General features: G+C 43.1%; 53 protein-coding genes, 1 pseudogene and 1 riboswitch (1 of these 55 running past the window's edge). Of the genes and pseudogenes, 28 read left to right on the top strand and 26 right to left on the bottom strand.

All coding sequences use genetic code 11. The features are described 5' to 3' along the window. Together DFP79_RS00275 and DFP79_RS00270 are read right to left on the bottom strand one after the other, a co-directional pair. Positions 1-1,040, bottom strand: partial view of a S41 family peptidase gene (locus DFP79_RS00275; protein WP_133501830.1) — the 5' portion only. The gene continues 307 nt to the left of window position 1, outside the view; only the first 1,040 of its 1,347 coding nucleotides appear in the window; the start codon lies at positions 1,038-1,040; its stop codon lies beyond the left edge, outside the window. Positions 1,041-1,148: 108 nt separating this feature from the next. Then, the gene (locus DFP79_RS00270) at positions 1,149-1,802 is read right to left on the bottom strand and encodes a glutathione S-transferase family protein (RefSeq protein ID WP_133501828.1); all 654 of its coding nucleotides are present in this window, start codon (positions 1,800-1,802) and stop codon (positions 1,149-1,151) included. 117 nt (positions 1,803-1,919) lie between these two features. On the opposite strand from DFP79_RS00270, the gene DFP79_RS00265 reads away from it, so the two are divergent. Continuing rightward, on the top strand, positions 1,920-2,786 hold the full coding sequence (locus tag DFP79_RS00265) for a LysR family transcriptional regulator (protein WP_133501907.1): 867 nt from the start codon (positions 1,920-1,922) through the stop codon (positions 2,784-2,786). 281 nt (positions 2,787-3,067) lie between these two features. Here DFP79_RS00265 and DFP79_RS00260 read toward each other — a convergent pair whose 3' ends face one another. After that, positions 3,068-5,035, bottom strand: a complete 1,968-nt coding sequence (locus DFP79_RS00260) for a methyl-accepting chemotaxis protein (RefSeq protein WP_133501827.1) — start codon at positions 5,033-5,035, stop codon at positions 3,068-3,070. Positions 5,036-5,417: 382 nt separating this feature from the next. On the opposite strand from DFP79_RS00260, the gene DFP79_RS00255 reads away from it, so the two are divergent. Then, the gene (locus DFP79_RS00255) at positions 5,418-6,143 is read left to right on the top strand and encodes a sulfite exporter TauE/SafE family protein (RefSeq protein ID WP_133501825.1); all 726 of its coding nucleotides are present in this window, start codon (positions 5,418-5,420) and stop codon (positions 6,141-6,143) included. 27 nt (positions 6,144-6,170) lie between these two features. On the opposite strand, the gene rarD is transcribed toward DFP79_RS00255, so the two are convergent. Continuing rightward, positions 6,171-7,055 (bottom strand): EamA family transporter RarD, encoded by an 885-nt coding sequence (gene rarD, locus DFP79_RS00250; RefSeq protein WP_133501823.1) that lies wholly within the window; start codon positions 7,053-7,055, stop codon positions 6,171-6,173. Positions 7,056-7,437: 382 nt separating this feature from the next. Further along, a riboswitch (FMN riboswitch) is annotated at positions 7,438-7,619 on the top strand. 120 nt (positions 7,620-7,739) lie between these two features. Between rarD and DFP79_RS00245 the strand changes: the two genes are divergently transcribed. After that, a complete protein-coding gene (locus DFP79_RS00245; protein WP_133501821.1) occupies positions 7,740-8,675 on the top strand; it encodes a DMT family transporter in 936 nt (311 codons plus the stop codon). Positions 8,676-8,892: 217 nt separating this feature from the next. Here DFP79_RS00245 and DFP79_RS00240 read toward each other — a convergent pair whose 3' ends face one another. The 5 genes from DFP79_RS00240 to DFP79_RS00220 all read right to left on the bottom strand — a co-directional run bounded on the left by DFP79_RS00240 (position 8,893) and on the right by DFP79_RS00220 (position 15,559). Next, entirely contained in the window at positions 8,893-9,996 is a 1,104-nt protein-coding gene (locus DFP79_RS00240) for an MBOAT family O-acyltransferase (protein ID WP_133501819.1), read from the bottom strand. Beyond that, entirely contained in the window at positions 9,989-10,879 is an 891-nt protein-coding gene (locus tag DFP79_RS00235) for a hypothetical protein (protein WP_133501817.1), read from the bottom strand. Before DFP79_RS00235 ends, DFP79_RS00240 begins: the two co-directional genes overlap by 8 nt. Positions 10,880-10,886: 7 nt before the next feature. Then, positions 10,887-12,692 carry an AMP-binding protein gene (locus tag DFP79_RS00230; protein WP_133501815.1) on the bottom strand — a complete coding sequence of 602 codons (1,806 nt, stop codon included), beginning with the start codon at positions 12,690-12,692 and terminating at the stop codon, positions 10,887-10,889. A gap of 12 nt (positions 12,693-12,704) precedes the next feature. Further along, positions 12,705-14,192 carry a class I adenylate-forming enzyme family protein gene (locus DFP79_RS00225; protein WP_133501813.1) on the bottom strand — a complete coding sequence of 496 codons (1,488 nt, stop codon included), beginning with the start codon at positions 14,190-14,192 and terminating at the stop codon, positions 12,705-12,707. Positions 14,193-14,593: 401 nt separating this feature from the next. Continuing rightward, on the bottom strand, positions 14,594-15,559 hold the full coding sequence (locus DFP79_RS00220; protein WP_133501811.1) for a DMT family transporter: 966 nt from the start codon (positions 15,557-15,559) through the stop codon (positions 14,594-14,596). Positions 15,560-15,646: 87 nt separating this feature from the next. Between DFP79_RS00220 and DFP79_RS00215 the strand changes: the two genes are divergently transcribed. Beyond that, positions 15,647-16,555: a LysR family transcriptional regulator gene (locus DFP79_RS00215; protein WP_133501809.1), complete on the top strand. Its 909-nt coding sequence runs from the start codon at positions 15,647-15,649 to the stop codon at positions 16,553-16,555. A 51-nt stretch (positions 16,556-16,606) separates the two neighbouring features. Here the strand turns inward: DFP79_RS00215 and DFP79_RS00210 are convergent, their stop codons facing one another. Further along, positions 16,607-17,137, bottom strand: coding sequence for a tetratricopeptide repeat protein (locus tag DFP79_RS00210; protein ID WP_133501808.1), 531 nt, complete (start codon positions 17,135-17,137; stop codon positions 16,607-16,609). Positions 17,138-17,326: 189 nt separating this feature from the next. Here DFP79_RS00210 and DFP79_RS00205 point away from each other — a divergent pair, with 189 nt between their 5' ends. Together DFP79_RS00205 and DFP79_RS00200 are read left to right on the top strand one after the other, a co-directional pair. Continuing rightward, complete coding sequence (locus DFP79_RS00205; RefSeq protein WP_133501806.1) at positions 17,327-19,477, top strand: FAD-dependent oxidoreductase; 2,151 nt, start codon at positions 17,327-17,329, stop codon at positions 19,475-19,477. Between the two features lie 128 nt (positions 19,478-19,605). Further along, a complete protein-coding gene (locus DFP79_RS00200; protein WP_133501804.1) occupies positions 19,606-19,878 on the top strand; it encodes a hypothetical protein in 273 nt (90 codons plus the stop codon). Between the two features lie 11 nt (positions 19,879-19,889). Here DFP79_RS00200 and DFP79_RS00195 read toward each other — a convergent pair whose 3' ends face one another. Next, entirely contained in the window at positions 19,890-20,372 is a 483-nt protein-coding gene (locus DFP79_RS00195; RefSeq protein WP_133501802.1) for a GNAT family N-acetyltransferase, read from the bottom strand. A 117-nt stretch (positions 20,373-20,489) separates the two neighbouring features. Here DFP79_RS00195 and nrtS point away from each other — a divergent pair, with 117 nt between their 5' ends. Next, entirely contained in the window at positions 20,490-20,708 is a 219-nt protein-coding gene (nrtS, locus tag DFP79_RS00190; protein ID WP_133501800.1) for a nitrate/nitrite transporter NrtS, read from the top strand. Positions 20,709-20,741: 33 nt separating this feature from the next. Here nrtS and DFP79_RS00185 read toward each other — a convergent pair whose 3' ends face one another. Further along, positions 20,742-21,266 carry a cysteine hydrolase family protein gene (locus DFP79_RS00185; RefSeq protein ID WP_133501798.1) on the bottom strand — a complete coding sequence of 175 codons (525 nt, stop codon included), beginning with the start codon at positions 21,264-21,266 and terminating at the stop codon, positions 20,742-20,744. A 69-nt stretch (positions 21,267-21,335) separates the two neighbouring features. On the opposite strand from DFP79_RS00185, the gene DFP79_RS00180 reads away from it, so the two are divergent. From DFP79_RS00180 to nirD, 9 genes are all read left to right on the top strand, one after another. Then, complete coding sequence (locus DFP79_RS00180; protein WP_208111370.1) at positions 21,336-22,322, top strand: GlxA family transcriptional regulator; 987 nt, start codon at positions 21,336-21,338, stop codon at positions 22,320-22,322. Between the two features lie 223 nt (positions 22,323-22,545). After that, on the top strand, positions 22,546-23,352 hold the full coding sequence (locus DFP79_RS00175; protein ID WP_133501796.1) for a hypothetical protein: 807 nt from the start codon (positions 22,546-22,548) through the stop codon (positions 23,350-23,352). A 35-nt stretch (positions 23,353-23,387) separates the two neighbouring features. Next, positions 23,388-24,002 carry a hypothetical protein gene (locus DFP79_RS00170; protein ID WP_133501794.1) on the top strand — a complete coding sequence of 205 codons (615 nt, stop codon included), beginning with the start codon at positions 23,388-23,390 and terminating at the stop codon, positions 24,000-24,002. 443 nt (positions 24,003-24,445) lie between these two features. Next, the gene (locus tag DFP79_RS00165; protein WP_133501792.1) at positions 24,446-25,867 is read left to right on the top strand and encodes a CmpA/NrtA family ABC transporter substrate-binding protein; all 1,422 of its coding nucleotides are present in this window, start codon (positions 24,446-24,448) and stop codon (positions 25,865-25,867) included. An 80-nt stretch (positions 25,868-25,947) separates the two neighbouring features. Beyond that, entirely contained in the window at positions 25,948-26,919 is a 972-nt protein-coding gene (locus tag DFP79_RS00160; RefSeq protein WP_013662967.1) for an ABC transporter permease, read from the top strand. 45 nt (positions 26,920-26,964) lie between these two features. After that, positions 26,965-27,822, top strand: a complete 858-nt coding sequence (locus DFP79_RS00155) for an ABC transporter ATP-binding protein (protein ID WP_013662968.1) — start codon at positions 26,965-26,967, stop codon at positions 27,820-27,822. A 26-nt stretch (positions 27,823-27,848) separates the two neighbouring features. Then, positions 27,849-29,132 carry an NAD(P)/FAD-dependent oxidoreductase gene (locus tag DFP79_RS00150; RefSeq protein ID WP_133501790.1) on the top strand — a complete coding sequence of 428 codons (1,284 nt, stop codon included), beginning with the start codon at positions 27,849-27,851 and terminating at the stop codon, positions 29,130-29,132. A gap of 15 nt (positions 29,133-29,147) precedes the next feature. Continuing rightward, entirely contained in the window at positions 29,148-31,694 is a 2,547-nt protein-coding gene (nirB, locus tag DFP79_RS00145) for a nitrite reductase large subunit NirB (RefSeq protein ID WP_133501788.1), read from the top strand. A 70-nt stretch (positions 31,695-31,764) separates the two neighbouring features. After that, entirely contained in the window at positions 31,765-32,097 is a 333-nt protein-coding gene (nirD, locus tag DFP79_RS00140; protein WP_013662971.1) for a nitrite reductase small subunit NirD, read from the top strand. Between the two features lie 65 nt (positions 32,098-32,162). On the opposite strand, the gene DFP79_RS00135 is transcribed toward nirD, so the two are convergent. After that, positions 32,163-32,801, bottom strand: coding sequence for a glutathione S-transferase N-terminal domain-containing protein (locus DFP79_RS00135; protein ID WP_133501786.1), 639 nt, complete (start codon positions 32,799-32,801; stop codon positions 32,163-32,165). Between the two features lie 385 nt (positions 32,802-33,186). On the opposite strand from DFP79_RS00135, the gene DFP79_RS00130 reads away from it, so the two are divergent. The 4 genes from DFP79_RS00130 to DFP79_RS00115 all read left to right on the top strand — a co-directional run bounded on the left by DFP79_RS00130 (position 33,187) and on the right by DFP79_RS00115 (position 38,367). Then, positions 33,187-35,955: a nitrate reductase gene (locus DFP79_RS00130; RefSeq protein WP_133501784.1), complete on the top strand. Its 2,769-nt coding sequence runs from the start codon at positions 33,187-33,189 to the stop codon at positions 35,953-35,955. Continuing rightward, the gene (locus DFP79_RS00125) at positions 35,952-36,965 is read left to right on the top strand and encodes a glycosyl transferase family protein (protein WP_133501782.1); all 1,014 of its coding nucleotides are present in this window, start codon (positions 35,952-35,954) and stop codon (positions 36,963-36,965) included. The genes DFP79_RS00130 and DFP79_RS00125 overlap by 4 nt, the downstream gene beginning before the upstream one ends. Beyond that, positions 36,938-37,627, top strand: a complete 690-nt coding sequence (gene mobA, locus DFP79_RS00120; protein WP_133501780.1) for a molybdenum cofactor guanylyltransferase — start codon at positions 36,938-36,940, stop codon at positions 37,625-37,627. Before DFP79_RS00125 ends, mobA begins: the two co-directional genes overlap by 28 nt. Before the next feature lie 131 nt (positions 37,628-37,758). After that, positions 37,759-38,367 carry a LysE family translocator gene (locus DFP79_RS00115; RefSeq protein ID WP_133501778.1) on the top strand — a complete coding sequence of 203 codons (609 nt, stop codon included), beginning with the start codon at positions 37,759-37,761 and terminating at the stop codon, positions 38,365-38,367. 17 nt (positions 38,368-38,384) lie between these two features. Here DFP79_RS00115 and DFP79_RS00110 read toward each other — a convergent pair whose 3' ends face one another. Then, a complete protein-coding gene (locus tag DFP79_RS00110; protein WP_133501776.1) occupies positions 38,385-39,218 on the bottom strand; it encodes an AraC family transcriptional regulator in 834 nt (277 codons plus the stop codon). Between the two features lie 126 nt (positions 39,219-39,344). Here DFP79_RS00110 and DFP79_RS00105 point away from each other — a divergent pair, with 126 nt between their 5' ends. Further along, positions 39,345-40,340 carry a hypothetical protein gene (locus DFP79_RS00105; RefSeq protein WP_133501774.1) on the top strand — a complete coding sequence of 332 codons (996 nt, stop codon included), beginning with the start codon at positions 39,345-39,347 and terminating at the stop codon, positions 40,338-40,340. 352 nt (positions 40,341-40,692) lie between these two features. Continuing rightward, complete coding sequence (locus DFP79_RS00100; RefSeq protein ID WP_133501772.1) at positions 40,693-41,913, top strand: MFS transporter; 1,221 nt, start codon at positions 40,693-40,695, stop codon at positions 41,911-41,913. 214 nt (positions 41,914-42,127) lie between these two features. On the opposite strand, the gene DFP79_RS00095 is transcribed toward DFP79_RS00100, so the two are convergent. From DFP79_RS00095 to DFP79_RS00080, 4 genes are all read right to left on the bottom strand, one after another. Further along, positions 42,128-42,982, bottom strand: coding sequence for a PA4780 family RIO1-like protein kinase (locus DFP79_RS00095; protein WP_133501770.1), 855 nt, complete (start codon positions 42,980-42,982; stop codon positions 42,128-42,130). Between the two features lie 228 nt (positions 42,983-43,210). Further along, complete coding sequence (locus DFP79_RS00090; RefSeq protein ID WP_133501768.1) at positions 43,211-43,714, bottom strand: DUF6174 domain-containing protein; 504 nt, start codon at positions 43,712-43,714, stop codon at positions 43,211-43,213. A 60-nt stretch (positions 43,715-43,774) separates the two neighbouring features. After that, the gene (locus tag DFP79_RS00085; protein ID WP_133501767.1) at positions 43,775-44,029 is read right to left on the bottom strand and encodes a hypothetical protein; all 255 of its coding nucleotides are present in this window, start codon (positions 44,027-44,029) and stop codon (positions 43,775-43,777) included. A gap of 83 nt (positions 44,030-44,112) precedes the next feature. Beyond that, positions 44,113-44,457, bottom strand: a complete 345-nt coding sequence (locus DFP79_RS00080; RefSeq protein ID WP_133501765.1) for a YciI family protein — start codon at positions 44,455-44,457, stop codon at positions 44,113-44,115. 163 nt (positions 44,458-44,620) lie between these two features. Here DFP79_RS00080 and DFP79_RS00075 point away from each other — a divergent pair, with 163 nt between their 5' ends. From DFP79_RS00075 to DFP79_RS00060, 4 genes are all read left to right on the top strand, one after another. Continuing rightward, the gene (locus DFP79_RS00075) at positions 44,621-45,688 is read left to right on the top strand and encodes a GlxA family transcriptional regulator (RefSeq protein ID WP_133501763.1); all 1,068 of its coding nucleotides are present in this window, start codon (positions 44,621-44,623) and stop codon (positions 45,686-45,688) included. 179 nt (positions 45,689-45,867) lie between these two features. Then, entirely contained in the window at positions 45,868-46,848 is a 981-nt protein-coding gene (locus DFP79_RS00070) for a TRAP transporter substrate-binding protein (RefSeq protein ID WP_133501761.1), read from the top strand. Next, positions 46,845-47,357 carry a TRAP transporter small permease gene (locus DFP79_RS00065; RefSeq protein ID WP_133501759.1) on the top strand — a complete coding sequence of 171 codons (513 nt, stop codon included), beginning with the start codon at positions 46,845-46,847 and terminating at the stop codon, positions 47,355-47,357. The genes DFP79_RS00070 and DFP79_RS00065 overlap by 4 nt, the downstream gene beginning before the upstream one ends. A 1-nt stretch (position 47,358) precedes the next feature. After that, on the top strand, positions 47,359-48,663 hold the full coding sequence (locus DFP79_RS00060) for a TRAP transporter large permease (RefSeq protein ID WP_133501757.1): 1,305 nt from the start codon (positions 47,359-47,361) through the stop codon (positions 48,661-48,663). Between the two features lie 78 nt (positions 48,664-48,741). Here DFP79_RS00060 and DFP79_RS00055 read toward each other — a convergent pair. Both DFP79_RS00055 and DFP79_RS00050 read right to left on the bottom strand, forming a co-directional pair. Then, positions 48,742-49,044: pseudogene (locus DFP79_RS00055) on the bottom strand (DHCW motif cupin fold protein); the annotation flags it as partial. Positions 49,045-49,129: 85 nt separating this feature from the next. Next, entirely contained in the window at positions 49,130-49,780 is a 651-nt protein-coding gene (locus tag DFP79_RS00050) for a nucleotidyltransferase domain-containing protein (RefSeq protein WP_133501755.1), read from the bottom strand. A 127-nt stretch (positions 49,781-49,907) separates the two neighbouring features. Here DFP79_RS00050 and DFP79_RS00045 point away from each other — a divergent pair, with 127 nt between their 5' ends. Beyond that, positions 49,908-51,470 (top strand): hypothetical protein, encoded by a 1,563-nt coding sequence (locus DFP79_RS00045; protein ID WP_133501753.1) that lies wholly within the window; start codon positions 49,908-49,910, stop codon positions 51,468-51,470. 9 nt (positions 51,471-51,479) lie between these two features. Here the strand turns inward: DFP79_RS00045 and DFP79_RS00040 are convergent, their stop codons facing one another. Genes DFP79_RS00040 through DFP79_RS17845 form a run of 3 tightly spaced genes read right to left on the bottom strand, consistent with a single transcriptional unit; the run spans position 51,480 to position 52,672 of the window. Then, the gene (locus DFP79_RS00040) at positions 51,480-51,950 is read right to left on the bottom strand and encodes a hypothetical protein (RefSeq protein ID WP_133501751.1); all 471 of its coding nucleotides are present in this window, start codon (positions 51,948-51,950) and stop codon (positions 51,480-51,482) included. Positions 51,951-51,994: 44 nt separating this feature from the next. Beyond that, entirely contained in the window at positions 51,995-52,432 is a 438-nt protein-coding gene (locus DFP79_RS00035) for a GNAT family N-acetyltransferase (RefSeq protein WP_133501749.1), read from the bottom strand. 9 nt (positions 52,433-52,441) lie between these two features. Then, positions 52,442-52,672 carry a hypothetical protein gene (locus tag DFP79_RS17845; RefSeq protein ID WP_166637604.1) on the bottom strand — a complete coding sequence of 77 codons (231 nt, stop codon included), beginning with the start codon at positions 52,670-52,672 and terminating at the stop codon, positions 52,442-52,444. A 254-nt stretch (positions 52,673-52,926) separates the two neighbouring features. On the opposite strand from DFP79_RS17845, the gene zapE reads away from it, so the two are divergent. Further along, positions 52,927-54,093 (top strand): cell division protein ZapE, encoded by a 1,167-nt coding sequence (zapE, locus tag DFP79_RS00025; RefSeq protein WP_133501747.1) that lies wholly within the window; start codon positions 52,927-52,929, stop codon positions 54,091-54,093. 127 nt (positions 54,094-54,220) lie between these two features. Here the strand turns inward: zapE and DFP79_RS00015 are convergent, their stop codons facing one another. The 3 genes from DFP79_RS00015 to DFP79_RS00005 form a co-directional block, all read right to left on the bottom strand. After that, positions 54,221-54,547, bottom strand: coding sequence for a site-specific integrase (locus tag DFP79_RS00015; RefSeq protein ID WP_243730158.1), 327 nt, complete (start codon positions 54,545-54,547; stop codon positions 54,221-54,223). A 224-nt stretch (positions 54,548-54,771) separates the two neighbouring features. Further along, positions 54,772-56,418 (bottom strand): P-loop ATPase, Sll1717 family, encoded by a 1,647-nt coding sequence (locus DFP79_RS00010; RefSeq protein WP_133501746.1) that lies wholly within the window; start codon positions 56,416-56,418, stop codon positions 54,772-54,774. A gap of 552 nt (positions 56,419-56,970) precedes the next feature. Beyond that, positions 56,971-57,549, bottom strand: coding sequence for a GNAT family N-acetyltransferase (locus DFP79_RS00005; RefSeq protein ID WP_243730157.1), 579 nt, complete (start codon positions 57,547-57,549; stop codon positions 56,971-56,973). Positions 57,550-57,671 lie beyond the last annotated feature (122 nt).

Genomic DNA, 57,671 nt, shown 5'->3' with positions numbered 1-57,671 from the left:
TTACCACACGTTTTACCACCAACCACCTTCACATCAATAAAAGGCTTTAGACTGTTAATAACCAGTTCGCTTGCCGAACAGGTATTTGAGCTCGTTAACACATATAAAGTATTCAGATTGGCGACAGCATCACTAACTTCATTGTACTTAAAAGGACGACTAAAGTTCTCATTTGAGCGCTGAGCACTGAACATAAAGTTAGCAAAGGTCCGGCTTGATACTTGTTGGCCCGCAATTCGAGTTGCGAGGTGATTCGCTGTCAGAACTGAACCGCCGGGGTTCATTCGCAAATCTAAAATCAATGCATCGGCTTGATTCCTTTTGATTTGAGAAAATGCGGTTTTAAACTCTTCTTTGGAAGCCGACGAGAAGTTTTTATAAGCAAAATAAGCAACTTTGTTCGCACTGGTATCAAAAAACTTGAGATCATGAACGGTATTGGTCGAATAGGTTACCGGTATCAAAGAGACGGTATATTCACTGCTATCAGTCCTTCTAATTTTAAAAACATAGTCGTTCGGGTTGCCAAAGCCCTGTCTCACTTTTTCCCAAGAATCGTAGTTAAGTTCTTCTATTTTTTTTATGTATTCAGAGATCGTCATACCATCAATTTCGATAATTTCATCCCCTCGTACAACCCCGGCGGATCGAGCTGGAGAGTTTTCATCGGTATAGCGCACTATCAATATATCTTCACCGTTTTCTACCAACCACTTAAAATAGATACCTGTCGCTTTATATTCGTTATTCGACTGGGCATTATATTTCGCTTCCGTCGTTATATAACTGTATTTGTCGAACTCTCGATAACGAAGCGCATTTAGAAGCGTTTCTGGAGAAGAATAAGAAGACGAGTTGAGACCGTCGGGGATCGTCTCAGGCCAAAGGTAGTTTGTTTTCAATTTCTGGTAAACATACTCATTTTGATCAGGAATAGAGCAGCTTCCACCAGCAACAGATTCTGACCCGTCGTCACTTGAACCTCCATTGCACCCTAATAACGACAGCGTTGTGGCTACCAACACAGATCTAATCAGCATAATCCCTCATTTATTAACAATGACATCTTGTATGTAGTTGTCCATTTAATGACAATCACACACAAAATGTCAAAGTTTCGTCAGCACACGTAACTTAACGTCAGCTGCTCACTGGCTCAACGGCTCCCCCACTTCCTCAGAGTCAATAACACGCGTCTCATTCAGAGCCCCTTCAAGCCACTCTTGCATATGAGGCAGCGCCAACATGGTATCCAAATACGCCTTTGAAGCATCCGATAATGAAACGCCGTAGGTATTAAAACGGTACACTACTGGCGCAAAAAAGACGTCCGCCAAACTGATCTCTCCAAACAGAAACGTTCCAGTGTGTGATGACAATAATTCAGCCCATAAGTCGTCTATGTTCTTTACGTCTTTTTGCGCGGCCTCCGATAAAGTCAGAACCTTACGTGCACGGCAGTTCATCGGCATCTCACTTCTAAGTGCGGCATAACTCGAATGCATTTCAGCAACAACCGATCGGGCTTTCGCACGTTGTCCCTTATCAGACGGCCAGCCCGCTCCTTGGATACATTGCTCGTTTATGTATTCACATATGGACAGAGAGTCCCAAACACTGATGTCTCCGTCGACCAACACGGGGACTTTTTTGACCGGAGAGTATTTGGCTAACTCACTGTAGAATTCCTCACTGAAGAGCTCTAAGTTGATTTCCTCGAAGGGTACATTAAACAGCTTAAGCGCAAGCCAGCCACGTAAAGACCATGATGAGTAATTCTTATTGCCTATTATAAGTTTCATATTTTGTCCTTCACTTTTCTGTTGTTGACTCATGGTAGCTATTGTTTCAGGTTGCATTTTTGGCGACTAGCGAATACTTTTGATGGCTCCCATCAACATTGGTTATGGATTCAGCTTATGGATGTCGACACGCTACGTAGCTTTATTGCTTTCGTTGATACAGGCAGCTTTACACGCGCAGCAAAGCAAACATTTCGTACTCAAAGCGCAATCAGCATGCAGATGAAAAAGCTGGAAGAAGAGGCGGGGCATAACCTATTTGTTAAGGAAGGTCGTAATCTGGCTTTAACAGAGCAAGGCCAGCAGCTTGTCAGCTACGCAAGAAGAATCCTTACATTACACGATGAAGCACTGGCCAATTTTTCTAGCAACCGCATTCAGCCGCCTTTGGTGATAGGATGTCCCGATGATTACGCTGAATCCGTTTTACCTTCCGTTATTGAAAAAATTCGTACTTACTTACCTGAACTCAATATTAGAATTGTGTGTGATTGCTCGACCGAACTGCGTAGAAAACTGGATGCAGGTACGGTTGATATCGCCATACTCACTCGCTCTCCTGAGGCTGAAGAAGGCTATCTTATACGGCACGATTCCGGTGTATGGGTTGCTGGAGAGGCATTCGAATTTAAAGATTCCGAAGCAATACCGCTTATTCTTTATGAACCAGATTGCAAATTTCACAGCTCCGCAATTGACGGCCTAGAAAAGCAAGGTCGCGATTACCGAATACTCTGTAGCACGGCGAGCGCAACGGCAATCAAAGCGTTGTTGCGAAAAAATTTAGCGATCAGTGCAATGGCCGTTTCGAGCACGGATTCTCAATTGGTCATTTTAGAAAAGAATAACTTACCTCAACTGCCTTCGGTCGATATTGTTATGGCTATTGCTCCGATTCCTCATGCACTGTTTGGAACCCATATGGCGGCTAAAATTTGTCAGGAGCTTTTCAACGCAAAAGACAATCAATCATCTGAATATTAAAATCGTTAGCCGCATATTGATCGTCTTGTAAATCATAAAAAAATAAGATGAGGCAGAGATAATCCCCATTCACACCGAATGAATTACTAACAGACATTTATGTCGCCGTTGAGCAAACATAACCTCACTTTGCGATGTGCAATCGCGGCTCGATAACCCGCTTTATACTATAAAAAAAGATCTAACATAAAAAGAGCCACTCTCGGTCTTAATGAGAAATGGCTCTTTTAAAGTCTTCGTTTCCTACTTATTTGAGCAACTGAACGTTACTCTTTTTTAAGTTACTCTGTTTTAAATTTGGAAACCAATGTATGGATTTCTCGACTTAGCCCATCTTGTTGTTGACTTAATTCCGCGACGTCGCCAGACAAGTTTGAGATGGTATTTGCAGAATCACTAATCGATAAAATATTCTCGTTGATTCCTTCTGTCACCAGACGCTGCTCTTCCGCAGAAGCCGCCGTTTGCATCGTCATATCCCGCATCTGTTTCACTACTTCTTCAATTTGATCAAACGCATCCAGTGCTTGAGTTGACAATTCAATTGCGCTTTCAGACTCAGTCAAGCTCGACACCATCGCGGACGATGCTTCTTTCGTACGATCAGACAACAGCCCTAATATGCTGGCAATTTGTTCCGTCGAATCCTGAGTACGTTTCGCTAATCCGCGCACTTCGTCAGCAACAACAGCAAAACCTCGACCTTGCTCGCCAGCCCTTGCCGCTTCGATTGCGGCATTGAGCGCAAGCAAATTTGTCTGTTCCGCAATATCCTGAATAGTAGAAAGAATCTGATTAATGTTACCCGTCTCTTTTTCAAGCTCACTGATAACCACATTCGATTCTTTTAGTTTGTCGCCCAATCGTTGAACACCTAACGAACTGCCTTCAATCAGTTTTTTACCTGAGACGGTTGTTTCTAACCCTTGATCAGAAAAACGTGCGGTGTTTTCACAGTTTTCCGCCGCCTCATTTGCTGCAATGACCATCTCTCTACCGGCTGATGCAATTTGATCAATCGATTCAAGCTGAACAGTGGTTGAGCTCGCAACTTCTTGTGCTTTATTGGCCATTTCCGATGCGACACTATCCATTTGAACCGTCGACTGTTTAATGGATAAAATGAGATTACAGGTACTCTCAATAAACTGATTAAACCAATTCGATAAGATGCCTGTTTCATCTTTGGAATCGGTATTGATTCGTGCGGTAAGATCCCCTTCGCCTTCTGCAATAACTTGCAAATGGCCTGAGACCGATTCAATCGGTTTGATTATGCGTTTAGCCATAACATACGCAAGACTCAGCAGTACAAGTAACAACACAATACTGACGATGACCGTCGTGTTGATCAAATTTATCGTTGTCGCCAGAATCTCTGATTTAGGAACAATACCAACGAATTTCCAACCAAGATCCGGTGAAATCACAACATTTGCGTAATAGTCTGTTCCCTTAATATTCACCTCTACAACACCTTCAGAAGTCTTAGCGATTTTTTGGTACGCCTCCCCTTCCAGTTCAGAAATGGTTTTGAAACCATTGTCTGGTTCCAGTACATCTACGAGAATCTTACCCGTATCCTCAATAACCATGACTGTACCGTGTTCACCTAACTTAGTTTTGGAGGCCATATCAGTAAGTGTTTTAATTGAAACGTCGACCGCAATTACGCCGCCGAACGAGTTCCCTTTGTTATAAGAACGTACTGCAGAAATATAAATGGCATCATCGGGTTCCCAGTAATAGGATTCTCGCAATAACGTTTGATCTCGCTTTTTCTCAGCTAATTGATACCAAGGTCTGCTTTTTGGGTGCCACTCTGAATAACCATAAGTACCAGGCCACTCCATATAGCCATCCGTACTGTCACCCGCATAAATATAAACAAAGTTTGGATTGGTTGTTCCAATGGCTTCAAACAGTTGGAAGAGATCACGCTCTCTCCCCCCTTTGATGACGGACACTTCTTGAGGAGCTTTGCCCTTTTTCTCAAAATAGGTGGTTAATGGCTGTGCGTTTGGGTCATTGACCGTTTTATTGGCAACCAAAAAATCAACGACGTACTTAATATCGTCCATAAATAAGCTGAAAGAACGTTCCACGGCCGTAACCGTTTGTTCGCTGCTTTCTTCAAACGACTTCAATGCGCTTTTGGTTGCGAGGTGGGCAGTAATAACGCAAATTAATACCGCAGGGAGAAGTATTGCGACCGAAAAAGCCGCAATCAATTTAGTCTTTATTTTCATGTGGAACCTACTATTAATTTTTTATTGCGGCTAGTCTTTGAATTACTTAAATTACCCATGTAATTCCTGCTGCCTTATTAAGTATTTTCACGAAAAGACTCTTTAAATATTGAGATGCTCTAAGTACGTCCTGAACTGAACATATCTATAGAAAAAGATCGTGCTGACAATTATATTCATACGGATCGGCTGAAAAATATCAAGATTTTTTTTGTAAACAGTTTGTTTATTAAAGCGAATTTTGAGATTGTTTAGACCTACAACTAGATAGCATTTTCTATGAATGTGAAAATAAACATCACCATTACAGCTTCCCTAACGAATTAGCGTAAGATAAATATAGACTCTGCCGCACAACTCATCTACTAAACAAGAGTGCCCTATGGATGTTACAGTTTTAATATTATTGATCGCTGGCTTAATTACTGGCTTTTCTAAGTTCTCAGTGGGCGGTATGGGAATGCTGGTATTGCCAATAATAATGATTGCGTTTCCCGGGCAAGAAGCCTTAGCGGTAATGTTGCCGCTCTATATAGTCACCGATTTCATGGCGATTTACAGTTACCGAAAGCACATAAAATGGACTGTTCTATTACGACTAATGCCTCTCGCATTTTTGGGAGTCCTAGTGGGTGCCAGTGTATTATCTAGCCTTGACGCAACGCAATTTATGACGATCTTAGGCATAGTCATCCTCAGTATGCTGGCGTTGGGCGTTTACCTTGAAATGCGACCCGCAACCTTTATGCAATCTACTTGGGCGGCTTATGTTATGGGGTTTCTAGGAGGCTCCGTAAGCATGATAGCTAATGCCGCTGGACCCATATACAGTTTGTATTTTTTAGAACAAAAACTCAGCAAAGAAAGCTATGTCAGCACCCGAGCTTGGGCCTTTTTCCTAATCAATTTATCCAAACTCCCTATGTATTTTTTCCTAGGCCTGTTTACTCACGAAAGCCTGCAAGCGAGCATCTACGCGTTACCCGGTTTAGCGATTGGGATCTGGATAGGTTACCACTTCCTCAAGCGAGTAAAGCCGCATCACTTCAAGTGGGTAATACGGATTTTATCGGCTATGGCCGCCTTTAAACTCTTTGTGTTGTCGTAGTGGTTACGAATGTACAGTGGTGACGAATTAACGTGAGGATTTACGTAGTTTTCTGAGTGTATCGAGGATAAGCAAAGCCAACGCTCCCCAAATTAAGGCAAAGGTCGTGAGTTTTTCTGTACCTAGAGGCTCACCATAAACAAAGACCGCCAAAATAAACATGCCTGTGGGCCCTATGTATTGCATGAACCCTAATGTGACTAGGCTCACTCTATTTGCCGCAGTCGCAAATAACATAAGAGGAACCATGGTTATGGGGCCAGAAGCAAATAACAACCAGTTCACATCAAATGAGTTTTCGAATATGTTAGACGTTGGCGTCTGAACCGACATTAAATAGATTAACGCAAACGGTAAAAGCAGCAAGGTCTCAAGCGCCATACCGGTAACACTGTCGACTGCAATTTTCTTCCTTACCAACCCATAGAAACCAAAGGTAGATGCAAGAACTAACGCAACCCAAGGCAGAGAACCAAAATTAATCACCTCCAATAAAACGGCAATAAAACAAAGCGCACAAGCACCTTGTTTAACTCTATCGAGCTTATCCTTGAAAAAGACAACCCCGAGCAGAATACTGATTAAAGGATTAATGTAGTATCCAAGGCTTGCACTGAGCATTTTATTGGCGTTAATGGCCCAAATAAACGTTCCCCAATTCACAGCAATCAAGACCGTTGATGCCATCAAAGCCATAACCGCACTTTTCGACGTAAGCACCCTCTTAAATTCAGTCCACTTTCGCATTCCAGCAATCAGTATAAAAACCAATAGACAGGACCAAATAATACGATTTGCAAGAATTTCCGTCGCAGGAACAAAGGACATCAGCTTAAAATACATTGGAGCAATCGCCCACAATGTAAAAGCACTAAATGCGCAAAATAGTCCGGCTTTAGATGACGACATCATGTTCCCTTTCCTTAGTCTGTATCGGGTAGGTATAGCAGTAACGCGCGAGTTTAAAGACTCAACCTTTTATTAACAACCTAAATTTTCACAGCGATTTTTATTCAACTCTCATATTTCAATGCTGTTGGCCACATAATCAATTATTCGCTACAACCTTACTGCTCTAGGCTTGATGTTCATATAAGAAAAACAACAAAAACGGGAGAATGTTTCATGCAAGTAAGTGACTACTCTGGGATCGATTTATGACAATTAGAGCCCGTCAAATAGACCATTTATTTGACGAGCATCTTGAAAATCCCGTTTTCTTCTTACTTTTTGCCTTATTGCTCTTGTTTTGACCAATTGACCAAGATAAATTTAATACCTAGGTATATTTAAAATCGAACTTCGGGGCGGGGTGAAATTCCCCACCGGCGGTAACTTGAAATAATGCTCTCCTTAAAGAGTGTCATATTAAGAAGCCCGCGAGCGCCTTTTCTTACGATGTCGTGAAAAAAGGGTCAAGCAGATTTGGTGTGAATCCAAAGCCGACGGTTACAGTCCGGATGAAAGAAGATCGACTGAGCAATGGCACGATGAATCCGTTCATCGTGTGGCAAACTGTTTGTTTTTCACTCCTTTGCTTGGCAATGATTCAATCATCGACCCTGTTCATCTTATGACTAATGGAGACATAATTAGATGACAGGCACTTTCTTTATCATCGCGGCGTGTTTCACGTGGGCTTTAGATACGTTAATTCGTTACCCGCTACTGGAGCGTGGGTACAGCACACTCCAAATCGTATTAATCGAACACCTTACGTTGGTGCTCATTACCGCACCTCTGCTTATTCGTTATAGAAAGCATTACTTTAGGCTTTCAACCAAATCTTTTGCGAGTTTGTTTTTTATTGGCGGCGTTGGCTCTGCCATCGGTACTTTGGCGTTTACACAAGCGTTTCAGTATCTCAATCCGACGGTGGTAATACTGCTGCAAAAGCTTCAGCCTATTGTGGCGATCTTATTGGCGTACTGGCTATTAAAAGAAAATATTCAATCGCACTTCATACGATGGGCGGGCGTCATACTGCTTGGCAGTTTTATTATGATGTGGCCGGACATTCGTTTGCTTAATACAGGCAATTTGCATTACAGCCCAGATCAAAATGAGTTTCTAAAAGGATATGGTTATACACTGATCGCCGTCTTTGCTTGGGGATCATCAACCGTATGCGGGAAATACTTATCGATGCAGGCGCTCCCTGCAAATGCAATCCTGTCTGGGCGCTTCTTCTCTGGATTAATCGTACTGATACTTTTTGCCTTTTCTGCCCCAGAAAGCTTACAGAGCATTCAAACCGCAGACCTTAGCTTAACGGTTGTCATGGCATTGCTAAGCGGATTAATTGGTATGTGGCTCTATTATCAGGGACTCAAGACGTTACCAGCACAAATGGCAACCTTAGCCGAACTCACTTTTCCAGTCTTCGCAGCGGCGATTAATTGGGTATTTTTGGATATGTCCTTATCTCTTTACCAAGTGGCGGGCGCAACGCTTTTGATCGCAGGTAATATAGGACTGAGGATGGTTGAGGAAGCAAGAACCCGACAGTCGGTCCAACAACAAACTGCTTAAAAGCACGTTAGAAAAGAGTTTGAAATTTTTATATTTTCACTCAAACTCTTTTCTAGTAATTCCAATATATGAAATCGGCAGATTCTGTATTGAGAGCATAAAGAATCATCAGCACCAACAAATATAACCAAACGCCTTTTATAAATTGCTTTACATTATTGGGTAAAGCTCGATCGATCAATCCAAAAAAGCGGTACATAAGAACCTCACTGAGTAATCAATACAACCCATCATAAAATAGGCCTATAAAAACAGACGCATTTATAAGGTAGAATATTGTTAATGCTCTCGTAAATGAAGACCACCAAAATCGTTGCCTTAGATACTCCACAATTTCATTGTCTTGTTTCATATAGAGTCGACATAATGTTATACCTATTGCATGATAGATACCCCAAAAAATATAATACAAGCTCGACTCGTGCCAAAGCCCCATGGTAACCATTGAAAGGCTAATCGCTATAAATAAATTTCGAGTAATAAGTAAGGCAGGCGTGAACACATAATCCTTACACCAAGACGATAAGGAAATATGCCAACGTTTCCAGAAATCGACTAAGCTTTTTGAACTTAGCGGACGGTTAAAGTTCTCAGAAACTTTTATCCCAATGCACAGCGAGAAACCTATTGCGACATCAGACCAACCACTAAATTGAGCATACAAATAGGCCCAGTCAGCCAAAGACACAAGCCAAGAATGCAAAATACTCTCTTGATTAGGGAGTTGAGTAAGATAAGACTGAATTTTATGTTCAATCAGATAATTACCTAATACCGTTACTTTTGCATACCCATATATGATTCGCTCAATCCCTTTAGAAATTTGATCAAAATCTAAGCTTCTTCGCTGAATCTCTCTTTCAAACTCATGATATCGATTGATCGGCCCCGCAATCATAACGGGAAGAAAACTTTGATAATACCAAAAAGTAACAATATTTTTTCTCACATTACCTTTGTAAGATTCGACTAAATAATGAACATCACGACAGGTAAAATACGCAACACCCAATACCGAAAAGCTCCCTCCTAATCCAAGATCAACACTGTGCTCTTGAAGAAAGCGCAACAACAAAAACTGAGAGATGCAGTACCCAACACCCAATAGAACCCAATGCCCTTTCTGGCTTTTCGCATGACTTATTAGATACACTAGACAAGCACTAATAGACATTGCGACAAACGCATAGGGAGCGAACCATAAAACAAATAAATTACCTAAAAGAGACACCGCAGGAAGCTGAGTTTTCTTAGGAAGAGACCATGCTATTAAGGACATGATGACTAAAGCGATGAAGTGATAGAAGTGAAAACTAGTCATGTGATTGAGTATACTGAGACAGTCGGTCTATAAACCAGTTCGTTGATATTTGGCGACCTTCACTGTTTAAATGTGAAAAATCCAAATAGTATTTTTCATCTAAATTCGCAGGAAAACGCCAATACGATACACCCGTTTCGCTTTTTAGCTCTTCTAACGATTGTGAAAGGACTTCTAGTTTCTGCTCTCCTAAATAACGATTTGCCAGTTTTGAACGCCCCATTTCAATGAAGATAACTTTAGTTCCTTGCGCCTTTAAAGCTTCTATAAAATCATATAAATATGGGATCTCTTCATAGCTCTTTAGCCTCGGGAACCAGTCAGAATAAGTATTTTTCAATTTCCTATCAATATCAAACTTTTTTTGTTCGGTGACACAACTTCCAGGTGATGGATAGTTTTCTTTTTCTTCAACTTCTCCTTGATAAAAAAACTCATCAAGAAACATTTCTTTTATTGATATTATTAACTGTCTGTACTGATTTAGATAATCAGAGACAACACTATCAGTCCCAGAATAGTCAATAAAATAGTCTACATGCAAGTAAATAACGTCCGGTTTAAATGCTAGAATCTCATCAATTATTTTGCTAAAAGGAAGAGGATCAAAACCCGGCTTTGTAAACCTAAAAAAATCGTAATTCAAACCTTTTTCATTTAACTCAAACTCAAGTTCATCATCATAATAAAAACCACACTTAATTAAGGAAGTTCCCACTAAAAAAACACTAGGACTTTCTTTTTTAATACTTAGCCTATTAATATTGTAAAATTCGGATGCATTATCATTTTTAAAAAGAAAAACACTCCCCATTATAAAAACGGTAAGAAATGAACATATAAAAATAACGAGCCATGCTTCAATCGACAACGTATTCTTCATAATAAAGCTATAACCCTTTATAAGCTATTTGCCAAAGATCGTTTAATGATGTAATAGAAACGACATCTTGGTTAGACAGTTTAAAGCCAATAGCACTCTCAACTGAGACAATAATATTTAAATGGGCTAAAGAATCCCAAGATGGCAGATCTTGTGACGACGTAGACAACGAAAGGACATTTTTATCGACATTAAGCTCTTTTGACACTAAAGAAAAAAATGCATCGAGGTCTAGTATTTCCTCTTTCTTATGCTTATTTCTTGAATGACTTATGATATTTTTTAGTTCAGCTAGGATCACTTTCCCAGAATCACCTACCGGAAGTTGATCGACAATAAAAAGATCTTTTGGGACTTTGTAATGCTCTAAAAAATTCGGAAGCTTCCTTAATAGCGAATCCTTTGTTTCGCTTACACCTGCTTTTAATACAGCAAAACTTGTCACTGTTTCTTGCAGGTCAGGGTGCGGCTCACCGACAGTGGCGGCTTCAGCTACTCCCTCTATTTTTAACAGTGCTTCATTTACCTCTGCTGGATGGATATTAAAGCCACCTGAAATGATAAGCTCCTTGGCTCTTCCTGAAATAAAGAGAAAGCCTTCTTCGTCTCTATAGCCCAGATCCCCTGTGAGAAACCATTCATCCTTCACCGCTGCTTCCGTCGCCTGAACGTTGTTGAGGTAACCTTCAAAAACGTTATCTCCTTTAAGAAGAATTTCTCCCTCGATGTTTTTGGGCAGCTCAGCTCCTTCTTTTGAAACAATTTTCACGTCCATATCAACCGGAACACCAACACTTCCAGTCTTATAGGTACTATCATTAGGGCCACAAAATACCCCTCCAGCGACCGTTTCCGTCAAGCCATATACATTACACACTCTTGTTTTAAAGCGTTGCTCTACTCGTTTCCATAAGTCTTTATTTAAGGCTCCAGCGACACTCAAAAGGTGTTGAAAAAAGCGTGTGTCAAAATAATCGTTATAACTTGCAAATCGATCCATAAAACTCAATATCGTCGGCACGGTAATCATATGAGTAATTTGTTCACGATGTATACTATTCAGGAAGTATTCCAGCTTTTGTAAATCAGTACTACAGGGCCGATATAGAGAGCAAGCGTAATAAAGTGCCAGTACCGGACCTTGTATCATTCCATCGGCATGCGAAAGAGTTAAGTTGTTTAATATGCGGCTATCTGCATTGTAACTAAACTGCTTACCCAGTGTTTCAAGGTGAGAAAACAAGTTCTTATAGGTTATTTTGACGCCTTTAGGTGACGATGTAGTACCCGATGTAAAATTAACAAATGCCAAATTATCAGACATCGCGCTCAAGTTCGGCTCTTCCGCTTCGAATGCTTCAAACATAGACAGGTCTGGAGAGTTATCTCGATTAATAAAACGAGATAACAATGAGCCTTTAGTAGTAGTCGCTTTTTTATCTTTGATTTTGAAATATGGAAAACTAGCTTCACTAAAAGCCGTAAGGTTTTCGTCTAAGATGATTAAATCTGGTTGATAGGTCTCTAATATACTTTGAGCACGATGAGAACTTATATCAGTGGGAAGTACTGCTGAAGAAATGCCGTTCAGTAAAGAGGATAAAACGCTAAAAACAACGATATCCTCTCTGTCACTGCATATTAATATGCGATGGCCTTTTTCCAGACAATGAAATCTGAAAAAACCAGATAACTTACGTATAGAAAGGGTCACTTCTTGATAGTTAAAATGGCGCGCTTCAAACTTTATAAATGTCTTCTTTTTGTTACTTTCAGAGGATAAATTTTGATATATATCGTTAAGTGTTTTCATTGTCACCTACATCTATTTAATCGAGTATTCAAATTTCCCCAAATTTGAACGAACAATGTCTTTGACTATTATCAATTCTGTTCTTTTATAGTCATTTCCCAACTCGATAATCAACCTAGAATAGGCTTCCTTTTTCCACTGCTCACCATCAATTAAGCCATCTTGAGACACTTCAACCTGAAAAGAAGGAACGCCGACCTCGTTATAGGTTAAAGTCGTGTTCAAATCACTCACGCATGAATACTGCTGTAAGCACTGATTAACATGCTCGGAAAAAATCCAATCACCGCTATCGCCTTTTATCCGATTGCTTAAACGATACTTCCAAGAAACATACCCATCCTCATTGATTTCAACAATATCCTGAGTATCAATGTAAGTTGGCTTAACGCCCTCCTTCCCTAAATAACCAAGGAAAAGGTAATTAGAATATATTCTAAGTTCACCTTCGCCGGTATCTTGCTCTATCCCATTCTCATCAAGCACTTTTAGAGTCATATCGCCAAACGCTTTACCGCCCAGCCCTAAGTTAAGGGCTCTTTCATGCAGCTTTTCAGCCAATACCGTTCCTATCGCCTCAGTCGAGCCGTAGGTGTTGTAAACGGGGACATTGAAATGTTTTTCAACCTGTAGCTTATGCTGGTGATCCATTCTGGAGCTTCCATTAATAACGAACCTCAAGCTTAGCGCTGAGTCTGTCTCTCTTTCTCCAATTGCAGCCATAAGCTGGATAAACTTAGGCCCACTGAAGATAATACTCGGCGAGTCATTAATCATAAGATCCATAACACTGTTAACAGAAAAAGTGCATTGCGGGGCAATTACCTCAGTACCATACATAAGAGGGATAAATATTGAATTCCGTATACCTGAAATAGTGTGTAATGCCGCTGTACTTAAGAGCCGGTCGTCTTTCGTAATCTCAAAATGACGCGTAAAATTTTCTGCCAAATGAAACAAACTGTGGATGGAGATGAGCACACCTTTTGGCTTGCCCGTCGTGCCAGATGTAAACAATACTAATGCTGGAGAATTTGGCGCCCAACGATAACTTTCGGTAGCTAACTCGAGAATCCGTTTTGTTTGCTCTGAGAACCAGAGAAAGAAGTCTTGTTCATAGTGCTTCGGTTCACTCTCATCCGACTCAACAACAAGATGTAAGAATGAGTGAGAGAAAGTCCCTTTGTAGCCTCTCGCATTTTGACCAGTAATAAGAATATCAGCCTGTAAGTCGCTTACCATCGCTTTTTTTTGGTCAGCCAGTTTGTTTTCAGGAATCACCGCTACTTTCCATCCTGCAAACCATGCGGAGATCATTAAAATGCGAGCATTATCTATATCAACCTTATCGAGCGCCAATGTCCCTTGCTCTGCATAAAGACGAAAAGACTGACTTAACTGTAAAACAAATTCCTTTATTTCAACGCCAAAATTATAAGTTAACTCATCAACATCTATATAGCAGCTCGAATCATTGGTGCAGGTCTTGAACACAGTCATACATTCAATTCTCGTTCTTTATGGAAAGAAGCGCTTTTAGCGGATCTGGAAAGGACTATTTTTTTGAAGCATATATTTGAAACATAGAGAGCTAGAATACCCACCATACTCCATGTTTCCACAAACATTCCTTTCAATAGCAATTTAGCTACCTTGAAGATCATCATAGCAACGCAATTCACGAAATTAAAGTAACAGCTTCCCATTGATACTGAGCAACATTTGTTGCGGACTAAATATTAGGAAATCAAAAGAACCACTCTTTCTTGCTGAAATGGAAAAGACTACCGTACCGATCTCTTCCAAACTGCACTTAGAAAATAAACACTAGATATCAATAATAACGAGGCAATTTAGACATATTCGATCGGTATCTCAAAACACGATATAGGGCGATCTCATCACTCTATCTGTATAAGAAACATAGCAAAAATCACCAGCAATATGCCGGGAGCAAAGCTCAACGAAAACGAGACAGACCCCATCAAAATTGTCAGTACCAATACAAACAATGGGTTTAAAAAGCTATAAGATGCAACCTTTGTTGCTCCTAATTTAACGATGCCGTATTGAGTGAGGAAAAAACTAAGTAAAGTAGTAAACACTGCCAGATACAAAAGCCCTCCATAAACCATTGCGTCTACTTTACCCCATTCGACATACACCAACTCAGGAAGTGAGAGCAACAACAACCAGCCTGCACCAAATAAGATTACCCAAAATGTCATCACCTCCGTTGGTTCGCCATCATGCATGCGTTTTATAAGCGGGTTGTACAAACTAAAAACCAGCGCTCCGACTAAGAAAATGCTGTCGCCTATATTGAAATCTAAAAACAGTAAGGCTGAAAAGTCTCCTTTAAAAACAATCCAAATTGCCCCAACAGCGCCACATAATAATCCAGTGCTTTTGAGTATTCTCGTACGCTCTTTATTAATAATGGTCGAAAATACTGCCGTCATAAGCGGTACGGTTGTAAACAAAGCGCCCGTATTCAGAGCCGTTGTATATTTTAGCGCTTCAAACATACACCAAAAGAACGTCACCAATGGCAAACTTAATAAGGCATAACGGCAAAGCGACCGAACAGTTGGAATATGCAATCCATGCTTAATAAAGATATACGGAGCGAACAGTAAGGCAGCCATACTAAACCGAATCAGCATCATGACATCGGAAGGCAATTTACCTGCAATGAGCTTACCAACCGGAAATGAACTGGCCACAAACAAGACCATCACCAACATCAAGCCATGTATCGGCCAAGTGCGAGGCAGGACTTGATCGAACAAATCTACTGGCGTTTTCGCGTTATTCTTAGCAGCAGTCATCATATGTATTCCCTCCAGATAATATCTAGCAAGCATACACTTTCTCCTTTATGCTAATAATCCAAGCCCCCAGACACTCTATGTTGAGATAATGGAAACAGTTTCCCTAAAGGAGGTGTCCACATGGACAGCCAAGGTGATATTTCAATACTGGTGACAGTCGTTGAATCCGGCAGTTTTTCAAAAGCAGCAGAGCGACTAGGGATATCGAAATCCGCTATCAGCAAACGCGTCAGTCAGCTAGAAGCACAACTGGGTGTAAAGCTACTGCACAGAACGACTCGAAAACTGAGTTTGACGGAAGCAGGTGAGCATTTTTTCAAACACGCTCAAATCGCCCATCAAGCATCTAAAGACGCGATCGACGCCGTTGCTCAATTACAGGGGGAACCGCAAGGCCGCTTGAAAATCAGTTGCCCAATGTCTTTTGGTCGATTACATCTCGCACCACTTATCCCAAAATTTTTAAAAAAATACCCTAAAATTACGATTGATCTCGTGATGGACGACAAAATCAGCGACATCATTGGTCAAGGGTTTGATCTTGCTATTCGTGGCGGAGTATTGCCAGATTCCAATTTGGTAGTTCGAAAACTCGCACCGCTGCGAAGTGTTCTTTGCGCCTCTCAAACATACCTAAATCAGCACGGGGTTCCCGCTGAATTGACAGCGCTGTCTTCGCATAATTGTCTTGCTTTCACGTACTCAAACGATAAACGAGAATGGACTTTTATGAAGGAAGGCGAAGTACAGCGCATTTCAATCTCAGGTAATTATCAGGTCAATAGCAGTGAAGCACTAAAAGAAGCCATTATTCAGGGACTCGGTATCGGTAGATTGCCTACCTTTATTGCTGGGCCTGAGACAAAAAAAGGCAATCTCGTTGCCTTATTTGAGGAATACGAGATGCCACGTCAAAGCATGTATGCGGTATACCCCGAGCGACATTACCTACCCAAAAAAGTGAGAGTTTTTATCGACTTCATGGTTGAACAGATTGGTTCAGATACCCCCTATTGGGACACATATTAAACAGGAGATATCAAAACACGGTTAAATACGTTTATGTTATGGACGTCCTATTTATTCGTGACAATTCACATGATCCCTAAATCGACGAATCCCTGATTCCAATTCTCTCTTATTTTTAGATACTTCCTGAGAAATCACTTCAGCCATGTCATATGATTCACATGCTTGCTCAAGATTATCTGCACTATAGTATGCATCCCCCATTCCCATCAGAGCCCACGAAGCCATGAATGTATTTCCCTCTTCGTAATACACATCTGAGGCTTTTTGGTAGTAATTTGCTGAATCTTGATAGGATTTTAGTTCATGTACATTTTCTAAAGTGTCAATTGCACCTTGATAACTCTTAGATTTATATAGATCGCCAAAGGCGATATAAGCACCAGCAACACCTGAACGACTATCTCTTTTTTTAAAGATAGCAAGAGCCTCTCCAATGAGCGTCTCAGCTTTGATAGGCTGACCACGATCTCTCAGTCGATAAGCATTTTCTATTTTCTTTTTAGGATTGGATGTTTCAGGAATAGGTCTTGTTGCACATCCCACAGAAAATAAAATAAAGAGCAGTAAAAAGTATTTCATATCACCTCCATGATTTACATATTTCACAGTATATACAGGAAGTTATCGAGAGACAGTTTTTAACCTCAGAACCTCACTGGCTCCTAAAATTTCAAATATACCTCACCCTACTTTTTCTTATCTATGCTGTAATAAGAGCATGTAACAAACGACTAACTAACAGTTGATTTACTCTTTAGGAGAGTTTGAATGAAAAAATTGGGCTTGGTCTTGGTATTGGCATGTGTCATTACAGGCTTTTTCTATCTTGATTTGCATCACTTGCTGACGTTTTCAGGTCTAAAATCTGGATTGAGCGAGTTCCAACAATGGTTGGATGCGAGCCCTCTTTTAGTGGCTGGAGGCTACTTTGTTCTTTACGTGTTAGTGACCGCGCTTTCTCTACCCGGTGCTGCGGTCATGACACTCGCAGCGGGCGCGTTATTTGGGCTTTGGTGGGGGCTGTTACTTGTATCGTTCGCAAGCACTATTGGAGCGACACTGGCCTTCCTTGTATCCCGATATCTGCTGAGAGACAGCATTCAGGCTAAATTTGGAGATCGTCTAAAAGCAATCAACGAAGGTGTCGAAAAAGACGGTGCCTTCTACCTATTCACTCTTCGTCTCGTTCCAGTTTTCCCCTTCTTTTTGATCAACTTATTAATGGGGTTGACCACCCTTAAAGCCGCAACGTTTTATTGGGTAAGCCAAATAGGTATGCTGGCAGGCACCATCGTTTACGTCAATGCGGGCACTCAATTGGCTCAGCTTGAAGGCTTAAGTGGCATTCTTTCCCCCGCTCTTTTAGGTTCGTTTGTACTGCTTGGTATTTTCCCATTGATCGCTAAGAAAATACTGGACGTTATCAAAGCACGCCGCGTATACCAAGGCTACACTAAGCCTGCAAAGTTCGACCGTAATCTCATAGTCATCGGAGCAGGCGCTGGCGGATTAGTAAGTGCTTACATTGCCGCTGCCGTGAAAGCCAAAGTCACCTTAATTGAAGCACATAAAATGGGAGGAGATTGCCTGAATTACGGCTGCGTCCCCAGCAAAGCCATCATAAAAAGCGCCAAGATTGCTCACCAAATGAAACACGCGGATAACTACGGTCTTGAGGCAAGCGATGCAAAATTTTCCTTCAAAAAAGTCATGGAACGCGTTCACAACGTCATCGCCAAAGTGGAACCACACGACAGCGTTGAGCGCTACACAAAATTAGGAGTGGAAGTCATTCAAGGCTACGCTCAATTGATTGACCCTTGGACAGTCGAAATCAAATTAAACAATGGTGAAACCCAACGTCTCACCAGTCGCGCCATCATTCTCGCAACCGGTGCGCGCCCTTTCGTTCCCCCGCTGCCTGGTATTGAAGACGTTGGCTACGAAACCAGCGATACTTTGTGGAGCACGTTTGCAGAGCGCGACGAAGCCCCTAAACGCTTAGTGGTTCTAGGTGGCGGGCCAATAGGATGCGAGTTGGCACAATCCTTTGCTCGATTAGGTTCAGACGTTACCTTGGTTGAGCGCTCTGAACGCATCATGATTCGTGAAGATGTAGACGTTTCAGAGTATGCGACTCAAAGTCTCAGCGAGAGTGGCGTAACGCTGCTCACCAACCATTCCGCAATTCGATGTGCGCTTGAAAACGGTGAAAAAAGGCTCACGGTCGAACACAATGGCATCGAATCACACATCGAATTTGACGACATGATTTGTGCAGTTGGCCGTGTTGCTCGACTTGAAGGATACGGCTTAGAAAAACTCGGCATCGAGACCAAACGCACAATCGTCACCAATGACTATTTGGAAACGCTTTTCCCTAATATTTTCGCCGCTGGCGATGTTGCGGGGCCTTATCAATTCACGCACACAGCGGCGCATCAGGCTTGGTATGCCGCCGTGAATGCCTTGTTTGGCAACTTGAAGAAATTCCGTGTCGATTACAGTGTCATACCTTGGACAACCTTTATTGACCCGGAAGTTGCCAGAGTTGGACTCAGCGAGCAGGATGCAAAAGAAAAAGGCATTGCATACGAAGTAACAAAATACGGCATTGATGATCTCGATCGAGCCATTGCTGAAAGTGCAGATAAAGGTTTTGTGAAAGTACTGACCGTTCCCGGTAAAGATAAAATTCTCGGCGCAACGATTGTTGGCGACCATGCAGGCGATTTATTGGCGGAGTTCGTTCTGGCCATGAAGCATGGGCTGGGTCTTAATAAAATACTCGGCACCATACACACGTATCCTACATGGGCAGAAGCCAACAAATATGCAGCTGGTGAGTGGAAAAAAGCACACGCACCTGAAACCGTACTGAAATGGCTCGAAAAATACCACACATGGCGAAGAGGATAACAAGGTATGCGCACATTATGTTCTATCTTATTGCTGTGTCGAGATCCGACTTTGATTAATGGCCGCTTAGTAAATAGCTCGCGTTTCTGATCAATGCCTATAACGCTTGGACGGTTCTTTTCGAACCCATGGAAGCGCAGCTAGAATCTCAAACGCTTCGCTTTCTGGCCGATGGCAGCCGAAATCGAGCGAATAACAACACCCTAGAACTTTCGTCTATTTTTAAATGGTACAAAGAGGATTTCGAAAAAGGATGGATGGGCTACACGTCTCTGTTCGATTCTCTAGCGAGCTATCAAGAAGCATTACACTTGACCGATGAGCAGCAAAGAAAGCTCTCGACACACGACTTAGAGATTGCTTACTTGTCTTATAACTGGGCGTTGAACCACCTTCCATGAGCGAGGCAATGTCAATGCTCACTAAGGTTTTTTGACAGCGTACGAGTGCGCGCTCTATAGCCTTGCGTCGTATAAAAGGATTGTGCGTCTTTATTTTTTTCCAGTACTTCTAACGCCACGGCTTCGGCACCCACAGATATAAGCCATTGCTCCGCATGCTCGGATAGACTTCGCCCCACACCTGAACGTTGCATTGTGCGTGACACTACAATGGTTCCAATACGCCCAAGGTTTTTGGACACCATAAACGGCATATTGAATCGAATAATATGGGCGCTGATATACCCTTTAATATCACCGTCGATTTCTGCAACAAATACGCGGTTATCCTTCCCGTTCAGAATCTGTTTCCAATAACGCTTATACTCTTTGTCACCCACATCATCCGGCACCAAAAAAAGCTCTGGCTCAAATTCATATTGATCTTGTTGAATCTGAGCCGACAAATAAGCCATTTTGTCGAGATCATTAAACGTTGCGGTTCGAATACGCATGATAAGTCGCCTTTTGGTTTGGTAAAAATAGCATCTAATGCACAGATCTGAGAGTATGTGGTACGACTTATCACAAAGTTCCCTATCCACATTTGAATCTACGTAAAGGACAACACTATGCGAAAGTGGATCCCCGTTTTAACGTCAAAAGCCGTCGCGACCAACGCACTCAAAATTGCATTGGTCGTCGGGACGGTTTTAAATGCCATAAACCAAGGCGATGCCATTGTTAACTCATTGGATATAGAATGGGGCAAACTTTTCCTAAACTACTTTGTTCCCTACTGTGTTTCATCCTACAGTGCTGCCAAAATACAGATTCAAAACCGAGCATAGCATAGTGTTTAAAATCGAGAATTGTCCCGCGAATTAGAAGCACTCGTGGAAGGCTTTGACCTCTACATGGTCAGCAATCGCTCTTAAGGCAATACCATGAACCATACGGTCGACACTCGTACAGGCATCTCCTATCACGGTGACAGTATATTGATCGGCCATTTTGGACATTGCGGTAAAGGCAACACAGTTCTGTGTCATCATTCCGCAAATTAGAAGGTTCTCAATTCCATCTGATTTTAAGGTTAATTCCAGCTCCGTGTTTAAGAAAGCATCCGCGTGCTTTTTCGTTATTACTTTTGCCTTTGGTGCAGCATCAAGAGCACGTGGGTGTATCGCGATGCCTTCTGAATCGGGCACGAAGAATGGGCTTTCAGTTGTTCCGATATGTTTAATAAAATAAACAGGCCAACCTTTCTCGCGGGCTGAGATAATGGAATTCTCTATCGTTTCCAGTGTTTTATCAGCCTCCCATTGAGGGTATTTTCCACCCGCAAAATAATCATTTTGTACGTCGATCACAATCAATGCTGTCTTTTTATTAACGGTAGAACTCATAGCCATCTCCAAGAAATTTAGTGGTACAGCTATTTTGGAACGCTTTCAATTGGGATTTAAGCGTCTAATATGACATATTATTGGCCATATCAGACACTATTTATGAATTACGAAGAGCCCATGCCAACCTTTTACATAAGCATTGCAATCATTCAATATCCGGGGAGTCTTTTATCTGCCGTATACGGCTTAGAGGAGATGTTTGAGATTGCGAATAGCCTTTGCTCTGAGCAAGGTCTTGATGTGTCTTTCTCCACGCAATTAATAAAAGAGTCTGACGTCACAACACAACAAAGAACATATGATCTAATTTTGCTTCCGCCAAGCACTCACGACTCTTATTACTTAAATCCTAATAACGACTTCATTACTTGGCTTAAAGAGCAATATAGCAAGGGCGCAATTTGTGCAACGGCGTGTGCCGCGGCTTTTATTCTTGCCGAAGCACAATTGATCAAAAATACTTCGATTACCACGCATTGGCGTTTAGAAAGTACTTTTAGGCAAAAATACCCTCATATCAATTTAAAGGTCGATGCCATTTTAATAAACGAAGGCCAGATCATCACGGCAGGAGGAATGATGTCATGGATGGATTTAGGGTTTGAAATCGTGACTCAATTTACAAACGTACAAACTCTTCGAGAGCTTGGACGCTACTTAGTCATTGATACATCCCCAAGAGAGCAGCGTTATTACGCTAAATTCATTCCTCCGTTAAACCATGGCGATGAAGCGGTACTTGCCTTACAACACCATATTCATGCTCACTTTGATCAGGATCTTAGTATCCAATCACTGATGTCTTTATTTCATTTCACGCAAAGAACGCTTCACCGACGCTTTATTAAAGCAACAGGGTACAACCCATCCCAATATATTCAGCGATATCGTGTTCAAAAAGCGTGTCAGCTATTGGAAACCACCCACCTTCCATTTGAATCCATCGCATTTAATCTTGGCTATCAGGACGCTAATGCATTGCGAAAAAAGTTTGTCGAGATCATGGGCTTGTCCCCTAAAGAATTCAAAAACCGCTTCCATTTAAAGCCATAGCGTAACGAATCTAACCCTTCGTCAATTTGACTCTAAACGATCAAATGTAGTCGACGCTCGTATTCAAAACCTCAACCTTACGAATTTTTTCGTCTTCCTCCCGAAAAATATTTACAAAAACTTACACAAGATCCGCGTCCCGCTTCTTTACGTGTGATTTTTTCACACCTATTATAAAAAACATCCAACGTGTGATTTTTTCACACTTAATGTGAGGGCAATTATGATTCAGATACTTCAAAAACGTTTTTTAGTCTCTTTACTCGTTACAGGAGCAATGGGTATAGCAAGCAACATGTCATTTGCCTCAGATGAAGATGTGACCGGTGATTCCGCTACAGAGGCGGTAAATGAAGAGGCTGCCAGCACTTCTGCAGAAGAAGATAGCGGCGCTACGAACGCCTCCGATGAAGAAACCACTGCAAACTCAATTGATGAGTCGGTCACGACAACAGAAAACAACACGGCGACAGATGAAGAAACAGTCAGTACAGGCTCAGACGAAGATGTTGCATCTTCGAATTCAAATTCTGCGACAGATGAAGAAGGCAATAGTACCTCAAACGATGAAAGCGTCGTCACTTCAAATGCCCCATCCAACGCTTCAGATGAAGAGATAACGAACAACGCTAGCGATCAATCGAACGGGGCTAACACGAACGGAGCTAACACTAACGACACATCAACAGAAAACGGTGGACCATATTCAAACTTGGACCCAGATTTCGTTGCGCCGCCTTATCCTCATGTACCCACACAACACACTCAACCACCGACGAAAGATCACGACAAATACCAGCAGACGAGCGCTAACTCTCAAAACAATGGCTCTCAAAACAACAGTGCTCAGAGCAATAACTCTAAAAACAATAACTCTAAAAGCACTCGCTCCCAAAATAGCTCTAAGTCTGAGTCAAAATCCAGCAACCGTTCACGCAATTCAGATAACGGCAATCGCAGTTCGAAAAGGGGAGAACGCGATTCCAACCGTAGCGACAGGGGAAGTCGCACTGACCAGAAACGACATTAATTACTGCTTGAATACTTCAATGTGAGGAAAGATCTATGAGAAAGTCCATTTTTGCCATTGCGAGCACAACCGCTCTTCTGTCTTTACCGGCCGTTGCGGTTCTTGCTCTGCCTGCTTTAGCCTTTGCAGAGACAGAGAGCAACACGTCTGATACATTCGCCCAAATAGGTGGCGGTTATCACTCCAGTTTTGTGAGCGAAAACAGTAACGACTATGAGGCATCGTTTGATTCTCCGGTCTTTTCCGCACGGTTGATTCCACAAGAAAACGTCGCGTTGGAATCAAACTATTACTATCCAGGTGCTGGTGACTATACGAAGGGAACCGATTCAGGCCGCTCGGTGTTTGATGTTTCGGGCTTAGAGTTAAACATGCTGCTCAGCACCTCACTCGTTGATGAGGGATTCTACGCCTATACAGGAGTCGGGCTCTTTAGCGAAACATGGGAATCGACAAGCAGCGGCAATCAATACGTCGCAACAGGATTACAGCTCCCAGTCGGTGTCGGCTACAACTTTGGTAAGTTTTCAATCGACGCGCAATTTGCATTGCGTGATCCAGACTCATACACCAAAGACGTCTTCTCCGCGGACGACGCGAGTATGAATGAAGCCAATACCGTAAAGTTTAGATTGTTTGCGAACTTATAAATAAACCGACCTGACTTTCACCACATTGGGTAAATAACCACAGCGCTCGATCACGAACTCATCTAGTGATCGATTGCGAATGCCATTACGCACAATTCCAGTCACTGTGTCGCCATTTCCAATTGGGTGCATAATAAGCAAAAAGGTTCTTATTCGGTGCACGAATCAAATTTCAAAATGAACGCTTTGTCAAAAAAAAGAGCACATCCCTTTAAATTCAACAACTTATAAAGTTGGCACAAGTTCTGCTTACATTAAGAATATAACCGGTAATATCACAAAAGAACACTTTGCTTTAACAACGTTTGTTTAAGCAATATAAAAATTAAGAATCGAAGACGATTCAAATATGGCAAAGGCGCCAGACACACATATTTCTAGCAATAGAAGAGTGAGTCTGGCGCCTTTTTTCGTTTCTGGGTCTATCCAATTGGAGTACAAACATGAAAAAGACGTTTGGTCACTACGAACAATCTCAAGGTTTTCTCAAAACTCATGCTGCAAGCGCAATTAAGTTCGCGACGAAAGTTGCAGCTGTTGGCGCACTAGTCGCCTCCATGCAAGCTCAAGCTGAAATTGGTGAGCCAGAGAAAGAAGACTTAAAATTCGGCTTTATTAAACTGACGGATATGGCACCTCTTGCGATTGCCTACGAAAACGGATACTTCGAAGACGAAGGCCTCTATGTCACCTTAGAAGCACAAGCAAACTGGAAAGTGCTGCTTGACCGCGTAATTGATGGCCAGCTGGATGGCGCGCACATGCTAGCAGGTCAGCCACTTGGTGCCACAATTGGCTTCGGTACTCAGGCGCATATCATCACTGCGTTCAGTATGGATTTAAACGGTAACGGCATCACGGTTTCCAATGATATTTGGGCTCAAATGAAACCAAACATCCCTAAAGATGCCGATGGAAAACCCGTTCACCCGATTAGCGCATCGGCGTTAAAACCGGTTGTGGAAAGTTTCAAAGATGAAGGGAAACCCTTCAATATGGGCATGGTATTCCCAGTTTCAACGCACAACTACGAGCTACGCTACTGGTTAGCAGCGGGTGGTATTCACCCGGGTTACTATGCTCCGAAAAAAGGAGACATCAGCGGTCAAATCGGTGCTGACGCACTGTTGTCCGTTACGCCTCCTCCTCAAATGCCGGCGACCATGGAAGCAGGCACTATCTACGGTTATTGCGTGGGCGAGCCGTGGAACCAACAAGCCGTCTTTAAAGGCATCGGCGTACCTGTTATTACCGATTATGAAATCTGGAAAGACAACCCAGAAAAAGTATTTGGTGTAAGCAATGAATGGGCAGACGAATTTCCAAACACGCACCTACGCGTCGTTAAGGCTATGATTCGTGCGGCAAAATGGTTGGACGAAAACAACAACGCAAACCGCCCAGAAGCGGTTGAAATTTTATCTCGCAGTGAATACGTCGGCGCAGACTATGACGTTATCGCCAACAGTATGACGGGAACGTTCGAATACGAGAAAGGCGATAAACGCGAAGTGCCTGATTTCAACGTATTTTTCCGCTACAACGCAACGTACCCCTACTACAGTGATGCGATTTGGTACCTGACTCAAATGCGCCGTTGGGGACAAATTGCGGATAACAAACCAGATTCTTGGTTCATGGACACTGCGAAAAAAGTATACCGCCCTGACATTTATGCAACCGCAGCAAAAGAGCTGATCGAAGAAGGGTTAATGGAAGCAAGCGAGTTCCCTAATTTCGAAACTGAAACAGGATTCAAACCACCTCAAAGCGAATTTATTGACAACGTTACATACGATGGACGTTACCCAAATAAATACCTTGAGAGCTTTGAAATCGGCCTAAAAGGCGACGACGAAGTATAGAAATTTAAAGACTACCTAGCTCCCAACTGCACAAGGACGTGCCTTTTTATTCTAAGAACAACGTATTGAGAAAGACAAACATGATGACACCAAACATAAAACTAAAATCTATTCAGGATTGGTATCAAGGCTTTTCCATTAAGAACCTGCTGTTACCCATACTGGGTATTTTGGTCTTTTTGGTGATTTGGAATGTTGGCGCAAGCCGCGTTCATACTTCCCTTGGTACATTCCCAGGGCCAGTTGCTGTCTATGAGCAATTTCAGAACTTAATTGCGGATCACCAGCGTGAACGCCAAAAGGAAGTTGCTTTCTATGAGCGTCAGGAAAAGCGAAATGCAAAAAAACTCGCAAAAAACCCTGATGCCAAAATAAAAGTCCGCCCGTATACAGGCAAACCTACCTTTTTTGATCAAATTGGAACAAGCCTCTATACCGTTGTTGCAGGCTTTGTGCTTGCCAGTTTAATCGCCATACCCGGCGGGATCATTATTGGGCTAAGCAGTTCCGTCTACAGTGCATTTAATCCATTAATTCAAATATTCAAACCCGTCTCACCGCTAGCATGGTTGCCTCTCGTGACTATGGTTGTCAGTGCGGCGTATGTATCAAAAGATCCCATGTTTTCAAAGTCGTTCCTAACCTCCATGTTCACTGTGACACTTTGTTGCCTATGGCCAACATTAATCAACACTGCGGTCGGTGTTGCTGCTATTGAAAAAGATTTATTAAACGTTTCTAAGGTATTGCGCCTTGGTTGGTTCACTCATGTTATTAAAATCGTCATTCCTTCTTCTATCCCTATGATGTTTACCGGTTTACGCCTGTCTTTGGGTATTGCTTGGATGGTACTGATCGCCGCCGAGATGCTCGCACAAAACCCAGGTCTTGGTAAGTTCGTATGGGATGAGTTCCAAAATGGCAGCTCAAACTCGCTTGGCCGAATTATGGCGTCCGTTATCGTGATTGGTTTAATCGGCTTCCTATTAGACCGAACCATGTTGAGCATCCAAAAAATGGTGTCTTGGGATAAATCTCAGATTTTGAGATAACGATTAAAAACACATTCACGAGCGAATTACGCGAAGGTAAAGAATATGCATAACTATTTAGATATCAGCCAAGTATCCATTGAATTCCCGACACCAAAAGGCCCTTTTAAAGCCTTGGATAGAGTGGATCTAAAAATACAACAAGGCGAATTTGTTTCTCTTATCGGTCACTCCGGCTGTGGTAAGTCGACCGTCCTTAATATTGTCGCAGGCCTTTACGATGCCACCGAAGGCGGCATCATGTTAGGCGGCAAAGAAGTAAAAGGGCCGGGGCCAGAACGCGCCGTCGTCTTTCAAAACCACTCTCTTTTACCTTGGCTAACGGCCTATCAAAACGTCGAGCTTGCGGTAAAGCAGGTTTTTAAAGGTAAGAAAAGCAAACAAGAAATGCACGACTGGATCTGTCACAACCTTGAGTTAGTACACATGACTCACGCGATTGACAAACGTCCTGACGAAATTTCCGGTGGCATGAAACAACGTGTCGGTATCGCTCGTGCGTTGGCAATGGAACCCAGCGTTCTACTGATGGACGAACCCTTCGGCGCACTGGACGCACTGACTCGTGCACACCTTCAGGATTCCCTAATGGAAATCCAAACCGACCTGAACAATACCGTCATTATGATTACCCATGACGTGGATGAAGCGGTACTTCTTTCTGACCGTATTGTCATGATGACCAACGGTCCCGCAGCCACAGTAGGTGAAATTCTCCACGTAGACCTTGAACGTCCTCGAGACCGCTTAGCACTGGCAAACGACCCTAAATACGTCGATTACCGAGCGCAAGTATTGACATTCCTTTATGAGAAGCAAAAAAAAGTAGAAACGTTGGATAAACACAGAACCAACGCAAAAAGCGGCACCAAGAACAACGAACCGAATGCAAAGCAGGCTTAAACGAGTCATTCGTTAAGAATTCAATTATGACAAAACAACACCTAATCATCATCGGCGGCGGAATGGCGGGCAGTAAGCTTGCTAGCGAACTGTTAACCAAAGCCCCAGATCAATACAGGATTACGGTGATTGGTGAAGAAGCTCGCATTGGCTACAACCGAATTATGCTGTCTTCCCTTCTTGCGGGGGAAATTAAAGAACAGGATATGAACCTCATCAATGTAGATGAGCTTTCAGAGCAAGGTGTTCAATTTATTTGTGACGATCCTGCGATCCGTGTTTCCTATGATCATAAGCAGGTTGTGTTGCGTTCAGGCACATCCCTTAATTTCGACAAAGTAGTATTCGCTACCGGTTCTCGCTCAAGAACGTTAGATATTCAGGGTAACGACGCCCTCAATGTCATCGGCTTTCGAGACTGGCAAGATGTCGACGTAATGGCAGCATTGCCAGAACGAAGCAAGGTAACGATCATCGGTGCCGGTTTACTCGGTTTAGAGGCCGCCGTTGGTTTGACAAAACGAGGCCATACAGCGACGGTTGTGCATCGTTCAGGGCACATATTAAATCGCCAACTCGACCAGAAAGCGGCATCGCTTTTACAAAATAAACTGGAGAGTATGGGGATTGCATTTCGCCTTGGCGTTAACCCAACCAAGCTAATAAAGAGCGAACAAAACCTAGTACACAGCGTTGTGCTTGACGATAAAAGCACCCTAGAGACGCAATGCGTTGTCATGGCCGCAGGCATCACGCCAGAAACACAGTTGGCTAAATCGTCAGGGCTTATCGTAAATCGAGCCATTCAGGTCAATGAGCGTCTTCAGACATCCGTCGAAGGTGTCTACGCCATTGGCGAATGCTCGGAGTTCGCCAACACGACTTTTGGGTTGGTCGCCCCGATTTGGGATCAAATTGACGTGCTTTGCGAACAGTTAATCGCATCAAGTCAGTACGCTTTGGCGCACAATGAAACACCAAAGTTTCGCATCAACCCGATTCCGGTCAAGCTTAAAGTGTCTGGAATCAACCTGTTTTCCGTCGGTGATTTAAGTACTTTCACCGATCGCAACTCCATCACATTTGTAGATGCATCGCAGCATCATTACCGCCGACTCGTGGTCAACGACGACAAACTCGTCGGCGCAATTCTTTTTGGCAACGTCGCCGACGGTGGCTGGTACTTCCAGCTAATACAGAATCAAACCAATGTCAGCGCTTTACTAGATCGTCTTATATTCGGAGAAGCCTATTGCACTCCGATAGAGCACGAGAAAGAGCTCTTAGAAAAACGACATAAAGCAAGCTGAGATACGAGGGCTTCTATGACAACGAATCAAAACAAACCACGAATCGTCGTTGTTGGTAATGGGATGGTCGGCCATCACTTTATCGAACAACTCATTCAATCTGGTGCCAATCAAGCATTTGATGTTCAGGTGTTTGGCGAAGAAAAATACATCGCGTACGATCGTGTACACCTAAGCGAGTATTTTACCGGCAAAAACGCAGAAGACCTGTCACTGACCACCAGCGAATTTTACAAAGACAATAACATCGATTTCCACGCGAATACGAAAGTCGTTGCGATCGATACACCAGCCAACAGCATACGTTTAGACGACTGCACTCAAGTGGATTACGACAAACTGATTTTAGCAACAGGCTCGTACCCATTTGTGCCACCGATTCCGGGACACAAACGAGATAATACCTTTGTTTATCGTACCTTTGATGATCTAGACGCAATGCGTGAATGCGCAAAAGACTGCAAAACAGGAACAGTCGTAGGAGGCGGTTTACTTGGCCTTGAAGCCGCTAATGCACTCAAAAACCTCGGTTTAGAAACTCAAGTGGTCGAATTCGCGCCACGTCTTATGCCCGTTCAGCTTGATGAGACTGGCGGCGCAATGCTTAAAGACATGATCGAAGGAATTGGTGTTGACGTGTATACCGCGACGGCAACCAACGAAATCGTAGACGGCGAAGCCGCATTCCACCGCATGAACTTCGCCGACGGCAGCCACTTAGAGACCGATCTCATTCTTTTCTCTGCGGGTATTCGACCTCAAGACGAATTAGCACGCTCATCCGGGCTTTCTTTGGGTGAACGTGGCGGCATCGAAATCAACAATGTGTGCCAAACGTCTGTCGATAACATTTACGCCATTGGTGAATGTGCCCTTTGGAATGGCAAGATCTTTGGTTTAGTCGCGCCGGGTTACACCATGGCTAAAGTGGCCGCTGATCATGTAATAGGGAATAACAGCCTAGCTTTTGAAGGCGCTGACATGAGCACCAAACTCAAGCTACTCGGCTGTGATGTCGGTTCGATTGGCGATGCTCACCAAGCAACACAAGGCGCTAAATCTTTTGTCTATCAAGATGAATTAAGCAACGCCTACCGTAAAATAGTTGTATCAGAGGACGGATCAAAACTATTAGGCGCTGTATTAGTCGGCGACAACAGTTACTACGATACTTTACTGCAATATTACCTAAACGGCATCGATCTTCCGAAAGAACCTCAAGGGCTCATTCTGCCGGCATCAGATGGCGCACCAGCCGCACTGGGCGTTGATGCACTGCCTGATACGGCATCAATCTGCAGTTGTCACAATGTCACAAAAGCCGACATAAATGCCGCTGTCGCAGACGGAGCAACCGGTGTTGCCGATGTAAAAGGCATCACCAAAGCAGCAACTGGGTGTGGCGGTTGTGCCGCGTTACTGAAAAAAGTGGTCGATAACGAATTGCTCGCCCTTGGCATTGAAGTCAGCACGGATATCTGCGAGCACTTTGCCTACACCCGTCAAGATTTGTTCAACCTAATTAAGGTCGAAGGCATTAAAACCTTCGCTGAACTGTTAGATAAGCACGGCAAAGGAAAAGGCTGCGATATCTGTAAACCAGCGGTCGGCTCGATTTTAGCGAGTGTATGGAACGACTATGTTTTAGGAAAAGAGCACGTCGCCTTACAAGACACCAACGACCGTTATCTTGCAAACATGCAAAAAGACGGCACCTACTCGGTCGTGCCACGTATTCCCGGCGGTGAAATCACGCCCGACGGCTTAATCGCCATCGGCGACGTCGCCAAACGCTATAACCTCTACACTAAGATCACAGGCGGTCAGCGAATTGACCTGTTTGGTGCAACCTTACCGCAACTGCCTAAAATCTGGTCAGAACTGATTGATGCAGGGTTCGAAACCGGCCAAGCCTACGGTAAATCCGTTCGAACCGTTAAATCTTGTGTGGGTAGCACGTGGTGTCGTTATGGCGTAAACGATTCTGTCGGCATGGCCATCTATATAGAGAACCGCTACAAAGGACTGCGTGGTCCTCATAAAATTAAATTTGCGGTATCTGGCTGTACACGAGAGTGTGCCGAAGCTCAAAGTAAAGACATTGGTGTGATCGCCACCGAAAACGGCTGGAATCTTTATGTATGTGGTAACGGCGGTATGAAACCACGCCATGCAGACTTGTTTGCAACCGACCTCACCGACGAAGAGCTGATTCGATACATAGACCGAGTTCTAATGCTTTACGTCAAAACAGCGGATCGCCTGCAACGAACCGCAACCTGGATGGACAACCTAGAAGGTGGGTTAGATTACCTCAAAGACGTGATCATTGAAGACTCTCTTGACCTTGGTGCGGAACTCGAAGCGCAAATGCAACACATTGTCGATACGTTCCAATGCGAATGGACGACCACATTAAAAGACGAAAAAGCGCTGAAAAAATTCCGTCAGTTTGTGAACGCCGACGAGGAAGACAACAACGTCGTCTTTGTTGAAGAGCGAGGTCAGATTCGCCCTGCGACCGAGTCCGAGAAATACGAATTAATCGCCAAAGCGGTTTAGAACGTCACCCCCCTTGTATTCCCTCCCCTTACTAAGGGGAGGGAAAAGGTAGCCGTTAAGAGGTACTGAAATGAACTGGAAATACATTTGTCATCAAGACGAACTAGAAAACGAAATCGGAACTGCTGCGCTTGTAAACGGACAACAAATTGCGTTGTTTCGCATTGATGAAGCAGAACACATCAAAATCTTTGCTCTGTCTAATTGGGATCCTTTTGGCAAAGCCAATGTACTTTCGAGAGGGATTGTAGGCGATTTAAACGGACAACCCGTGATCGCGAGCCCGTTATACAAACAGCATTTCAACCTTGAAAACGGTCATTGCCTAGAAGATGAAAATTGCATTTTACCTACTTGGCAAACCAAGATTGAAAACGGCGACGTATTTGTAGCGGTGAACTAATACCAAAGCGCTCAAATAGATAAGGTGTATTGGCGAATGGCGCTGTACACCTTATCTATCTCTCTTTAAATACTATTTCTAAGACCCTCAAAGCTCGGTTTTTCGGCCAATGTCTCAAGGCTAATTGTTTCCAATACGTCGCTGAAAGGTGATTTTTCAAGAAAAGCTTCAATCTCTCCTGCTGCATGTTGTTCAAACAGCGCCTCATGACGAAGTTGTATATACGCTAGGGCAATATGAAAGTATAACGTCGCCAGTGTTTTCTCTTTGTAGGCGGGATTCTTTCGAATGTCTGTTTTCGACCTTAGAAGCGCTTCTTTTAGCCCCTCGATACCACGCGTAGTCAGTTCGTTCTTGCCCTCGGTAAAGCGCTTCAATGCCACCGTTTTAAACGCCACGTCCATTAGAGTTTTGGCTGAACCAAGCAGTGCCATTTCTTGTTTGTTGGTAAGGTCCATTGGTGCGAGGAAGACGTTACGATAGGTTGCGAGTAGATACTGACAAATGACCATGCTTTCCGTCAAAACGGTTCCATCGTCGAGTTCCAATGCAGGGATGATACAAAAAGGATTCACCTGTTTTAATGCATCTGGCGACGACCATGGATCCACCCAAACAAGCTCAACAGAAGCCTTTTCCGACATCAAAGCTACAGCTGTCACAACGCGTGAGAAGGGAGACGTTTCATTTAAATAGAGTTTCATCAGCAATCCTTTTTTGACGTAATTTGAGACCTTTGTACGAAGTCACGAGCAAAGGTCTCAATTTGATATGCAATTACATACCGAGAGTAAATAAAGCATGCCCTATTACCCTGCACTTCGCACCAACTCTGAGCAAATTATTTTCAGGTTAGATCGATAGTCGATGCCTAGAAACGCTAGTATTTTGATTTATATAAATTTTTATTAGTTGGCTCATAGTTTGCTTTATATGAAATGCTTCTAGTAAGCACGACGATTAGCTTGTCGTACTCGGTGGTGGGTACGATCAGTCAGGCAATGTGGCCCAGTTTCCCTTAGAGAAGGTGCGTTTTTCGCGGTTTCTCTAAGGGAAACTGGGCCTTTTTTTTGGACGAGAGGTAGACAAGTGCAGGTGATAGGTAAAACAACCTGCCCGTATTGCGGGGTTGGCTGTGGTGTCGATTTTCCAGTCAATGAGTGGAAAGAAGATATCAGACCGCTTGAGAACAACAAAAATAAAAACGATAAAAATAAAGTATGCGGTGATGCCCATCATCCTGCTAATTTTGGTCGCCTGTGTGTTAAAGGCAGTAACTTAATCGATACACTTGGGCTCGATGGACGTTTGTTGCACCCCGTTGTAAAGGGTAAACAAGCGTCTTGGGATACTGCTCTAGACACAATCAGCACAAAAATAAAGCAAGTCGTTGAGGAGCACGGTCCCGACGCTTTTGCTTTCTACCTCTCGGGCCAAATTCTTACCGAAGATTATTATGTGGCAAATAAGCTCGCCAAAGGGTTTATTGGCACAGCAAACGTCGATACCAATTCTCGACTCTGCATGGCGTCAGCCGTGGTCGGCTACAAGCGTGCTTTCGGCACAGACACTGTTCCCTGTTGTTATGAAGATTTAGAGCAGTGTGATCTTCTGATTATGATTGGTTCCAATGCGGCTTGGACGCATCCCGTTTTGTTTCAACGTATATCCGCCGCAAAACAAAAACGTCCTGAAATGAAAGTCGTCGTAATCGACCCAAGAGAAACGGCTACATGCGATATTGCAGACCTTCACCTTGCTATAACGCCCGGCAGTGACGCGCTTATCTTTAACACTCTGCTGGTTGAATCGGAACGCCGAGGAAAACTGGATTCTCAATTTATCAATGACCACACCAACGGTTTTAAAGATACTGTTCAAGCAGCTCGTGCATCCTCACCAAGCATCGAAAGCGCAGCCCAAGAAGCGGGCATATCAGTCAACGAACTCAGTAAATTAGTCGAATGGTGGTGCCAAACGGAGCGCACCGTTTCTTTTTATTCTCAAGGCGTTAACCAATCTTCCAGCGGTGTAGACAAAGCCAATGCCATTATTAATTGTCATCTGGCAACGGGTCGTATTGGCCGCGAAGGCATGGGGCCGTTTTCAATTACTGGTCAACCTAACGCGATGGGTGGCCGAGAAGTCGGCGGACTCGCAAACCAATTAGCGGCGCATATGGACTTTGCCACACCCGGCGCCATAGATTTAGTCCAACAGTTTTGGCAAGCGCCCAAAATGGCAACGCAGAACGGCTTAAAAGCCGTCGATATGTTTCAAGCCATCGAAGAAGGCAAGGTAAAAGTGGTCTGGATTATGTCGACGAACCCGATGGTCAGTTTGCCAGACACCAACCAAGTCCGCAGAGCTTTAGAAAAATGTGAGTTGGTGATTGTCAGTGATTGCCAAATGAACACCGACACAGCCGCGATGGCTGACGTATTGCTGCCCGCAACCACGTGGAGCGAAAAAGACGGAACAGTCACCAACTCGGAACGACGCATATCTCGTCAACGAGGTTTACTGCCAGCTCCTGGAGAAGCGAAACACGACTGGTGGGCAATGTGCGAAGTCGCAAAACGTATGGGCTTTATGAAGGCGTTTAACTACGCTAGCCCTAACGAAATTTTCATCGAACACGCTGCGCTTTCCGCCTTTGAAAACGCTGGTTCAACGTTACGAGACTTTGATATTGGTGAGTTAAGTACGCTCAGCAAGCCTGAATACGATGCACTTTCGCCCATACAGTGGCCAGTTACGCCTAGCCAGCCACAAGGCACAAAGCGAATGTTTGAAGACGGTTTGTTTTTCACTCCCGACCGAAAAGCTCGCTTTATTCCCATTACGCCTAAAGCGCCCGTTGAACGTCCAAGCGAACAATGGCCTCTTGTTCTCAATACAGGACGCCTGCGCGATCAATGGCATACTATGACGCGTACAGGTAAAGCCTCTATTCTGCTCAACCACAGTGAGCAACCTTACGTGGAAATGTCACCCAGTGACGCAGAACGTTTGGCCGTAAAAGACAAAACACTGGTGAAATTAAGCTCGCGTGTTGGCGAGGTATTGATGCGCGCTAAAATCAATGAAAAACAAAAATCAGGAAACGTCTTTGTTCCGATTCACTGGACCAATCAATACAACAGTGCAAACGTCATTTCCAGTTTGGTTCCTCAAGTATTTGACCCTCTTTCAGGACAACCAGAATCTAAACATGCTTGCGTTAATTTAGAGCCTGTAGAATGCAGGTATTATGGTTATGCACTCGCTTTGAACCCACTTGAACTGTCGGCGTTTGATTACTGGAGCGACGTTACCATTCCCAAAGGAAAACGCTACGAAGTCGCGATTAAATTGCCTTTGGATCTCACATCTCTCGTACAACAAGCGATACATAATGAGTCGGAACAGAGCGCTAATTCAGGCGACATTGTATGCCTGACCTATACGAACCCGATTACAAACGAACATCGCTTTGCTTTCATCACAAAAGAAGGCAGTGAATCTCGCCTTGTCGCCGCATTCTATTTTTCACCGTTCCCCAATTTACCAGACAGCCGCTGGTTGACCAGCCTGTTCGAGCGAGAAGACCCGCTCAACACATCGGAACGAATCGCGCTGCTCGCAGGCTTACCGACCGATGTCGAAGACAAAGGTGACATTATATGTTCCTGCTTCCAAGTCGGAAGCAAACAAATAGAAGCCAGCATCCACAAAGGTTGTCGTTCGGCCGAGGCACTAGGTGATTCCCTAAAATGCGGCACAAACTGCGGCTCCTGCATCCCTGAGCTAAAAGCACTCATAGAGTCCACCAGCACGACATCAACGACCTTAGACAGTGAGGAGTTAGCCTCATGATCGACGATTTTAAACACTTTATTAAAATCCTTGGGCGTGGCAAAAAAGGCACCAGAAGCTTGACGTCAGAAGAAGCGCAACTTGCTATGCAAATGATTCTGAACAATCAAGCACTGCCTGAACAAATCGGAGCCTTTTGGATGCTTATTCGCATTCGAGAAGAAACGGTGGCAGAAACCGTAGGATTCACTCGTGCGGTTCGAGAGTTTTTAGCGCAAAACCGCACAAACGCATCTCAAGTCGATATCGACTGGCCAGCCTACGCAGGAAAACGTAATGAATTACCTTGGTTTTTGCTGTCTGCTTTAACCCTTGCACAAGCCGGCTATAAAGTTGCAATGCACGGTCACTCATTTGATGAAGAGAACCGTATCTATGTGCAAGAGACGATCCAGTGGTTGGGTTTAAGCTCTGCCGATACAATTCAAGAAGCAGAGGAAAACCTTGAGCGGGGTAACTTCACTTATGTTCCGTTAAACGCCATTTCAACGAATTTAGCCGAACTAATGGATCTAAAACTGACTCTGGGGCTGCGTTCTCCCGTCAACACAGTGGTTCGGATGATGAATCCATTCAATGCAAAACACAGTGTTCATGGCGTGTTTCACAAAGGGTACGATGAACTTCATTTAGACGCGGCAGAGATTTTAAAAGACCCGTCGGTCGCGGTGTTTCGAGGCGGCAATGGGGAAGCAGAAGTAAATCCTGAACGTGATGTCACAGTGGGTTTTCTAAAAGGCAATACTAACCAAGTTCCTGATTGGCAAACATGGAACAAAGCCGAACAGCAACACGTTCGCCAAAAAGACAATTTAGATCCTATTCGATTACTTGAACATTGGTCAGGATCAAGCGAAGACGCTTTCGGTCAACAAGCCGTATTGCAAACCCTCACGGTCGTTGTCATGATGCTCTTTCCAGATTTCAATAGAGAGCAGGCTTTGAAAAAAGCGGAAGTCCTGTGGCAACAAAGAGACAAACAATGCTTCAAACGGACACAAGTCGCGTAGATACAAGCCATATAAACAACACGTCTTCAATTACCGTTGCTGGATTGATCCTGTCCGGCGGCCGAGGCAGCCGTATGGGCGGAGTAGAGAAAGGGCTCGTCGACTTTCAAGGCAAGCCGATGGTTGGCTATGCTCACGCTGTATTAGCACCTTTATGCTCGCCGCTACTGCTCAGTGCTAATCGCCAAATTGACGACTACATTGCACTCACATCAGGCGAAATAGACATTGTTCAGGACATCCCCGAGTTTCAGGATAAAGGCCCTCTATCAGGTATTCTTGCCGGCCTAGAGCGCATGCAGGAACCTATAAAAGAACACAGGTTAGAAAAAATCGATGCCCAGTGCTCGCATCTGCTCATTTCCCCGTGTGATACCCCTTTAGTGCCCAGTGAACTCTTTCAGGCTTTGATTAGCAAAGCGCACGCTTCGCCAAATACCGCTTTCTACATTCAAAGTGACTCCGGTGCACACCCGCTGCATGCGATTATTCCCACTTCCATTAAGGGAGAAAAAACGCTCACATTGTTAAGACGGTTTTTGCAGAACAACCCACCTAAAGTAATGAGCTTCTATCAGTTGATTAACGCTCAATCGGTTGTTTGGCCTGATGAGAGTGAACTTGCCAATCTCAATCGCTCGTCTCAATTACCTAACAACTGATTCTCAAACGGATCTCATCTAACTGTGTCAAAACAACCCCGTTCTTTTAGTTGGTCAGTATTCTTCAATACCTAACTTCGCTCGCCTGCGAAACTCCTTTTATTCATTTTCTATCATAAAAAGGAGTGGTTATGAGTGCTTCGATTCTAATACCTATGAGTATGTTTGCATTGGCATCGTCGCTTTCACCGGGTCCGGTGAACCTAGTGTGCATTAGCAGCGCTGCACGATTTGGTGTGTTTGTAGGTTTGATGTTCGTGACAGGATCAACACTTGGCTTTATTGCCTTATTTGGTTTGATTGGCTTAGGGCTGCACCACCTCATTACGGCGTTACCTTGGTTTATTCCAGCGCTTCAAGGGGCGGGGGTTTTGTTTCTTTTATATCTAAGCTATCAGCTTTTCAAAGATGACGGCGAAATAGCAGATAAACACTCTCATAATGCACCTACCTTTTGGACAGGAGCAATAATGCAATGGGTTAACCCAAAAGCATGGCTCGCGTCGTTTTCTGGAATCGCAACCTATGCAACTGGGTCAAACGGAGAAGACCACGCATTGCTGTTGATGTTTATCGTGGTCTACCTGCCCATTTGTTGGTTGTCGCTCAGTGCTTGGGTAATGGCAGGCGCGGTATTAGGCAATTGGTTGAGCACACCAATAAGAGTTCGACGATTAAACAAAACCCTTGCGATTGGGCTGGCGTTAAGCTGTTTGACGATCTTAATCAATGTCACGTAGCGCCGCGACGAATACTCTTAACGATGTATAGAGCGATATTGATTCGGTGTTGCGGCCACTCGCTCTTTAAAGACGCGTTGAAAGTGCGCCTGATCACTAAACCCAAATGCGTTAGCAACCTCCGCAATAGGCACGCCATTTTTTAGTGCTAGCTGACCAAGCTGGATGCGACGATTTAATCGGTATGCGTGAGGTGTCATCTTATAATATTGCTTAAATTGACGCGTCAAATAGCTGGCGCTGTAACCAAACTGGTCTGCAATGTCCTCGATAGGCGTCTCTAAATGGCAATGTTCCAACAAATAATTCGCGACTCGTGCTAGCTTATTTGGCGTCACTGGAAGTTTTGATTCTTGAGCAGCGGCTTTGTCGATCGATTCAAACAAGTGGCATAAGAATGATTCCAGTGCCGTTGTTTTATCACTCTGTGCTCCGTGCTCAGAGAATAAAACCTCCGCCATTGCCCTATAGCGCTCAAACAAATCAGGCGACGTCAGCCAGTCCGTTTGACTTGGTTCCCATGAAGGCGTTGATCTCACGCCGTTTCGATGAAGAAGCTTTGCTAACCAGTCACAATCGACATGCATCATATAGTAGGACCAAGGTGATCCGACTTTGGGGTTACAGGCATGCACCAACTGCGGGTTCATGATAACCAAATCTCCCGCTGCGACATCGTATATACGATCGGCGCAGAGGTACGCGCTCTCACCGCCTAAGATAGCACCAATCGACCATTGCTCATGTGAATGAGGAACATAGCGAACCTTGTGCCCATCGATAATGTGTCGAAGTTCTACAAAAGGAAGCGCGGTATCTCGCCAAAATAGTGGTTGAGTTGTTGGAGTCATAACAGTGCTTCGAATCTCTTTGTTTCTAAGGAAAGAATGTGACAACCTTGAAACGCGATGCGTTATCCTTCATGGTACGCCTCACACGCTTTAAAAGTAAACATTCATCATAAAGGCACCATAAACATGTACACGGATGAAGATCTAGACAACGCCGCCGCTCAAGGCATTTTTCAACCGGAGGATGTTGCGAGCTTTCGTGATTATATGCAGTCCATGCGACATACAACGTCTGCGGACGAAGAAAATGTTCGATTGATCACAAGCTTCAACGACATCTTCGTCGTCATTGCGATGGGGTTATTTTTGTTCTCTCTCGTCTGGTTAGGCGACTCTTTCCATGATGCCGTAGGTCCGCTATTGGCCGCTGTCGCGTCGTGGGGGTTAGCAGAGTTTTTCGTGTTAAAACGCAAAATGGCACTGCCTGCGATAGTCTTGCTACTGAGTTTCACTGGCGGAATTTTCAGCGCTTGTTCTATTTTCTTTATGTCTATTATTGCCGCCGAAGAAAACAGTTTAATCATTTCCGCTATCGTAACCGTCGCCGCAGCCTATCTACACTGGCGCCGTTTTGCTGTACCTATCACCATTGCGGCAGGCGCTATCGCAACGCTTGTGTTCTTTGTTTCGCTGGCACTGTCTGTCTTCCCTACCCTACAAGACATTCAATACATTGACGAATTGGCGTTTATTTCCGGCGCGCTCTTATTTGCCTTTGCTATTTGGTGGGACGCTCAGGACAGAAAACGCGTTAAAAAACAATCCGACATCGCATTCTGGCTACACCTAAGCGCAGCACCGCTGATCGTTCATTCGGTCTTTGCTAACCTAACAGCCGATAATACAGGTGGCACGCAATTGCTCTCCATCATTGCTTTGTATCTGGTGCTTACTGTTATCTCTCTAATTATCGATCGCCGTGCATTTATGGTGTCGGCCTTAGCGTATGTTTTGTATGCGCTCGTTGACTTTATGAACACCTACGGCATGTTAGAAGACAGTCTTGCAACCGTTGGTGTGACACTTGGCTTATCATTGCTGGTATTATCCGGGTTCTGGCATAAGGCCAGAGCACAAATTGTGAGAGTACTGCCCGATCCGGTGCGAATTAAAGTCCCCTAATCGGTCCTATGACGGCTGAAAAATGTCGCTTTTAGGCAAAAAAAGTATCCATTATCGCGGTATGGTGGCCACTGAAAATGACACCTTGCCAGATTCAAATCTAGGCATGTACAAGGCAGTACGCACGGTCTAAATAACGACTTTTTTGCACAGCACCCTCGTGCAAAAAAGCAGTGCGACAACACGTAACATGCTAGAAGCCATCACCAGACTAGTGTTCACGCAGATCAATAGTCTGTATATAGATCAAAAAGGACAGTGCAAATACGCTTTCTGAGACGCTCAGAAAGCTCAAAAGGACGTGGGTTAAACCAGTGTACTTGTTTGTATCTTCCAAAACTTAGGATTAGTTATGTCTACCCCAGTAAAACTCGTTAGCTTTGCCATTGCGTTTACTTGCGTACTATTAGCGCTTAACTTTGGTTTACGCTCCTCTATGGGCTTTTTTATGGCCCCGATTTCCAATGAATTTCACTACGGTCGAGAAGTATTTGCGTTCTCTCTTGCCTTACAAAACCTTTGTTGGGGATTATTCCAACCCATCGCAGGGGCCTTTGCAGATAAATATGGCACAGCAAAAGCCGTCGTTATTGGTGCTCTTATCTATGCCTTGGGTCTGTTTGTGACCGCCCATGCAGATGGGATTTTAGGGTTAAACTTAGGCGCTGGACTCTTAATGGGCATGGGCATAGCCGCAACGGGGTTTGGTGTCGTTTTACCTGCAATGGCTCGTATGGTTCGTCCTGAAAAACGCGCGTTTGCTTTAGGATTAGGCAGCGCGGCGGGCTCAGCAGGACAGTTGTTGGTCATTCCTGTGGCACAAGGGTTTATTGAAGCTTACGGTTGGCATACTGCACTGATATTACTGGCTGGCTCAGCACTTCTCATGACGTTCTTGGCCTTGTCGTTCAAAGGTGTAACAAACTCAGAGCAAAGTACGAATGCTCAAGATACCCAAACGTTATCAGAAGCACTTAAAGAGGCGAGCAAGCATTCACATTATTGGTGGTTAGTGATCGGCTTTTTTGTCTGTGGTTTCCAGCTGGCTTTTATCACAGTCCATATGCCCGCTTTTTTGACTGACCAAGGTTTTGACGAAAGCATTGCCGTTGCAAGCTTGGCATTAATCGGCTTGTTTAATATTTTTGGTTGTTTGTTATCTGGCTCGTGGTCAGGCAAATATTCTAAGAAAATGTTGCTGACCTATATTTATGCTTTACGGGCTATTTCTATTGCTGCGTTCATGTTGTTACCTATGACGGCCATGAACGTCTATGTTTTCTCGATTGTAACGGGGCTATTGTGGTTAGCAACAGTGCCACCGACGTCTGGTTTGGTCGCGCAAATGTTTGGCCTTAAGTACATGGGCACGCTGTACGGCATTGTCTTTTTGAGCCATCAACTTGGCTCCTTCTGTGGTGTTTGGTTAGGCGGTTATCTTTACGATGCAACAGGTTCTTACAACATCGTTTGGTGGATGGCAGCAGGCATTGCATTCTTAACTGCAATAATCCATATCGTGATCGATGAAAGACCTGTGGCTCGCGTTCGCGCGATGATGGCAGCCGGTTAATCTCTAAATCGGGCCGTAATCTGGGTCAGATATAAATTAAGGGCATAGGTCGAGCAGATCTGTGCCCTTTTTTATTTAAGTGTAGTAACCAACAACGTATGGCTCTACAACCCTCTTGATGGGGGATATTGTCTTTAGACCGAAATAAAAACACCCGCAAATGTCCGTAAAACGACGTTGCAGGTGTTTTTTAATAGCTGTTTAGCTTAATGAGTCAGTCTTCTTCAGCTTCACGGAGACGCTCTTTGCGCTCTAGCTCTTCTTTCAAAACAGCGTTGATTTCTTCTAACACGACATCAACATCAGGGCTATCACTGTTATCGACAAATTCACCAGTAAGGGCGGTATTAGGTGTTAAGTTACCGTCTTCATACAGCGCCCACATTTCATTGGCGTACTGAGTGTGTAATAACGCCGGAGCAAATTCACCGTAATATCGGCGCATATTATTGACGTCACGCGCGAACATTTCTTGTGCACTGTTATTCGCAGCGGCATTGACCGCTTGAGGTAAATCAATAATCACTGGGCCGTAATCATCAACGAGTACATTAAACTCAGACAAGTCACCGTGCACAATGCCTTCACAAAGCATAAGCTTAATGTAATGCATCATGAGAGCATGATCTTCAATCGCTTGCTCTTCCGACATGGTCACATCGCCAAGACGCGGAGCAACATCGCCCGCTTCATCTACAACTAATTCCATTAACAGCACACCGTCAATGCAACCAAAGGTTTCAGGAACACGTACTTGTGCTCGCGCCAAACGGGACAACGCATCGACTTCGGCATTTTGCCAAATTTCTTCCTGTTGTTGGCGGCCATAGTTGGAGCGCTTTTGCATCGCTCGGGCTTGACGACCACTGCGTACTTTACGTCCTTCTTGGTATTGCGCGGCCTTTTTAAAGCTACGCTTAACGGCATCTTTATAGACTTTAGCGCATCGAATCTTGTCACCACAACGGACAACAAATATATCGGCTTCTTTGCCGCTCATTAGGCGACTGATCACCTCATCGATTAAACCGTCTTCGATGAGGGGTTGTAGACGTTTCGGTGTTTTCACAAGGTACCAGCTTTGAATGGTGATTGACGATTAATCGGCTATTTTATCAGCATATTTCGATGTATGTTGGAATCCATAAAACTAAGTTTAAAAAAAGTACATTTTTTTATATTGAACAGACAAAAAGTGACTGATGAGTTGGGGTGATTGCAGAGTTAAGCAAAAAATTCAGAGCCTTATAGCTATGTATAAGACTCGAGAATACGAACATCGATATAATACGTATGTCTATTGGAAGCCTTTGATGCTGTATACCGTTCCATCACATTCACCTTCAGACAGATCAATAAAAAACGCGACAGGGAATCCGTACTGTTGATTAAACTCTGGAGGGCTATCTGTATCTCTCGGATTTCTCGAAAACACCATTGTATTTGATGCAGCTGCGTCGGCCATTAACGAAAAAACGCCATCGATTGTAGGATAGTTACCAACATCGATAGTAACACCACGATCTGGTACGTACACACTCACCACGACTGAATTTTCCACCGTAATGACTCTTGATAGTGCAGGATCCGCTTGTGGGCAATCATTTAACGAAGCGTCATAGGTGAACATGTAGTTCTTTATATCGCTCGATTTCCATAAAGCCAAATTGCTCTCAATCAGGCTCTCTGTACTGGTTTTCGTACTAGTGTTTGTACTTTTATTCGAAGACTTCTCTTCACCGCAGCCAACTAAACCAATCAGAATACAAAAGGCTGAACACACATTTTTCATAGTTTTCATTGAGATACTGTCCTTGTACATAAAAAGCTTAATGAACCTCCGTCCCGTTCCACGGCATTGCTATATGCCATATCGAATCTTATCTGCTACCAAAACGATACAGATGAACGCGGTTACGGTAACAATCAAACCGACAAAAATGGTTATGTTAATTGACGTTTGTGTTCTTTCAACTGGTGGATATGAACCGCCGGAAAGCAGCTTCAAAGTTCCTTTTCCCAAGTAAAAAACAATATTGTCTAATAATACAACGATGAAAATAAATTTCAGCACTTCGACGACGAAGTCGAACAAGATTTCTAAGACGTTACTCACATTCTATTCCATAGTACATATGAATGAACTTTCTCTTCAAATCAGAAAAAAAACGCACTCAATTTTCCAATAAAAAACCATTATTAGGTGTCAGATTTTTCATGAACTCCCGCACTAACCGAACTGGAATCTAAGGCAATACGAAAGGGGTGCAATTCGCCATGCATTACACCCAATTTAACAGCGGGATCAGTATTCATTACCGTGTTCGCTTCACGCTCAGACTCTGCGTAAAAGATGACGATGCCGAATGTCGATTCGTCTTCAACCAGTGTTCTGCCGGCTATTCTGACAATTCCTCGCTCAGTTAAATCTCTTAAGTACTCGTAATGTTGCTTCAACACTACAGCTTCATCGTCGGTCGGGCCGGAAGTCAGCATATCCGGTCGGGTAGGAACAATCTTATAGATAAATTGATTCGTACTCATACTGAATTACCTCATAGCACCTAATAAGAAAGCAGGATTTCCAAAAGATTACCCTAACTTAAAACAACGTTAAGTTTAAATACATGGCTTAAACGAAAAACGGCATTTTTTGTGCTTGGAAACAAAACGCTCTGTTCATAAAGACTCAGAAAGGAATCCAAGTATGTTAGAAATGAGAAGCAAGCCAAACTCCACGTATTTTCAAAGCCACCTAAAGCGCTCAAATTTTGCACATGCTAACTCAAACTTAACAACAAACTCTTCGATACAGCCAAAAAGAGCCAATTTTGTGCTACTCGATCATTTTTCTATGTCCTCGTTTTCCATTGCCATCGATTCTCTGATCACTCTGAACCTAGTGCATGGCACGCCACTGTACGAATGCAAAACATACAGTATAAACAGCAACAAAGTCCTGTCTGATATCTCTCTCGAAATTAAGACTGATGGCAATATACAAGACATTGAAACAAGCAAAGACACTGTTTTAGTGATTTGTGGCGGGTTTCGTAGTCCGCTAAAGTCCGAACCGTTGCTTACTAAAAAACTAACCAAATCAGCCCAATCAAATGCCACCATCATAGGGATATGGAACGGAAGTTTTTATATTGCCAATAGTAAAATCAAAACAGGAAGCACCATCTCGATACATCAAAATAACAAAGCCATAATGGAAGAACGGTTTCCCGCGTTAAACGTATCCACATCGACTTTTACCGAGGAAGATAAAGTACTAACCTGCTCCGGCCCCAACAGCACATTAGACATGATGCTCCAGCTCATCAATCGCTCACATGGAACCGCCTTTTCACACGCCGTTGCAGAAGTGATTGGGTGTGATCGGTCTAATAAAAAAGACTCAAATGCGATGAATCGTTTTCTGTTTTCTGAATCACACACCCCTGATTGCATAAAAGAAGCGATCCAGCTAATGGAAAACAATGTAGAAGACCCATTAAGCATAGGGGAGCTGACGCAACTCGTTGGAACCTCTCGACGACAAATCGAGAGGTTGTTTAAAAACCATGTGGGTGTCACCCCTGCACGTTATTATATGGAGTATCGATTAACTCATGCACGACAACTAATCCAACAATCTAACCTAAGTATATTTGAAATATCGATTGCGTGCGGATTCGTAAGCGCAGCTCACTTTAGTCGTACATATCATAGATTCTTTGGTAAATCGCCAATCGACTTCCGTCGTTCATTTCTAGAAAGCGAAGCGTAAACTTTTCAGCTCAAAGAGTGAACAACCAAAGGCAAATTCCGCCCGCCTAAAACCTCTCGTTATCAATAATATCAAAAACAACTTTGCGCATTCCGTCAACGTTCCGCCGCAATAAGAAAACCCGCGAAGAGGCAAGCAACCTAGAGTCAAGGTATCCCAACGCCCGAAGGAAAAGTTGTATGCGCTATCCTAGCCTATTATTAGTATCTCTTGCCTTGCTCCAAGCCCCATTTACACTAGCCGACGCAAAATTTGATTTCTCAAACGAATACAATGCAACCTCAATTCATGCGGAAGGCGACAAATATTTCATCGAACAAGTCGCTAAGCTAAGCGAAGGCAAGATAGACATTACCCTCCATACTGGTGGCTCTCTCGGTTTTAAGTCTGCTGATAATTTCTATGCGGTTGCGGATAACGCCATTCAAATTGCCGATACCTTAGCAGGCAGTATGGCCGGAATAGACCCTATATTTCTGCTATCATCATTGCCTTTCATCGCTGAAAACGAAGACCAAGCCAAGACCCTATACAAGATTGCAAAGCCTTATTATCAGAAGATCTTCGCACAAAACGACCAGATTCTACTCTATGCTTCTCCTTGGCCAGCCAGTGGTATTTGGTCGAAGAAACCGGTCACAACAAAAGAAGAACTCACCAACTTAAAAATCCGTACCTACGATAAAAATGGAACCCTGACTCTACGAGAAGCGGGAGCAGAACCGATTAAATTGTCTTGGGGCGATGTTGTGCCTCAATTATCGACAGGGGGAATAAAAGCCGTACTAACGTCTGCTGATGCTGGAGCCAGTGGGAAATTTTGGGAGCACCTAAATCACTACAGCGCGATTCAATATGCCATCCCTCTCAATATGGTGCACATGAACAAAGAAGTCTTTGACGACTTATCGACTGAAGAGCAAAGCGCGATTTTGAAAGCGGCCGCATTAACAGATGCGCATAATTGGAAAACCGTAAAAACACGTGTTGCAGGAAACTATAAAGAGTTAACGTCTCATAATGTGACGCTTCACGAATCCTTGCCAAACTCCTTTATCGGTTGGTTGCAAAAATCTGCTCAGCCCTCTCTAACTGAATGGCTAGAAGACACGGGAGAATCAGGCCAAAATATTATGGCTGAGTTTGAGAAAAGTAAATGATCACTAACTTACTAGTGCTCTTTTCCAGACGGCTTAACCAGCTGTCTGGTTTGCTTGCTATGCTACTTATAGGCTACCTACTCTGTCACATCCTATTAGAAATAACGTTACGTTTATTTGGAACATCGACATACGTACTTGATGAATTTGTTGGTTATGCCATTGCCACAATTACGTTTCTGGGATTGGGTTACAGCTTAGAGAACAATGGTCTGATAAAAGTAAATATATTGAGTGATCACCTGCCTGAAAAACATCATTGGCTATTAGACCTCATCATTTCGTTTCTAACTTTTAGTCTTTTTTCTTGGATTTCTTATTACTGGTACTTCAATGTTTCAAGGAGTTTTAAACGAAACATCACCAGTGAATCCATTGCAGAAACACCTCTATGGATTCCAGAAAGCATGGTTTTGATCGGCTTAGGTATTTTGTGTTTCACACTCTTTGTTCGCATGTTTTTACTCATTTCTACACGCCAGCCCCCTAACGCCGAGACACTGAAATAAAATGGAAACTGTATTATCTGCCGCCGCTATCATTCTCTTAATACTCTTGGTTCTTGGGCTTGGAGTGTGGGTGTTTTCAGGCTTAGCCATTGTCGCCTTACTCTCTCTCATTGTCATTGGAGATGTCAGCGTAGACCGTGCGGGAGCCATACTTAGCCGCATTCTTTTTAGATCGGCCAACTCTTGGGAGTTATCAGCCATCCCGCTCTTTATATTAATGGGAGAGCTCATTTTTCGGTCAGATATTTCAGATAGACTTTTTAGAGGCTTAGAACCTTGGACTAAAAAAATTCCGGGCGGAATCTTGCATACCAATGTCTTTGGTTGCGCACTCTTTGCGGCCGTCAGTGGCTCAAGTGCTGCAACAACAGCAACCGTTGGAAAAATCACAACAACAGAACTCAAGAAACGCGGTTACAACAGAAAACTGTCCATTGGCTCCTTAGCGGGAGCGGGAAGTTTGGGTCTATTAATCCCACCCTCTCTTGTCATGATCGTCTATGGCATACAGTCGGAGGTTTCAATCAGTAAGCTGTTTATGGCAGGTATTTTACCTGGGGTTTTAATCGCTGCACTTTACTCAGGTTACATAATATTCAGAACATTAAGAACACCTTCTCTTTGCCCTCCTGAACAACCAAACACAACCGGTAAACTAAAAAGTATCGCGCTATTAATGCCCGTTTTCTTACTTATTACCATTGTGATGGGCGCTATTTATACGGGCATCGCAACGCCATCAGAAGCCGCAGCAGTAGGTGTCTTTGCGACAATCGTTCTGTTAATAAAAGAAAAGCAGCTGTCGTTTAAAATGATACAAGAAGCAATGAGATCCACACTGCTTAGCTCAACCATGGTGTGCAGCATCTTAGTTTCTGCGGCTCTATTATCGACCGCGATGGGGTTTCTTCATTTACCGTCAGAGCTTGCCAACTACATTGCCAGCCTTGACCTTTCTCCGGCTTTATTGCTTTTAGCATTGGCTATATTTTATATCATCCTTGGCCTATTTTTAGATGGAATTTCCATAACGGTGATGAGTTTGCCGATCACTTTACCCATCATCATTCAAGCAGGCTTTGATCCCATTTGGTTTGGCGTCTTTCTCGTCATACTTATAGAACTCGGGCAAATCACACCGCCGGTTGGCTTCAATCTTTTTGTCTTACAAGGGTTAACAGGAGAGAAAATTGGTCAAGTCGCTGCGGCTTCATTCCCGTTCTTCGTTCTAATGTGTTTAGCCGCATTCATACTTTGCTTAATCCCAGAGATAGCGTTATGGCTACCCTATTTGAATATGGAGTAACCACTCACCGCGTATGAACACACATCAATAGCCAATATCTAAGCAAGAGATAAAGGGCGATTTTCCGATTTAAGGCACTTACTTGGCATTGGACTGTAAAAACGCTCCATCAATGATGAGCAACTTTACGCCCTTCTCTGCCGTGATCGAGCGATGAGAGCTAAGGTCGTCTGACACTATGTATGACATGCCGGACTCTAATTTGGATTTTGTACCATCCTTTAACTCGTTTACCACTTCACCTTCCAAGCAGTAGACAATGTGTCCTTTTTCGCACCAATGGTCCGCTTTATAATGTTTGGAATACTCAACAAGCCGAACTCTTAAACCTTCAAACTCAATTGTTTGCCAATAGGCAGTTCCAGTTTCGCCCTTGTGCTCAGTTCGAGGAACACCTTCTCAGTCTATTGTCTGAAACGGGATACTTACATTTTCCATGGTGACTCCAATTTAAAGAGGTCTAATACTAGGACTTTCTCACGTCCATTGCTTGTACTTGTTCTGTGTTTGTAACGGCACTAACCAAATCATTTAGCACTGCTAAGTCTGTTGGATCAGAGAGCACCTTATCAAACAATAGATAAGTAGCTGGATCATATTCTTCCAACCAAGCAAAGCTTTGTTTAGAACCAATATACCAAAGGTTCCGCAGACTGAAATATATTTCAAGAAGTTCAACTGATAACCAAGTTCTTCGATACCTAGCTTCAGTTGAATTTCCACCCGCTCTAATGAGCATATTATTGGACCATTCAACTAAATGAGACACCTCGTCAGGTTTAAGTGGCTCTGGCCCCTGATTAAAGATCGCAGTAACATCCTCTATAAATTTCTTGCCATTGCCCTTGCTGTCGAGAAAGACTTCACCACCAACAAATCTCAGGAATTCGTTTTTATTTGGAATTGCGTCTTCCAAACTGTAAATCCAGCAATCAAGCTTCCTTCCTTCAAAAGTGCGAACATCTTTTGAAACTTCAGGGGATCTACAGAAACAGGCAACATCAATATCACTGTCTTCAGTGAAATCTCCTCGAACAACAGACCCATAGAGAACAATAAATTCGGGGGCGTGTTTTTCAGTTAATTCACTAATTGCACGAAGCGCTACTTCTTTCATCCATTTCCTACAAAAAAATTAAGGGTTATACAGCGGCGCAGCCGCGACTTTCAACTATAAAGAAACTTGTACATTACAGCCTTTCAAAGCAACATAGACATTCTTCGCCTGCCGCTTCAGGGATGACATGAAAAACCTTATTCTCGCTACACTGATCTTAGCTCAACCCGCTCTCGCAGACTCGGACCCCTTTGCGGAACTGGAATCCGAACTTAAGCACAGTAAAAAGAGCTCGAAGTTCGAGCATTTTGAAGACGACATGCTAGAAGACTTCGACCGTTTCAAACAATCCGTAGACGACGACTTTGATGCCTTTAAAAAGTCGGTAGATAATGAGTTTGCCAGTTTATTACAGCAATCATGGCAAGAGTTTAATGCCATAAAAACCTCAGCACCTTATACAACACCCAAACCGTCAACGTACCCAATTGCGAAAAAGCAAGAGCCGCTCAATAACGACGAACTTAAACATTCCCCAAAAGTAGAGATAAAAGCGAAACCAATACAAACCGCCACTCCCCCCACCAAAGTGATGCCTAAATTAGAGGAGCGCAAAAAGAAGATTCAGTTTCATTTCTTTGGTGAAAGCATCACGCTAAATTACGATCGAAGCCTGTTATTCCGTTTTAGAAGCACCAACAACGAAAGCATCGGAAGCGTATGGAAGCAACTGAGTGAATCCAAATACCAAACATTGGAATCTCAAATGCAAGATTACATCAAAGCGCTAGCACTAAACGACTGGGCAAAATACCTGTTTATTCAACAAGCAGGGCAAACGCTCTATAAAAATCAGAACAAAGCGAACTTATTCACTTGGTTTATGATGGTTAAAATGGGCTACGATCTCAAAGTAGGCTACGACAAACACGATGTTTACCTCCTTTCAGCGATGCAACACAGCCTTTACAGCGTGCCGTTTTTTAACATCGACAATGCGCGATACTATTTATTGCCAAACAGTGTATTGGAAAACAAAGCATTAACAAACAAAGCATTAACAAACAGAGCATTATCCAAAGAAAGCCGCCCAATCAAGCGTCTGCATACATACAAAGGCCACTATCCAGATGCAAGGCAAAAGCTCTCTTTTGCAATCAAAACGCCACTTAGAATCGACAACGACATTCAGCGCAAAGCCTTAACCTTTGATTTTGAGAACCGCTCCTACACCGTCAACGCAACGTACTCAGACACTCTGGTTTCCTTTTACAACACCCTGCCTCAATCCGACTATCGCATCTACTTTGATGCCACCAACTCAAGGCAAATAAACAACTCCCTTCTGAAAGGCCTCTCAGTTCATATAAACGGAATGACCGAACTGGAAGCCGTGAACTTTTTATTGCGCTTTACTCAAACGGCTTTCAAATACAAAACAGACGGTGACCAATTCGCTTATGAAAAAGTCATGTTTCCCGACGAAACGATTCACTTCCCATACAGCGATTGCGAAGACCGCAGCATCCTATTTCAAACATTAGTAAAAAGCCTACTGGGGCTAGATGTAGTTGGACTGAAATACTCTAATCACGTTGCTACCGCGGTGTCTTTGTCACACGAGGTTCGAGGTGACAGTGTTAACTACAAAGGGAAAAGGTATACCGTCGCCGACCCCACTTACATCAACGCCAATGTTGGCATGACCATGCCGCAGTACAAAAAAGCAGACTTTACCGTGATTGAATAAGAAAAAGACTTACTCTTCACTTAAACAGGTATTAATAATATTTAACGCACTTCTTTCAGCTGAAGGCTGGAAAAGGAACCGTAGAACATCTGTCAATAAAGATAAGAAGATAATAGGAACGAGCAACACTGAGAACAGTGAGATTTCCTCACCCTCCGTATTGAAAAAAACACTAATCAACTGCCAAACCCCAAACAAACCAATCGCAATATTCAGGGGGCCGAATACTTTACTGCTTTCCAATTTACAGGTGTTAGATAATTCATGATAACGCACAGTGAAGCGATATAAAGATTTCCAAGTTCCGACCTGCAGTCGATCCCCGCGCTTATCAATAGAGGCTTTAAATCCGTGCGCCATCAGCTTATTTCGTACTTGTTCTAACTTCATGTTTTTTATATCCATATCTTCTACATACTGACTCGGTAAAGCGTAACAATATCCGCGAGATTTGTGCAATGAATAATTCAGGGCATCCATTTTATAACCTAACAGTTCTGAATGACCTGAATTAATATTATTGCTTACAGATCCATGCAGTAAAAAAAGTTGTCATTTTTAACAAAACCAACTTTTTCATACAGGCTCTGAGCCGTTTTATTACTTGCTTGAGTCTCTAAGAATAAGCCTCTTGCATTCTCTTTTATGGCCATCTGTTTTGCTTTTTCAATTAAGCTATTGGCAGCACCTTTGCCTCTGGATTCAGGAAGTACATATAAGTCATTCAGCAAAAATAATTTTTTCATGGCGGTCGATGAAAAGAGTGGATACAGCTGGGTAAAACCAACAACTTCGCCATTATCTATAGCTAATAAAATGGTTGAGTCATTGTTTTCTAGACGATTTTTTATAAATTCGACTTCTTCCATCGGGTTGTTATCGCATTGATTAAATGCACGATAATCGTGGAAAAGAGAAACAACCTGTTCTAAATCCTGTATTTCAGCGTTTCTTACTAGCATTAGAGTTCCTTAAGTTCCTTCGATAAATTCAGTGACATTTATGGGGTAATTTGAAGCCTTATCCACGACCCCCTGTGGACACCATGTAGCTTCTATAGAGACTTGGAACATGGCTTGTGCAAGTCTAAATTCTTTATACAAATCGCAGCTAATTACTTCCTGTTCAAGTTGCTCGGAGAAAAGCACGGCAGACACCGCATAAAATGCAGTAATAGTAAGGAGTGTCAGACAAACTGACATGTTGGCTTCTTGGTCTAGGCATAACGAATTCCCTCATCCTTGAGTTTGTTATTTGAGACTAACGAGTTATCGATTTTGCGTCAATAAAGTGATAGGTGGTCTGTATAGAAAGCGGTCGGTATAGAAAGTACAGAACGAGGAGTTTTCACAATCTTATAGAAAGGCATCTGCCAGAAAATAAACGAGTGCCTCTCTTGTGAATATAGGGATAAAGAGGGACAATTTTTCTTTTACCGTTAGAGACGCCCTTCTGCATGTTATCACCGTCACAAGCTTATCTTCTTCGTATTAATCAGCATAATATTGTCTCTGACGAGCACCAGCAGGCTGCTTTGGCGGAATTAGATAGAGTCCACCAGATCTTAGTTTCTACGACTTCCCCATCGAAAAATCAGGGCATAAATATGACGTCCACACAGGCCGAAAAAAGTCTGTGTAAAGGCGTTTATATGTGGGGAGATGTGGGGCGCGGTAAAACGTTTTTAATGGATTTATTCTATGAATGTTTGCCTGAGGGCGTTGGTCTTAGATTGCACTTTCATCATTTTATGGCGCGGCTGCATAAAGAATTGAACCTTGCTTTTGGTCAAAAGAATCCGCTAAAAGGCATCGCGAAAAGATTGGCTTCAGAGTGTCGGGTCTTATGTTTTGACGAATTTTTTGTTTCTGACATAGGCGACGCCATGCTGTTGGGTGGTTTGATTGAGTCCTTGTTTGAAGAAGGGGTTGTATTGGTCGCGACGTCAAATATAGCCGTTGAAAACTTATTCCAAAACCAGCTACAAAAGCAACGATTTGCGACGCCTATTACCTTATTGCAAGCAAATGTTGTGAGTATTAATCTGGCGGGCGGTAAAGATCATCGTTTACGCCATACGCATGCCGCCCCGATGTATTTTGTCCAAGAAGAGCAGAAGCTAGAGTCTGTTTTTAATCAACTGACTCAAGGCGCGATTCAACAAGAAGAACTACAAGTATGTGGTCGGCCAATTAAAATAGTTAAAGAATCAGACAATGTTGTCTGGTTTGATTTTTATGATTTGTGTGATGGCCCGAGGTCTTCTATGGATTATATGGCATTAGCGGCAAGGTATTCTTGTATATTGGTCTCCGGCATTCCTGAGCTCAGTAGTGAGCCGTTTGAGCATATTAAAGCGCGTGGTACCGAAGATGGCGCGATAGGGTCTGGTCAAACAGGCGATCGAGAAGTGGCGCTGGGTATTAATGATGATGCGGTTCGGCGCTTTATCAGCTTGGTTGATGAATGTTATGACCATCAGGCGGTGCTTTTTCTCAATGCCGATGTCCCTCTTGATTCTTTATATTTGAATGGTTCTTTATTGTTTGAATTTCGCCGGACCTACAGCCGTCTGATTGAGATGGCGTCGCTTTACTACCAAGGTTTACGCGCTAAATCGTGAAATACGGTGATAATAAGGCGTGTCAGGCAGGCTGACCTGTTGGCTTCTTGGTCTAGGCATAACGAATTCCGTCATCCTTGAGTTTGTTATTTGAGACGAACGAGTTATCGATTTGGTATTAATAAAGCTATGGGTGGCCTGTGTAGACTTTGCCTGTGTAGACTTTGTGTAGATTTGGGTGAGGTAAAGCAACTCTTAAACGGTTTCTAGACAGCACCTTCTGGTACAAAAAGTTCAGAGCATGAACACTCTGTCGGCAACTTGACCAACTCCAGCCCCGATCCCGTATAAGATGTAGGATATAACGCTGTATATCTGCCCGCCGAATACGGTCGGGCGGTAGGTTAAAGTAGCGTGAGGCTTCACCAATCTGATAAAGATAGGCCTTTTGAGTCAGGGGGGATAACCCTTCAAGGGTCATTGAATCAATGATTTTTTGACGTAACGCAGACATATAAACTCTCCTATAATGAATTAACAGGACAGTTAAGTTTGGTCGCTAACGGCTAATTTTGGGTATTCAAAGAACGCTCCGCGAAGCGGCTTAGTTCAACGCCGCATTAAGATGTGAGCAACGCATCCACAAAACTTAACCATACCACCGTAAATACAAAACCCAACGATGGAATGAAAAATGCCAAGCGTTGGGAATCACTCTTAAATGCTTTGTTATGTCACTTAAGTTACGAACATTGATTTGTCTTCAGTTTCGATATCTAGAGCTCGGTAGAGCATTTTATGAATTTTCAGATGGCTCGACCGTTTAACTTCACCCTTACTCACACTTGATTGATCAATATGCGCCCACAGAAATGTATCTAAAGAACTAACCTTTACACCAATCGCACCAACTCGATATAAACACTGCAAAATCGCATATAATACATCGGTATCTTTTACTGATTTAGCTTCAAAGTAGCTATGAACCATTTTGACACATGGGTCATTATTGTGAGCCTCACTTAATGCTATAAAAACATCATTTAGACGATCTTGATTTATAGCTGAGCGTGAAAATGTAGACGGTAGACCTCGTAAAATTTCCACAGTATCTTCAAACGATGGATACATTTCACCCCACTCTTCTTTTAAAGATTTTAACCGTTTTTCAGAATAGTTCGCTTCAGCAGAAATTAGAGCTCTCCAAGATACTCGCTCACGTTCAGAAGCTATGTTAAAAGCTTCGTTCACAAATTGCAGAACATCACGAGGACGCCGTAATGTTCTTTCAAGAATAAACCCTATGGCAGTTTGCCCTCCACCTTTCTTGGGTTTGGGGAAAATATGGTCTAAGCTAACAACCTCTTTAGTATATTGAACTCGGAACACTTCATTAATTCTAAGTTCGACCAGCTTAGTTAGCTCTTCGGTGCTCCATTTTAATTCCAACATGTAGGCTTCATATTTTTCTTCTTGAAACCCAGAATCTCTAGTTTGGTCATAAACTAAATCCAACAAATCTTTTCTCAATGCAGCAATAATTTTTACTGTTTCTATCTTTCGAAATGATTTAATTTCCTCAATAAGTGCTCTAATAAATCGGCAACGAGTTGAGGTATTAGCCCAATTTTCATCTAATTGGTCAATGACTATATAGAATTTTTTTTGATTATCATCAAAAGAGTAAAGAGCTAACAACTCAAGAACCTCGTTAAGCTTTTTTATTTGCAGCCCATTTACAACTTGACTTGCACGCTGTCTAATCTCAGTCCGTTCTTGTTCCGAAAGTTTTTCAACACCATCGATACTAAGGGATACACCCGAATATTTCGCGCCTATCGATGCCTTCGTATCATTTTCTAGCTTTGACGTAATTTCACGTAAATGTTCATCAGTATCTAACCAGAACTTATCACCCCACTCGTTGAAATACTCTATAGCTTTTTTCTTAGCCTTATCTCTTCGTAACCAAGAAAATATACCATCTGTAAAGCGCTTTCCATCCTGTTCATTTCTAATGTCATATCGCAACTTCAAAATTTCTACGACTAATAAGTGCCGCCAAAGTAGTTTATAAAACAAGTCCAATTTTATATCTAAAGCATCAAAAAACTTAATAATATCCGAGTGTTCTAAAAATCTTACAGATATATCATTCGGATCAAGCCTAGAACAATGATCTGCTGATGTTTCAATTTTATGTATTAAGGCACTTTTTCCCGAACCAGTTCTACCAAGTACAACCGCAGCAGGGTTACTTACATCAAGTAATTCGTCAAGATCACCTTTATCTACAAAGCATTTATCTAACAATGAACTATCTGTTTCTGCGTCTAACGCTCCAACTTTTAGATTTCTTGTAATTTTAATTCCCGCATCAACCATCTAAATACCCTTATAAGTCCATTGCAGTCAATATACACTCGGACCCATAAACATTCTGTGAGTTGAGTATTGAGTTGAGAGAGTGACTTAACATTTTATTAATAGGCATACTCAACCGCACTGGTATGATTTTTACCCGACCTCTAACACTCTAATCTAAACAGAGTTTTAGCCTTTCAGACAAACCGTGCCATGTTGATGAGCATATGTATGTATCGGTATGGCACACTATTTCAGCCATCCATTCACTGTATATCTGATACTAATACACTTTCTGAAAGCACAAAAGACAACGCGAGAAGGTGAATATCATTCACCTCAGAAATAGTGTGCCATTTTTGAGGTAGGGCATAAATAAACGGGTTATATACCCTGTTTTCTATTCGATAACGCTGTGAGTAACTTCGATGTGTGTGTCACTTATTGTTGCCCTGATAAGGAAATAAATACAATAAAAGTGTAAATTAGCTCAATCTCGTATAACGCCACCAACACAGACGAACGGTAGCGAGTCCAGCCCACGCTTTTTGTGGGCGATTGTGGTTGGCTTTGTTAGGCAAGTTTATATTCAAGGTTTTGTTTAATACTAGGCCACTCATTTTTAATTATACTGAAAAGCAGAGAGTCTCTTACCCTACCATTGGGCATGACCATATGGTTACGCAATATTCCTTCTTGTTTTGCACCAAGGCGCAATATGGCATTGCGCGACGCAGTATTTAGATAATCAGTGAGAAACTCGACACGGTTTAAATTTAATACTTCAAAAGCATGTGCAAGCATAAGTAGCTTTGCTTCTGTGTTTATCTTAGTTTTTTGAAAGGATTTACCTAGAAAGGTAGATCCTATTTCCACTCTATTATTTCGAAGGCTTGCCCTCATAAAACGGGTAGAGCCAGCTACTTTATTAGTAGTCTCATCAATTATAGCGAAAGCCAAACCATCACCCGCTTGGTGTGCCAAATAGGCATCATTTACAAAACTTTCAACATCATCTAGATGAGGAACAAAGGTAACAAATAATTTCCATAGTTCTCCGTCAGAAATTGCTTGGCATAAGCCTTCCTTATGACTTTCTGACAAGGGTTCCAGACGAACATGCGTTCCTTTCAGTATTACTTTCTCAAACATTATAATAACCTCTGGTCACGGATTACCTAACGCTTACAGCACGCGCGAGTTTACGAGTCGCTGTGCATGTACTTGTTAATGGCTACCACTCCTCGATTTCAAGGTTAGGCCACCGCTGTTTA

The organism is Marinomonas balearica, assembly GCF_004362145.1.
GTDB classification, from domain to species: Bacteria; Pseudomonadota; Gammaproteobacteria; order Pseudomonadales; family Marinomonadaceae; genus Marinomonas; species Marinomonas balearica.
The sequence above is the reverse complement of the archived record's forward strand: the minus strand, read 5'-3'. Positions and strand labels throughout refer to the sequence as shown.

Excerpts from the sequence above, each read along its gene's own strand:
- DFP79_RS00270 (WP_133501828.1), bottom strand. The coding sequence starts at position 1,802 with ATGAAACTTATAATAGGCAATAAGAATTACTCATCATGGTCTTTACGT.
- DFP79_RS00265 (WP_133501907.1), top strand. The coding sequence starts at position 1,920 with ATGGATGTCGACACGCTACGTAGCTTTATTGCTTTCGTTGATACAGGC.
- DFP79_RS00260 (WP_133501827.1), bottom strand. The coding sequence starts at position 5,035 with ATGAAAATAAAGACTAAATTGATTGCGGCTTTTTCGGTCGCAATACTT.
- DFP79_RS00255 (WP_133501825.1), top strand. The coding sequence starts at position 5,418 with ATGGATGTTACAGTTTTAATATTATTGATCGCTGGCTTAATTACTGGC.
- rarD (WP_133501823.1), bottom strand. The coding sequence starts at position 7,055 with ATGATGTCGTCATCTAAAGCCGGACTATTTTGCGCATTTAGTGCTTTT.
- DFP79_RS00245 (WP_133501821.1), top strand. The coding sequence starts at position 7,740 with ATGACAGGCACTTTCTTTATCATCGCGGCGTGTTTCACGTGGGCTTTA.
- DFP79_RS00240 (WP_133501819.1), bottom strand. The coding sequence starts at position 9,996 with ATGACTAGTTTTCACTTCTATCACTTCATCGCTTTAGTCATCATGTCC.
- DFP79_RS00235 (WP_133501817.1), bottom strand. The coding sequence starts at position 10,879 with ATGAAGAATACGTTGTCGATTGAAGCATGGCTCGTTATTTTTATATGT.
- DFP79_RS00230 (WP_133501815.1), bottom strand. The coding sequence starts at position 12,692 with ATGAAAACACTTAACGATATATATCAAAATTTATCCTCTGAAAGTAAC.
- DFP79_RS00225 (WP_133501813.1), bottom strand. The coding sequence starts at position 14,192 with ATGACTGTGTTCAAGACCTGCACCAATGATTCGAGCTGCTATATAGAT.
- DFP79_RS00220 (WP_133501811.1), bottom strand. The coding sequence starts at position 15,559 with ATGCTTGCTAGATATTATCTGGAGGGAATACATATGATGACTGCTGCT.
- DFP79_RS00215 (WP_133501809.1), top strand. The coding sequence starts at position 15,647 with ATGGACAGCCAAGGTGATATTTCAATACTGGTGACAGTCGTTGAATCC.
- DFP79_RS00210 (WP_133501808.1), bottom strand. The coding sequence starts at position 17,137 with ATGAAATACTTTTTACTGCTCTTTATTTTATTTTCTGTGGGATGTGCA.
- DFP79_RS00205 (WP_133501806.1), top strand. The coding sequence starts at position 17,327 with ATGAAAAAATTGGGCTTGGTCTTGGTATTGGCATGTGTCATTACAGGC.
- DFP79_RS00200 (WP_133501804.1), top strand. The coding sequence starts at position 19,606 with ATGGAAGCGCAGCTAGAATCTCAAACGCTTCGCTTTCTGGCCGATGGC.
- DFP79_RS00195 (WP_133501802.1), bottom strand. The coding sequence starts at position 20,372 with ATGCGTATTCGAACCGCAACGTTTAATGATCTCGACAAAATGGCTTAT.
- nrtS (WP_133501800.1), top strand. The coding sequence starts at position 20,490 with ATGCGAAAGTGGATCCCCGTTTTAACGTCAAAAGCCGTCGCGACCAAC.
- DFP79_RS00185 (WP_133501798.1), bottom strand. The coding sequence starts at position 21,266 with ATGAGTTCTACCGTTAATAAAAAGACAGCATTGATTGTGATCGACGTA.
- DFP79_RS00180 (WP_208111370.1), top strand. The coding sequence starts at position 21,336 with ATGACATATTATTGGCCATATCAGACACTATTTATGAATTACGAAGAG.
- DFP79_RS00175 (WP_133501796.1), top strand. The coding sequence starts at position 22,546 with ATGATTCAGATACTTCAAAAACGTTTTTTAGTCTCTTTACTCGTTACA.
- DFP79_RS00170 (WP_133501794.1), top strand. The coding sequence starts at position 23,388 with ATGAGAAAGTCCATTTTTGCCATTGCGAGCACAACCGCTCTTCTGTCT.
- DFP79_RS00165 (WP_133501792.1), top strand. The coding sequence starts at position 24,446 with ATGAAAAAGACGTTTGGTCACTACGAACAATCTCAAGGTTTTCTCAAA.
- DFP79_RS00160 (WP_013662967.1), top strand. The coding sequence starts at position 25,948 with ATGATGACACCAAACATAAAACTAAAATCTATTCAGGATTGGTATCAA.
- DFP79_RS00155 (WP_013662968.1), top strand. The coding sequence starts at position 26,965 with ATGCATAACTATTTAGATATCAGCCAAGTATCCATTGAATTCCCGACA.
- DFP79_RS00150 (WP_133501790.1), top strand. The coding sequence starts at position 27,849 with ATGACAAAACAACACCTAATCATCATCGGCGGCGGAATGGCGGGCAGT.
- nirB (WP_133501788.1), top strand. The coding sequence starts at position 29,148 with ATGACAACGAATCAAAACAAACCACGAATCGTCGTTGTTGGTAATGGG.
- nirD (WP_013662971.1), top strand. The coding sequence starts at position 31,765 with ATGAACTGGAAATACATTTGTCATCAAGACGAACTAGAAAACGAAATC.
- DFP79_RS00135 (WP_133501786.1), bottom strand. The coding sequence starts at position 32,801 with ATGAAACTCTATTTAAATGAAACGTCTCCCTTCTCACGCGTTGTGACA.
- DFP79_RS00125 (WP_133501782.1), top strand. The coding sequence starts at position 35,952 with ATGATCGACGATTTTAAACACTTTATTAAAATCCTTGGGCGTGGCAAA.
- mobA (WP_133501780.1), top strand. The coding sequence starts at position 36,938 with ATGCTTCAAACGGACACAAGTCGCGTAGATACAAGCCATATAAACAAC.
- DFP79_RS00115 (WP_133501778.1), top strand. The coding sequence starts at position 37,759 with ATGAGTGCTTCGATTCTAATACCTATGAGTATGTTTGCATTGGCATCG.
- DFP79_RS00110 (WP_133501776.1), bottom strand. The coding sequence starts at position 39,218 with ATGACTCCAACAACTCAACCACTATTTTGGCGAGATACCGCGCTTCCT.
- DFP79_RS00105 (WP_133501774.1), top strand. The coding sequence starts at position 39,345 with ATGTACACGGATGAAGATCTAGACAACGCCGCCGCTCAAGGCATTTTT.
- DFP79_RS00100 (WP_133501772.1), top strand. The coding sequence starts at position 40,693 with ATGTCTACCCCAGTAAAACTCGTTAGCTTTGCCATTGCGTTTACTTGC.
- DFP79_RS00090 (WP_133501768.1), bottom strand. The coding sequence starts at position 43,714 with ATGAAAACTATGAAAAATGTGTGTTCAGCCTTTTGTATTCTGATTGGT.
- DFP79_RS00080 (WP_133501765.1), bottom strand. The coding sequence starts at position 44,457 with ATGAGTACGAATCAATTTATCTATAAGATTGTTCCTACCCGACCGGAT.
- DFP79_RS00075 (WP_133501763.1), top strand. The coding sequence starts at position 44,621 with ATGTTAGAAATGAGAAGCAAGCCAAACTCCACGTATTTTCAAAGCCAC.
- DFP79_RS00070 (WP_133501761.1), top strand. The coding sequence starts at position 45,868 with ATGCGCTATCCTAGCCTATTATTAGTATCTCTTGCCTTGCTCCAAGCC.
- DFP79_RS00065 (WP_133501759.1), top strand. The coding sequence starts at position 46,845 with ATGATCACTAACTTACTAGTGCTCTTTTCCAGACGGCTTAACCAGCTG.
- DFP79_RS00060 (WP_133501757.1), top strand. The coding sequence starts at position 47,359 with ATGGAAACTGTATTATCTGCCGCCGCTATCATTCTCTTAATACTCTTG.
- DFP79_RS00050 (WP_133501755.1), bottom strand. The coding sequence starts at position 49,780 with ATGAAAGAAGTAGCGCTTCGTGCAATTAGTGAATTAACTGAAAAACAC.
- DFP79_RS00045 (WP_133501753.1), top strand. The coding sequence starts at position 49,908 with ATGAAAAACCTTATTCTCGCTACACTGATCTTAGCTCAACCCGCTCTC.
- DFP79_RS00040 (WP_133501751.1), bottom strand. The coding sequence starts at position 51,950 with ATGGATGCCCTGAATTATTCATTGCACAAATCTCGCGGATATTGTTAC.
- DFP79_RS00035 (WP_133501749.1), bottom strand. The coding sequence starts at position 52,432 with ATGCTAGTAAGAAACGCTGAAATACAGGATTTAGAACAGGTTGTTTCT.
- DFP79_RS17845 (WP_166637604.1), bottom strand. The coding sequence starts at position 52,672 with ATGTCAGTTTGTCTGACACTCCTTACTATTACTGCATTTTATGCGGTG.
- zapE (WP_133501747.1), top strand. The coding sequence starts at position 52,927 with ATGTTATCACCGTCACAAGCTTATCTTCTTCGTATTAATCAGCATAAT.
- DFP79_RS00015 (WP_243730158.1), bottom strand. The coding sequence starts at position 54,547 with ATGTCTGCGTTACGTCAAAAAATCATTGATTCAATGACCCTTGAAGGG.
- DFP79_RS00010 (WP_133501746.1), bottom strand. The coding sequence starts at position 56,418 with ATGGTTGATGCGGGAATTAAAATTACAAGAAATCTAAAAGTTGGAGCG.
- DFP79_RS00005 (WP_243730157.1), bottom strand. The coding sequence starts at position 57,549 with ATGTTTGAGAAAGTAATACTGAAAGGAACGCATGTTCGTCTGGAACCC.